Here is a 57,671-nt window from a genome sequence, read left to right as displayed (position 1 = left end):
CTTCTTTATTTTCTGCGGTTTCTGGCTTAACAACCTTTAATGACACCTCTACTTTCTTTATATCATCGTAATACTTCTCCAACTTTGCGACTTTCTTCTGAATAAAAGACTGCAATTGCTCTGACGCATCAAAGTGAATTGATTGAATTCTTACTTCCATACTTACCTCCTTACTTTTAGGCCCGAGGATGAGCCTGGTTATACACTTTTTTAAGTTCTTCAAAAGTAGTATGCGTATAAATTTCCGTAGTCGCTAAACTTTCATGTCCAAGAAGCTCCTTTATCGCTCCGAGTTTTGCATCATGATTCAGCATAGTCGTAGCAAAAGTATGCCTCAACACATGAGGACTACGTTTTTTCAACGTCACTACCTTCGACAGGTTTCGTTTCACTAGATTTTCTACAATACTGCGGGAAAGCCGCTCTCCATTCTCACGGACAAAAAAAGCACCCGTACGGACTGGAATCGACTCATTCCTTACATTGACATACTCCGTCATTGCAATTTTCAACTCTTCATCAAAAGGTATCAATCGTTGTTTATTCCGCTTCCCCGTCACCCTTATAAGCAAAGAGGAGAAATCCACATCTTTGTCGTCCAGTCCGATTAATTCAGAAAGCCTCATACCGGTAGTATAAAACATCTCAATAATCATATGATCACGACACCCTTTAAATCCTTCACCGAAATTAACCTCATCCAATAGTTTATCCATCTCACTTTCTTTCAGAAAAGCAGGCAATGGCCTTTTGTTCTTAGGACCTGTCACCTTTTGCAATGGATTCACCGTCACTTCACCTTTCCGTAAAAGGAATTTATAAAATGACCTGAGCGAACTCAACTTCCGGTTTATTGAAGTAGAAGCATATCCCTTGTCCATTAAAGAAACAATCCATTCACGAACAAGTTCAGCTTTTACTTCCGATGGAGCCGAATCTCCAAGTTCTTCCCTGGCAAATTCCTCAAACTGACGAAGATCTTCCCGATAAGACTTTATAGTCTCTTCGGAATAGTTCCGTTCACATTGAAGATAGTCAAGAAAAGAGTTTGTCAACCACATATATCGTTACATCAAAATCATGCAACGAATGTATGAAAAGAATTCAATAATTCAAAGGAAATTACGAATTATTAATCTTCTACTTGCTGAAGTTGCTGTACGTAAACTGCACGTTCTTTCTTAAGTCTGTTAACAACAGATGGTTTGTCAAACTGCTGTCTGCTTCTTAATTCTTTAACGATACCAGTTTTCTCAAATTTTCTTTTAAACTTCTTCAGCGCTTTTTCAATGTTTTCGCCTTCTTTTACAGGTACTACAATCATTTTCTTTTTATTAAAATGTTAATGGTTTAAAAATCTCACGATTAAATTGAGCGGCAAAATTACACATAGTTTCTTTATTCACAAAACTTTCTGCCAAAAAACTGCAAAAAGAGAAAAGATTATCTCATCTCAAACCTCTTCCGACGGAGGAAAAAGACAAACCAACCGAGAATGCGCTAAGAACTAATCGCGAGACTATAAGAAACTAATCTCCGAACCGCAAGAAACTAATCTCGGGGATACTAAAAAGTATTCATACAATAAATAATAATGTTTCTTACAACAGTTGATGTAAGTAACTTAAATAGTTATTGTAGGAAACTTAAACAGTTGTTGTATGAATACTTTTTAGTATCCCCGAGATTAGTTTCTTGCGGTATAGAGATTAGTTTCTACTATGCCGACGGATAAAGTATAGTGGGCCACAAAAATATTCAAAGAAAGTGAGTATCTTTGAGGGATTAATGTTACACCTTATTATATATAGAATATGAGCCAAACAATAAACAATCGGATTCAAGCCTTACGGGCATTGTTTAGTCGAGAAGGTATACAAGCCTTCATCATTCCAAGTACGGACCCGCATCTGAGTGAATATGTTGCTCCCCATTGGAAATCCCGAGAATGGATTTCCGGTTTTACCGGTTCAGCAGGAACCATCGTTATCACCACGGACAAGACAGGGCTTTGGACTGACTCCCGCTATTTTCTCCAAGCCGCCCAGCAGTTGAAAGGTACGGAAATAGAACTTTACAAGGAAATGCTCCCCGATACACCAAGTATTTCCACGTTCTTATGTACAGAGTTAAGTCCGGGTGATGCAGTCGGCATTGACGGAAAAATGTTCTCGGCAGAAGAAGTGGAAAGAATGCAAGCTGAATTACAGAAATGCCGAATAGACATAAAAAATATTCCGGACCCAATGGAGGAGTTGTGGACTGATCGTCCATCCATGCCGGAGGCCCCCGCTTTCATTCATGAAACCAGATATTCCGGAAAAAGTAGCGTGGAAAAGATTTCTATCATCCGGGAAGAATTGAAGAAAAGCAATGCCAAAGCGTTATTTTTATCTGCTTTGGACGAGATTGCATGGACGCTTAATCTACGCGGTAACGACGTACATTGCAATCCTGTAATTGTCAGTTACCTATTGATTGAAGAACAGGATATACACTATTTTATCCAACCGCAGAAAATCACTCCCGAAGTTGCCGAATATTTAAAAACGACAGGTGTAAGCCTACACTCTTATGAAGAAGTAGAAATGTACCTCAATCGGATTGAGGTTGAAAGTCTGCTCGTCAACCCGGCTAAAACGAATTATGCCATGTATTCGGCTATCAATCCTAATTGCAAGATTATTCATGGTGTTTCTCCGGTTACATTATTGAAAGCCATCCGCAACGAGCAAGAAATCAACGGCATACATGCTGCCATGCAACGGGATGGAGTGGCGCTGGTGAAATTCCTGAAATGGCTGGAAGAAGCCGTACCGTCGGGTAAAGAAACCGAAATTAGTGTGGATAAAAAGCTACACGACTTCCGCGCCGAACAGGACTTATATATGGGAGAAAGTTTCGATACAATTGCCGGCTACAAAGAGCATGGGGCTATTGTGCATTATGAAGCTACACCTGAAACGGATGTCCCTCTGAAGCAAAAAGGTTTTCTACTATTGGATTCTGGTGCGCAATATCTGGATGGAACGACCGATATTACGCGTACTATTGCGTTGGGGGAACTGACTGAAGAAGAAAAAACAGATTATACACTGATACTGAAAGGGCACATTGCACTGGCAATGGCAAAATTTCCCGTTGGCACACGGGGGGCACAACTGGATGTACTGGCGCGTATGCCGATATGGCAGCGGGGCATGAATTTTCTGCATGGCACAGGGCACGGTGTCGGTCATTTCCTGAATGTACACGAAGGTCCGCAAAGCATCCGCATGAATGAAAATCCGGTAACACTGCAATTGGGTATGCTGACTTCTAATGAGCCGGGGGTATATAAGGCAGGGAGTCATGGGGTTCGTACGGAGAATCTTGTTTTGGTGGTTCCGGCGGGTGAAGGCATGTTTGGCAATTATCTGCAATTCGAGACAGTTACTCTTTGCCCTATTTGCAAGAAAGGCATCATTAAAGAGTTGCTGACCAAAGAAGAAATCGAATGGTTCGACAAATATCATCAGACTGTCTATGAGAAATTATCGCCAAGCCTGAACAAAGAAGAACAGGAATGGTTGAAAGAAAAAACAAATAGTTTATAATAGATTGACTAATAACTTTATACAGAAATGGCATTAATAAAATCAGTAAGGGGGTTTACTCCTGAGTTCGGAGAAAACTGTTTTTTGGCTGACAATGCAGCCATCATCGGAGACGTGAAAATGGGACGCGATTGCAGTATCTGGTTCAGTACGGTCTTGCGCGGAGATGTAAATTCCATCCGTATCGGCGATGGAGTGAACATACAGGATGGAAGTGTGCTGCACACATTATATGAGAAATCGACGATTGAAATAGGCGATCATGTTTCCGTGGGACATAATGTAACTATTCATGGAGCTACTATTAAGGATTATGCATTGATAGGAATGGGATCCACTATTCTTGATCATGCGGTAGTAGGCGAAGGCGCTATTGTGGCAGCAGGTTCTTTGGTTTTGAGTAATACAATAATTGAGCCGGGAAGTATCTGGGGGGGCGTGCCCGCCAAGTTTATCAAGAAAGTGGACCCGGCGCAGGCAAAGGAACTGAACCAAAAGATAGCACACAACTACCTGATGTATTCGGATTGGTATAAATAGTCTGAACACAAATTACGCAAATTACACAAATCAAAAGTTTACTCACTTTTATGCCATAAGGTCGATTTTGTGCAATTTGCGTAATTTATATTCTTAGACTATCTTCTTATAGCTATTTAGAAATTAATCATGCTCAAAACCTTGTCAGTAGCCCCGGCATTACTGGTGACATAATATCCAGCATTCGTTCCGGTTTCCCGCAGGAAGACTTCATCCGCCAGCATCCGGTCGAGCAGTTCTTTCAGTTCCTCATAATTCTTAATAGAGAAAGCACCTTTAGCCTCTATCAACTGCATGGCTTCCATAAACTTCTGATATTTAGGGCCAAATATAACCGGAATGCCATAAACTGCTGCCTCCAATGTATTGTGAATACCTACCCCGAAACCACCACCAATATAGGCTATCTCACCATAGCGATAGATTGAAGAGAGCAAACCAAAACAATCGATAATCAGACAATCGGCCTTCTGCACATTCTTCTCATCGGCACGGGTATAACGCACGTATGACCGTTTCAACTTCCGGATAATCTCTACCAGATGATTCTCATCTATCACATGCGGAGCAATTATCAGTTTCACTTCCGGATGGTTATTGAAATATTCAATAAATAAATCTTCATCCGGTTGCCAGGAACTACCTGCAACGAAAGTCATCGTATTATTTTTGAAGAGTTTCACCAAAGGAAGATCCTTCGCCTCTTCACGTATCTGCAACACACGGTCGAAACGCGTATCACCTACCACCGTTACACGGCTGATACCAATCTTGCCCAGATAGCGTTTGGAACGCTCATTTTGCACAAACAGATGGTCAAAGTTACGCAACACGTGACGATAAGTACCGCCATACCACTTGAAGAAAACTTGTCCGCGACGGAATATGGACGACACACTATATACCGGAATACGACGTTTGTGCAATTCGTCCAGATAATTCTTCCAAAACTCATATTTGATGAAGAATGCCATACAAGGATTTGCTATATCCAAGAACTTCTTCACATTCCGGGGCTTATCGAACGGCAGGTAACATACCACATCAGCACCACGATAATTCTTACGCACCTCGTATCCCGAAGGGGAGAAAAACGTTAGCAATATGCCGTAATCAGGGTATTTGGCACGAATCTTCTCAATCAAAGGACGTCCCTGTTCAAATTCGCCTAAAGAAGCGGCATGAAACCAGATATAACGCACATCTTTTTCCAATTGCTGCCTGAGGAGTTCATACACCACCCAATGCCCTTTCATCATTTTACGGGGCTTACGGCTGAACGGAGCCGCCAGATGCACCAAAAGGTCATAGATACCTATCGCAAGGTCGTAAAGCATACTTATTAAATTAAGAATTAAGAATTGAAAATTAAAAAATGAATGAAACATGCCGGGCATTATTTCTCATTTTTTAATTTTCAATATTCAATTTATTTCAGTACCTCAATTGCACGTTTCATGCGCGCTAGTGTCTCTTCCTTGCCCAGCACCCAAGAGATGTCGAACATGTGCGGACCTTTCCCTTCGCCTACCAGAGTCAAACGGAAGGCGTTCATTATATTTCCGGTATGGTATCCTTTTTCAGCAATCCAATCCATTACAATCTTTTCTTGGTTTTCAATGCCAAAGTCTTCGATACCTGCCAAAACTTCCATCAATTCGGTCATACACTGAGCCGAATCTTCTTTCCAGCGTTTCTTCACGGTCTTTTCATCGTACTCTGTCGGAGCTACGAAGAAGAAACTACAAGCTTCCCAAAGTTCGCGTACAAAACTTACGCGATTCTTCATCATGCCTACTACTGCTACAACTTTCTCGAATGGAGCTTCCACATCATGCTCTTTCAGAACGGGAACAAAAAGTTCGGCTATCTCTTCATCCGGCTTCAACAAGATATATTCATGATTGAACCAGATTCCTTTCTTGAAATCAAATTTAGCGCCGGATTTGCTGCAATGACTCAGGTCGAACAGTTTTATCAGTTCTTCCATTGACATGATTTCCTGATCGTTACCCGGATTCCAGCCCAGCAGAGCCAGGAAATTAATAACTGCTTCGGGCAGATAGCCAGCTTCACGGTATCCGGAAGAAATTTCTCCTGTTTTAGGATCATGCCATTCCAATGGGAATACGGGGAAACCAAGACGGTCACCATCACGCTTGCTCAGTTTGCCGTTTCCTTCCGGTTTCAGCAACAAAGGCAGGTGGGCAAATGCCGGCATCGTATCTTCCCATCCGAAAGCACGGTATAGCAATACGTGCAACGGTGCCGAAGGCAACCATTCTTCACCACGAATCACATGAGAAACCTCCATCAAATGGTCATCCACGATATTTGCCAAGTGATAAGTCGGAAGTTCGTCCGCCGATTTATAGAGTACTTTATCATCCAGAATGGAAGAGTTGATTATTACCTCACCACGAATGAGATCGTTCACATGTACGTCTTCATTCGGTTCTATCTTGAAACGAACTACGTATTGCTTACCTTCGGCAATCAGTGCGTCCACTTCTTCTTTTGACAGCGTCAGTGAATTACGCATCTGCATACGGATAGAAGCATCATACTGGAAATTAGCAATCTCAGCACGCTTAGCATCCAGTTCTTCCGGAGTATCAAAAGCGATATAAGCCTTGCCCGCATCGAGCAACACCTTCACATACTTCTTGTATATTTCGCGACGTTCGGACTGACGATACGGACCATGTTCTCCACCGAAGCTGACTCCCTCATCGAAAAGGATACCCAACCACTTGAACGACTCCAGTATATATTCTTCCGCACCCGGCACAAAACGGTTGCTATCAGTATCTTCAATACGGAAAATCATATCGCCTCCATGTTGGCGCGCAAAAAGATAATTGTATAATGCTGTACGCACACCACCAATGTGCAAAGCCCCCGTAGGACTTGGGGCAAAACGAACTCTGACTCTTCTTTCTGTCATATTTTGCATCACTTATGATATAATTAGGTGGCAAAATTAAACCTTTTTTTCCACACTAATGTTTTTTTTTGTACTTTTCGCAAAAAATTCAACTGATATGAATAAATCCAGGACTAAAAAGAGCTTTTCTTATAGAGATTTGCTATACAAAGCACTCATTTTTATCGGCACAGTAGCCATTATTGTATATTTCCTGCCACGCGACGGTAAGTTCAACTATCAGTTTGATGTAGACAAGCCGTGGAAGTACGGGCAGCTCATGGCTACCTTCGAATTTCCTATTTATAAGGATGATGCCGTCGTAAAACGTGAGCAGGATAGCATTCTTGCCACTTTTCAGCCTTATTATCAATTGGATAAGAACATAGAGAAGACTGTATTAAGTAAACTGAAAGCAGATTATCAGAGCCATTTGCGTGACATAGTACCTTCTTCGGATTATATGCGTTATCTGGAAAAAAGGTTGTCAGAAATCTACAAGGCGGGAATAGTATCGACTGAAGAACTCAATAAATTACAGAAGGATAGCACTACTAGTATAATGGTGATTGATGATAAGCTTGCTAACCAACGATTTACGGAGCAATTATTTTCCGTAAAAGATGCTTATTCATATCTGCTCACGGCGGATACCGCGCACTATTCTCCTTATATTCTCCGGCAGTGTTCCCTGAATGAATATCTATATCCGAATCTGACTTATGACGAACAACGCACGGAAACAGCCAAGAAAGAAACTCTCGACAATTATGCTTGGGCAAATGGTATCGTAGTAAGCGGACAAAAAATCATCGACCGGGGAGAAATTGTCACACAAGAGACTTATAATATCCTAGAAAGCTTACGCAAAGAATCTATTCAACGTAGCGAATCCATCGGGCAGAAGCGTCTGATACTGACGGGACAAATACTATTTGTCAGTGTTTTCATGCTATGCTTCATGCTCTATCTCGATTTGTTCCGTAAAGATTATTACGAGCGTAAAGGCAGTTTATCTCTGCTTTTCACAATTATCATGTTCTACTGTGTGGTGACTGCCCTCATGGTGGCAAACAACATCTATAATGTCTATATCATCCCATACGCCATGTTGCCTATCATCATCCGCGTATTCCTCGATTCACGTACGGCATTCCTCACGCATGTGGTCACCATACTTATATGTTCCGTCTGTCTGCGCTTTCCACATGAGTTCATATTACTCCAACTGTCAGCCGGGCTGGTTGCTATTTTCAGTCTGCGCGAACTGTCACAACGTTCACAATTATTCCGGACAGCGGTACTAGTGATACTCACTTATGCTGCCGTTTATTTCTCTTTTGAACTGATTACGGAGAATGACCTGTCGAAACTGAATGGCAGTATGTATACCTACTTCACAGTCAATGGCGTACTTCTGCTGTTTGCTTATCCTCTTCTGTTCTTGCTGGAGAAAACTTTCGGATTCACTTCCAATGTTACCTTGGTAGAGCTTTCCAATATCAACAGCCCACTGCTTCGCCGCTTGTCCGAAACTGTTCCAGGCACCTTCCAGCACTCCATGCAAGTGGCCAATCTTGCAGCAGAAGCAGCTAATCGCATCGGAGCTAAAAGTCAGTTAGTGCGTACGGGGGCTTTGTATCATGACATCGGAAAGATGGAAAATCCTGTATTCTTTACCGAAAACCAGTCGGGAGGTGTCAATCCTCACAAAAACCTTAGCTATGAACAAAGCGCGCAGGTCATCATCAGCCATGTGACGGATGGACTGAAATTGGCGGAAAAGAATAATCTGCCTAAAGTGATAAAAGACTTTATCAGTACCCACCATGGCAGGGGCAAAACGAAATACTTCTATATTTCCTGGAAAAACGAGCACCCTGATGAGGAACCGAACGAAGAACTATTCACCTACCCCGGACCGAATCCATTCACTCGCGAAACAGCGATTCTGATGATGGCGGATGCCGTGGAAGCCGCTTCCCGCAGTCTGCCCGAATATACAGAAGAGAGCATCAACAACCTGGTGGAAAAGATTATAGACTCGCAGGTAGAAGAAGGCTACTTCAAAGAATGTCCCATCACATTTAAAGATATCGCTATCGTGAAATCAGTTTTCAAAGAAAAGCTGAAGACAATTTACCATACCCGTATCAGTTATCCTGAACTTAAAAAATAAAGATCATGAAAACACCTGTCCAAGACCAGAAACGTGTCGAGAGCTTATTGCAGCGCAAAGGTATCCGGCTACACGACATCCAGAGTTTCAGTTTTATGAAGCGCTTTCACGAAGTGCCGCGCAAAAATAATCTGAAAGTGAAAGACAAATATGGTGCGGGCATATTGACGCTCCATCTGAAACAAGGCGTTAAAAAAGCGTTTTATGTCCGGCCGTTCCAGCATCCGTCATCTGTTATCCGATACCTGATGGCACAGAATATACCTTTCGATAACTCTATTCCCCATGAACGAACAGCTACGGAAATTCCGACGACGATTTATCAACGCCCATCCCTGTATATGTTCTATTTCTTTGTGCTTTTCATTACGTTCATGATATTGGGATATCAGGCTGTTACAATCGATACATGGTGGGGATATGCCCTCGGAGTACTTTCATTCGGATTGGGTATCTACTTCATACACATGTTGATGACACGCTTCTGCTATCTGAAAGTGGATAATGAAAGCCTCAGCATATACAGTGTAGGACGAGAAATTAAGTATCCTTATGAGAAAATACTCAAAGTAAACTTTGACTTTGCACGCGAACAAGCATTTACCCATGTGATGGAGATACTGGACAAGGATTACCACTATCGACTTTACTATATAGGCAGGGTATCCCGAAGGACCTTGAGTGATATTGCCGAAGTGCTGCAAAGCGCGGGTGTTGATGCGACATGCAGTCTGAACGATAACAAACGGTTCTATCAGGACACTTATGTAAATCATTAATCCAACGCAAATTCGTCCTCACCGCAAATGTTCCAGCAGCCCCGCACAAGCATCTTCAAGCAAATCGAGCACATACTCAAAACCTTCGGCCCCTCCATAATACGGATCGGGCACATGGTCGGCATGCGTAAAGCGGGTGCAATATTCCGTCATGCGGTGTATCTTCTGCAATGCCTCAAGAGAAGGGGCACGTTCCTTCAAATCCTCCATATTACGGTCGTCCATCCCGATGATTAAATCGAAGTTATAGAAATCTTCCGTCCGCACAGGACGTGAACGATGTATCAGGTCATACCCCCTACGAACGGCATGTGCACGCATCCGGCTATCGGGCAGTTCTCCCTGATGATAGGACAAAATACCGGCAGAGTCTATCACAAACTCATTTTCCAGTCCCGCTTCTTCCAGCAAATGCTTCATCACACCTTCTGCAGAAGAAGAACGGCAAATATTTCCGAGGCAAACAAACAGTATTTTACGAGGCTTCATAAGTGCTTTTTTATATTTTAAAGCGTAAAGATAGAAGTTTTCTGCATTCTCTTAAAATATTTCTTCTTCTCAATTGTCTGCATTAACAGAGAACGTTTTCAAAAAGTACATAAATCAATAAAATCAGAACATCATGAAAAAAAGATTTTTTATCATACCTTTGTTTGGAGTATTAGCCATTGCAGCATTTGGCGCGATAGTCATGTTATTATGGAACTTTGTAGTGCCCGGAGTTTTAGGATTGGCAACCATCAATTTCTGGCAGGCACTGGCATTGTTTGCACTTGCACGCATTCTCTTCGGAGGTTTCCCCGGCAGAAGAGGATTTCCGGGCAGAAGAGGAATGCCCAGCAGCAGAGAAGGAAATCCGTTTCGTGCCAAATGGGAGAAGATGACACCGGAAGAACGTAAGGACTTCATAAACAGAAGGAAGAAATTCGGATTCGGCGGTCCTTTCGGGGGAGACCGATTCTTCGACGAGAATAACTTTGATAGAAACAACAGTAGTGAAACTCCCAAAGAGAATGAATAAGCTGACTGAAAAAGATAACGGTCTGGAAGAGTTGATTGCGGAACATCAACCCCGCCTGAAAGCATTTATCCGAAAGCGGGTCTCCAATAAAGAAGACGCCGAAGATATCCTGCAGGATGTGTTTTATCAATTAGTAAAGACTATCGAAAGTACTTTCAATCCGATTGAGCAAGTGACGGCATGGTTGTATCGTGTAGCAAAAAATACGATTATCAACAAAAGCAGAAAGATGCAGGAAGAAGAACTTCCCACTCTTGCTTATGATAAAGATGATAATATCCTGAATGATTTTTCAGAAGTGTTATTCAGTGATGCCGCACCCACTCCTGAAACAGAATACATGCGTTCACTCGTTTGGCAAGAGCTTGAGACAGCTCTTGCCGAATTACCACCCGAACAACGGGAAGCGTTTGAGCTCATGGAACTGGAAGGGCTCTCTGCAAAAGAAGTTTCCAGTGCCACCGGGATTCCGGTCAATACATTATTATCAAGAAAGCATTATGCCGTCATCCACCTTCGCAAGCGGTTGAAAGGATTGTACAGCGACCTGCTGAACTATTAACCTGTTTTTAAATATTTCTGTCCGCCCGACAACGGGCAGCAACCACCCCTAACAAACATTTATGAAAACAATAGTGTCATTTATGACCATACTACTGTGTATGGCCTGCCCCTCTCATGCGCAATTCATTGCCAAAGATTCTACCGGAGTTATGGCTATCTCCCTGGATGAAGTGACCATAAAAGCACGCTCTGTTATTGAAAAAGGCGACCGGAAAGTAATTCTTCCTACCCAAAACCAACTGAAAATGTCCTCCAGTGGCATAGACCTGTTGAGCAGGTTGCAACTTCCCCGCATCACTGTCGATATCATGTCCGGCGAAATAACCACCTCGGGCAATGGAGAAGTGCAATTACGAATCAACGGAGTACAAGTTACTTATACGGAAGTCTCCGCACTCAATCCGGAAGATATTCTTCGCATAGAATACCACGATACACCCGGGGTACGTTATGGGAATGCCTCCGCAGTCATTGATTATATCACCAAAACCAGAAAAACAGGGGGCAGCATACGCGGAGGAGCTTTCCATAATCTCAGTAGCGACCGCACTTCCATTGACGATATGCTATCCGGAAGATACAACTATGGTAAGTCTGAAATATCAGCCAATATCCGATATATACAGCGGAAAGGAGACTGGACACGTGAATATGATGAACGATTCATCTTCCCGGATAAAGAGCTGCATCGCCAGGAAACCGGAGAGCCTACCCTGTTCAACAAAAAGCTACTGACTTCCAGCCTCAACTACAGTCTGCAGGAAAAGGGAAAATATCTTTTTAACGCACAATTCAGATATACCTTACAGGATAATCCTGCCGGATATGAAGACCGAAAGAGTAAACTTTATACTTCTGATTCAGACATCCCGCTATCCATTTACGATCACACCAAAGAACAAAACCATCTACCGGCTCTTGACTTATACTATCAGCAAGACATAAAAAATAATCAACGCCTCATATTCAATATTGTCGGAACTTATATCAAGAGCAGTAGCACACGTGTTTATCAAGAAAAGCAGGAAGATTTAACCGAAACGGAGTTGTATTCCAACATAACCGGAAAGAAATATTCACTAATCACCGAAGGTATCTATGAAAAGAAGATAGCTCAAGGAGTACTGACGGGAGGCCTCAGACATATACAGTCCTACACAAACAATCAATATCTGGGAAACAATGCAATGGACGTCATCATGAAACAAGCGGAAAGTTATGCTTATGCCGAATATAAAGGCAAGATACAAAACTGGGGATATATGGCAAATATGGCATTCAACCGTTTCTACTATAGTCAAAAAGATAACCGGAGCGAAAGATATGGCCTCCAACCCTCTTTCCTGATATCCTATAATCCTATAGATAATTTGCATTTCCGCTACCACATCAATCTGAAAAACAACGCTCCCTCCATAGCTTATCTGAATGATGTAGAGCAGAACATTGATAATTTGCAAATTCGAAGAGGTAATCCGACTTTAAAAGCATTCCGCAGCACCATTCAGGATTTTAATGCAGCATTCAATACAGGTATTTGCAGTATTGATGCCCTGGTTAGTTACACGTATGAGAAAAATCCTATTATGGAATCAGTGCTTTATGAAGGAGGAATGTTTGTTCATACCTATGAGAATCAGAAATCATTCCAGCATCTGGCAGCGGAAGTCACTTTCAAAATAAAACCCTGGAAAGAATATATCAGTCTCTCCGTCACGCCGGGAATCAGCCGATATATAAGTACGGGGAACCATTATCTGCACACCTATACCTTAAAAGAATTACGTATCAATCTGGATGCTTCGTACAAGAACTGGCTCCTAAGTTTCATGACCATTACCCCGCCCAACAGGTATGCATATGGCGAGCAATTAATGAAAGGTGAATTGATGCATACGCTTATGATAGGTTATAAGCAACCGGCATGGTCCGTTATGGCAGGGATTCATAACCCTTTTATGAAGACTTACCGCTCGGAGAACGAAAACTGGTCTGCACTGAATCCGGTAAAATCGGATATACACAGCACTAATATGTCGAATACCTTTGTAGTAAAGGTCAACTTCAACCTAAACTTCGGACGGCAATATAAAAGTGCGAATAAGACAATACAGAATATGGATACCGATTCCGGAATCCTGCAAGGGACGAAAGATTGATTACATCGGGTCTACATCATAATAGACTATCAAGGACTTAAAACGATCTTCCATCACCATCTCTTTCTGAACCTGCACCAGCAATTCACGAGCACGGGCCATAGGCGCATTATACTCTATCTTTACAACAATCTTACGTATAAACAGCGTTTGTATGCGGGCAACCGGCGGCTTGTCCGGTCCCAACACGCGATTACCGAAAACAGTACGCAATTTGCTTGACATGGTGTGAGCCATCAGGTCAAGCAATTGCTCGTTACGGTTCTTCAGATACACATAGACCAAACGGTAATAAGGAGGATAATGGAATAACTGTCTTTCAGCAAGTTGACCGGCTACCATTTGTTCGAAATCATTATGGATGACTTGGGCAATAATAGGATGATCTATGCTCTTGGTCTGCAAGATAACTCGTCCGCGTTTGTTTTTCCGCCCGGCACGTCCCGACACTTGCGCCATCAACTGGAAGGCACGTTCATAAGAACGAAAATCCGGATAATTCAACATTGTATCCGCATTCAGGATACCTACCACACTGACATGGTCGAAGTCCAGTCCTTTAGAAACCATCTGTGTACCTATCAAGATATCTGTCTTTCCCTGTTCAAAGTCCGCAATAATACGCTCGTAAGCCGAACGGGTACGAGTGGTATCCAGATCCATACGGGCTACAGAGGCTTCAGGAAATAAGATCTTGATGTCATCTTCTATCTTCTCCGTTCCAAATCCACGATTGCGCAAGTCTGTTCCCTCGCAAGCAGGACACATACGGGGCAGTTGATAAGTGTAGCCGCAATAATGGCATGTCAATTGGTTCAATCCTTTATGGAATGTCAGACTCACATCACAATTCTTGCACTTCGGCACCCAGCCACATGTGCGGCATTCAATCATTGGAGCAAAGCCGCGCCGATTCTGAAACAGAATAACCTGTTCCTTCTGTTCCAAAGTCTCACGGATATATTGAAGCAAGAGCGGAGAAAACGGGCCGTTCATGCGTTTCTTCCGATGCAACTCCTGTATATCCACCGGAATAATTTCGGGCAATTGTATCTCTTTATACCGTTCCTTCAGTTCCACCAGCCCGTACTTACCGGAAGAAGCGTTGTACCACGTTTCGATGGAAGGAGTAGCCGTACCCAACAGGGTTTTGGCACCATACATCGCCGCCAGAACTATCGCTGCATTCCGGGCATGGTAGCGGGGAGCTGGGTCTTGTTGTTTATAGGTATTCTCATGTTCCTCATCCACAATCACCAAACCAAGATTACGGAAAGGCAGGAAAACAGAGGAACGAACTCCCAAAATAATGTCATATCCTTTTTCCGTCAGTTGCTTCTGCCAGATTTCTACGCGCTCGGCATCAGGGAACTTGGAATGATAAATGCCCAGACGATCACCAAACACCCGTTGTAGACGTTCGGTAATCTGGGTGGTAAGAGCTATTTCCGGCAACAGATACAACACTTGTTTTCCTTGCCGGATAGTTTCTTCTATCAGATGAATATAGATTTCCGTTTTTCCACTAGAAGTCACTCCATGCAGCAAACAGACATTTTTGGATTGGAAACTTTGTACAATCCCATCGTGTGCGAGTTGTTGATGTTCATTCAAGGGGTTGACAGGAAGGGTATCCCGGACAATGGCATTGAGCCGTCCCACTTCTTGTTGATAAACTTCGAAGACATGTTTATCCACCAAGCCATTGAATACTGCCGGTGAAGCGGCCGCCCGCAACAAAAGTTCTTTCTTGGTGACTTCTTTAGGGAAACTTTTCAGCCCGTCTCCGCCCAGAATACCGGATAGTTCGATATACTTCATCAGTAAATCCAGTTGCTTCGGAGCACGCGCCAGTTCATCAAAGAGTTCTTGCAGTCTTTTCTCATTCCGCACTTCTTCCACCAATCTTACGCGAGTTTCAGTTTTGGGCCTATAGGTTCGGCGAAGCTCCTCTTTCACAAAGATAGCCTCCTTATCAAGCAGCGATTTGATAACGGAAAGTATATTCTTAATGCCACTATCCTTTTCCAGCTTCGTGACGCATTGCTCCGGTTCCGCAGAAAGTAAATCCAGCACTTTCTGTTCCTTTTCCGGCAGGCGGACTTCCGATTCAAAGTCAGGATTGTACTCCACCATCGTTTCACTCTCCAATTTCAAACCAGACGGCAGGGCAGCTTTATAAACATCTCCCTGCGCACAAAGATAATAGTCGGCCAGCCATTCCCAGAACTTGAATTGTTCCGGCAGCAATATCGGACGGGCATCCAGCAAGGTCGAAACATCTTTCACCTCATACTCCTCCGGCTTGAAATAATGCACATTACGCACTATTGCCGTATAGTATTTCTTTCGTCCAAACGGGACTACAACCCGGCAACCTATCTGCACCTCATCCGCCCATTCTTCGGGTAAAGAATAGGTAAAACAGCGGGGCAGAGGCAAAGGCAATATGACATCCGCAAACTTTTTCATCACAGCTGCAAAGATACAAAGAAGTATTCAATCCCGATAAGAAATGAGGCAAATGATGATTTAGCGCAGCCTAAGGCTGAAACCCTTTTATTACAAAAACGGGGATGAATTCTATTAAAGAATCCATCCCCGTTATATTATAACTATTATTTTTCTTAGAAAAGATAAGCAGCGGAAACCTGCCAGGTTTTATTTTTTGCACCAATAGCCTTGCCTGCACCCTTCCATGTAAAACTGTCGCCCATCGGGAACTGATAGTTAATACCTATCTGCAAATGTTTAACAAGCTTCACACCAGCTCCCAGATTAAGTCCTACCTGAGTCTTTTTCCGGTCAATTTCATCTTTCTTCTTAAAATCAAAGAAAAAATCAGGTCCGGCAGCAAAATAAATTCCCAGCATACTACCTAAGCCAATCGTATATTTCAGATTGATGGGAACCTCCGCTCCGGTTTGTTTTACGTCACCCTTACCTCTTTGTGAAAATAACAAAGCGCCATCAATACCCAGACCTACAATAGGAATTGTAATCTCAGCCATGGGACCAATAAAGAAACCAGCGGAATTATCCTTGTTTCCTTTATATCCTCCATCCCAGTCTATCTTTGTTAAGTTCACACCACCTTTTACACCCCACTTAATGAGTTGTGCCTGAGCAGGCATAGCCATAAACATACAGCATACAGCTATAATGAAAACACTAAAAATCTGTTTCATAATTCTTTTTGTTTAAATTATCGGGACAAATATATGGATTAATTCTCAAAAAGAACAAAAAAGATTCAATTTTGTTCAACGACGCTGTCGGCGTACTGATGCTTTAGGAGCCGCTGCTTCACGCTTAGAGACCGATTGTGACTTACTTGAAGAGGATTTTGACTTTACTGAGGAAGAAGATTTACTTTTTGTTGTAACAACATTGTCACGCCCTTTCTTCTTAGAATTAGACTTTGCAACCTTCACTCCGGAAGTTGCAGAAAGCGAGTCGGTTTCTTCTATCAGATCCCTGCCATACAGTGTATTTTCAAAATCTACCAGTTCTTTTTCTATTCGTTTCTGCTCTTTCACCATGGCACTATCCGTAGGACAATATTGCGACAAAGTCCGGTTTTGCAGATTGGTAGTTTTGTAAATTTCCCCTTTATACAAACGTGCCGTAAAGAAATCGTCCCAGGTACTGTTAGCTGCATTATTATAGTTGCTTACAGATATTTTCGACTGCGTCAGATAAGGAACCAAGTCTTGATAATTCACCCAGAACATAGGGAAGGTCATCTTCTCCGAACTAAAATCTTCCGAACGATGCAGCACCGGGCAGACGGCTGTTATTACTGAACCATAAGTGGAAGTACGCTGGTCAAAATACCATACTTCCTTTATAAAGTAGCTCAACACATCCGCCGAAGGTATATCGCTGTTGTTGACAGACAAAACACTGTCACGACGATTTGCCACTTTCTTCATTTCATAGTAGATTTGGAAACGGTCCAGCACCTCGCGGAAAGTTACTTCAGCATCTTTCTGAAAACGTTCCGTCCCGTCCAACTGATATTCGTAAGCTGGTATTTTTTTCTGTGCCAGCAGGCGGAACATAGTAGTGAAAAGATTCACCTTACTTCCTTGCGGCTCCACCGGATAGTACAGTGCACCATTGGTATCCTTAGTCAAATCCAGCGTACGGTAGATTTCACGCATCCACACCACATCATCCGGCAAGCCCACCGAACCGGGATATTGCCTTTGTGTCCACCCCGCAGAGACATTCAATGCACACAGAGTAACAGCTATTATGAGTTTCACGGATAGTTTCATAGTCGTATATCTTATTATTATCGATTTCTAATTCACAATCACTTCCAAGGTGGTAGGCAACAAACGTTCCACCCCATCCGGCCCAACCGCACGTACCCGGGATATATAAAAACGTTTGCCTCGGGACAGACGACGGAACATATCTTTCTGACGTGTAGAAAAAGCAGCTCCCGAAGACACTTCCGGCACAGCATTTCCCATATTATCAAAGAAAACCGTTTCAAAACCTAACACACGGAAATTAATATTCAACAGACCATCGTCTATGGCTGCCACAATGCCCGGAGTACTCATCAGAACAGCCTTGGACAGTCCGTGTCCGCCCCGATAACGCTTTGGCGTTCCATCTTCCGTATATTCAATGAACGGTGACGGGTCTGGTAATTGGCGTACACGATAGGTATAATCTCCCATTGATTGCGTACGTCCGCCAACAGATGCTGTCACACGAATCACTACATCTTTACCGATAGTCGCAGGGTGTGCTATATAGCCGTTTCCGGCACGGGTCAACGTACCGTTTCCACTCACGATGCTCGCCTGCACCTGTCCGGCGGGAACTCCCGGGACTGAAATACTGATAGGATTATCATATCCGGCGTAAAGCACATTCATCATGGTAGCAGATACGGTTGCAGTTGGCTCTACCACCGTATATTTCTGTGAGAAGTCTCTGCGGAGAACTTCACCGTTTCTTTGCATGAGTTCCAGATAACCGTTCAAAGAGAACTCTCCTGTACGGTTACAAACTGTTTCAAACCAGCCTTCTGCATTATCCGGTTGCTTTTCACCGGCTATATAAATAGAAGGGCGCTGCGTAGAGTCCACAGCAGCCAGAATGACACGGGCACTGTATGTACCACCACGCACCACATTCTGCGAAGTAGGAATCACATAAGCCTGAAGCTGATTCACACGTACATCCTGCACGTCGGTATTCTGTGTCAGCAAATGGAGGACTTCACCTTCGGCATAGCGCACATCGCTTTGCAGCTTCGTCAACAGGGTGACCGCTGCAGCTACCGGGGTATTCTCAAATATATATTCCTGCCAGTTCTTCCCCGCTGTCGATGCTTTACGCGGCACTTCGGTATTCAGGTTATCGCGGATAATCTTCTGCTGCACAGGGTCGGTAACAAAAGCCAGAATCTCTTCCCGGTATTGATTGATACGGTTATACAACTCCTTGCCTTGTCCCCTCCCGGGGGCAAGCATCACAAAAGAGGCAGCTTCCAGGTCTTCTCTATTGGAGATATTGGCAACGTCACCATTCTTTCCATCCGCTTCCTGTACTATGCGCAATTTCAGTTCATCGACATAGGCATAGAGCGAATCGGATGTATTTTTCACATGTACCGCCTTCTCAAACCACGGTCCCACCTTTTCAGGGTTACGCTCGTTTGCACCGGCAAGCCCGTCGTAGAGTGACTGATTCTGCACAGTCGAATTTGCCGTTGTACGTGAAAGACTTTCATCCACCAATGAAAAGCCGTTCAGCACATCCGACGAAACGTTTAGTGCCAGCAGTGCCATCAAGACGATATACATCAGGTTTATCATCTTCTGACGCGGAGAGTCCGGATTGGTAGTCATTATAAATTAAAAATTGAGAATTAAAAATTTAAAAAAATCACTTCACCTGTACCGCTTGCAGCATACGGGCATAGACGGCATTCAGTTCTTCTATCTGACGGGCCATCTTACGGGTTTGCTCGTGCACCTGGTCAATTGTATTTATTTGGGTACTGGCACTGCGAAGTTGCATTTCGTAAATGGCATTGATACCTGCAAGGTTACGGTTCAGGGCACTCATTTGTTCGGCATCATGCGAAAGGGATTCTGCCTGAGCGGTGAAGTGAGATAGCATTTCTGTCATTTCTTTCAGTTGGTCGATATAGGCCTGAGTGGTTTCTTCCATTTCAGGGGTAAAGGCAGGAGCTGTGTTTCCGGACGAATAATTATTCGCCCCTACAGTCGCCGATACAGGTTGATTCGGAACAGACACTACAGGCTGATTGGCTTGCGCACCGTCACCTACAACAATGACTCCTCCCGCAGTACTTCCCGCCTGCTGGTTCGGCAAGTCAAATGCAGAAATAAAAAACACCAGCACTTCCGTCCCCATCCCAATCCATAACATCAGATTGGCACCGGGTAAATGCGTCAGTTTAAACAACGTACCCGCAATTACAATAGCAGCACCCCAGCTATAGGCATAATTCATAATGACCTTGCCACGGTAACTTGCCATAAAGTCCTGTAACTTTTGTCCCAGCCCCCTTTTTCTATTTATAGTATCTTTTTCCATCATCTTTACCATTTTAGCGTCTTATCATTTCCCTTTCTTATTATATCCCACCTGCGTACGCACGCAACGGAAACCGATATATGAACGTTGCTCATTCTGATACTCTGCCGTACGGGCATCGGAGCGGATAAACGCATTCACATCTTTCCACGAACCACCACGCACCACTTTCTTCTTCATTGCATACGGATCATCCGGCGCAGCATTATACTGAATATCCGGATTGATATCGCTTGCCTGCAACACTCCCGACTCGGTATATGCCGTTGAGGTCCACTCAGCCACATTGCCCGCCATATCATGTAGCCCGTTCGAGTTCGGAGCATAAGCTCCTACACGGGTAGAAATCAGATTACCGTCTTTGGTATAATTTCCCTTGCCAGGTTTGTAGTTTGCATTGTAACATCCCCGGTCATCCTTCGTTTCCTCACTGTCTTTCCAGGGATATTTGTTATCTTCCCGTCCTCGTGCAGCAAACTCCCATTCCGCCTCAGTCGGCAGACGGTAGCGCTGGATATACTTCGCCTGCCCGCGCAGACCTGCAAGCAAATAGTTCGTGCGCCATGCACAGAATGCATTCGCCTGTTCCCAACTGACACCCACCACCGGATGTTCATTGTAACTGGGATGATTGAAATACAGACGCATATACTGCTCATTATTCGCGTTCGGGAAGTCATTCACCCAACAAGTCGTATCGGGATAGATATTCACAATATAACTATTCAGAAAATCCCATTCGCTGGATAGCGGACGGGTAATGGTACGGTTCACAATCCGTCCTTCATCATTAATGTATGCCGTATCCTTCGTTATCATCACAACCTCTTCCGGATTCACTTCTATATCCGTATTCTTAACCCGTTCAGCAGGATTCAGACGGTTGCGGCGCTTGGCGGCCTCAGCATAATCATAAATTTCATAATAATAATTCAACTGGGCACCATCCAGCATCAGCGTACCGTCAATCGGATGCCGCTTATATACACTTTCTATGGCCATCTGTTCATCTTCCGTCGCCCGCTTCCAGGGAATAGGCTTCGCCCAGTTCAGATAAGGTTTTATCGGATTTCCTTCCCGGTCTTCCTCTATCTTGAATAATTCATTGCCACCATAAGCAGGGTCCGCCAAGCGTTCGCGGATAATGGAGTCGCGCACCCAGTTGACAAACTGTTTATATTCGGCAACGGTCACTTCGGTATCATCCATCCAGAAAGACTCTACCGAAATCTCCCGTGAAGGAACGATTGTTCCCCACAAGCTGTCTTGCTTGTCAGGTCCCATCTTCACCGAACCGCGTTTCACCAGCACCATACCATAAGGCGCAGGTTCATTCCATGCCACAGCACTGGCGCCTATCACCTCACCGCCCCGCATGGAACTGCTGCCCACCGTCCCCATGCACGAAGCCAGCGAACCGAACAACAATAACGCTGCTCCGTACCATGCATGAATTACTTTCATTCCTTTATTCTTTTTCATCGTTCGTATATCTCTTACAAAATCCGTACACTCTTATGCAAGTTCCGGCTTTTCTTAAATACATTCAAATCCAATGCGTATCTCACCATCAGGTCGTGACTACCGCTTGCGGCACCTATTTTCGAGGTAAAGCACTCATAAGCATATCCCAGTGTCACACCCTGCACCGTCAGTCCAAAGCTAAATGTCACCGAAGTGTCGGGCGAATAAGTCAGTCCTCCACTAAGCACTTTAGAGCGGTAGGTATAGAATAACCGTCCCGTCAAATCCAGTCGTGTAGAAATAAAATCACTTTGCAACTGCATCGAGGGCTGTATGGAAATTAACGGATTACGTGTCTGAATATTGTATCCGCCTGTCAAATAAACGATAGGATGTATTTTAATTTGGCTTTTTTCTCCCAAAGAGATGCGGGGAGCCGTCAGGTGATGAGCGGAAAAGGCTGCATAAAATTGGGGGTGTGAGTAATAAGCCCCCAATCCGATGTCCACAGCCGTACCGCTCTCTGCTGTAGTAGGAAAAGCCTCATCGTCTGTTTCATCACCAAGATTAATGTCGGAAGGGTCAAAAGAAATGTTCAGTATGCCTGCCTGCAAGCCAATGCCTAGCTTACCTTTACGGATTTTCATTTGATAGGCATACTGCCCCCAGAAGCGTTGATTACGAAACAGACCGATAGCTTCATTAAAAAAGCCCACACCGGCGCCTTGCTGTTTCCTGAATAGGGTAAAAGGCATATCTGCACCAAAATACATTACTCGCGGAGCATGAGTGAAACCCATCAGTTGCATACCGTACGAACCATAGATGTTCAGTTTATTGTCCGTCTGCCCTGCCCATCCGGGATGGTAATAGCCCGGCACCGCCCAGTATTGACTAAAACGTGCGTCAAACTGTGCCTGTACTCCTGCCGCACAGAAGAAGAGGCACACCAGTATCATATATTTCAGGATGGAACGACATTTCATCGATATAATAACTGAGAAAGCAAGAAAAAATTGTGCAAGGCGGAAGCTAAAAAAGAAGAAAGCAAAGAGTAGGATTTATAAATGGGATGATATGTACAAGCACAAATGATACACCCAGCTTTATGAACGTATTCCAGAAGCTTTACGAACACGCTCTGGAAGCTTTATGAACGCGTTCGTAAAGCTTCCAGAATAAACAGTTCATATATAAGCGATTGCGATCTCCCTATTCATTCTTTAAAGCATCAAGTCACAATTCTGCTCTACACCGCTGACACCAGCACCCAACTTCTTATAGAAATCAATAGCCGGTTGGTTCCATTCCGACACTTGCCAGCGTAATCTGCGGCATCCGGAGTCTTTTGCATACCCTATTATCTTCTTTATCAGTTGTGACCCGATACTTTTTCCTCTGAACTCCGGTCTCACATACAAATCGTCCATATACAATGATTTACCTACCCATGTATAATAACAAAAGAAGTAAGTAACATAACCGGCTATTTCACCTTCAGCCGTCTCTGCAACAAAGCAGTTGAAGTACTCTTTTTCTTCCAGCATTTGCTCTACCGTATTTGTCATTCTTTCCGGTAAATTCTCAAATGCAGCAAACTCTTTAAACAAGGCATTGATTCTATTGAAATCCGAAACTTCAGCTTCCCGTATCTTTATCTCCATATCTCTAACTTTGAGGTTTGTACTAAGCAAAATGCGGCCTCTGCAAAGATAAAGATAAATAGCTATAATTCAACAGAACCAGAGTAATCCAATTTATCATAACCACCCGAACATTCCTCCACCGATAACTGTAGTATATACAAAACATCTCCATAATTCCATGGAGACTAAAAAAATGTATCGTGTATGAAAGACTATCAGAGTATGACAGTCGGCGAAATCGTAGCCGACAATTTTGATAATGCAGCTATTTTCGATAAATACGGCATTGATTTTTGTTGTCATGGTTCCGACTCCCTGCCCGAAGCAAGCCGGAAAGCGGGAGCTAACATGGATGAAGTGATCAAAGATATAGAGAGCAAAACATCCGGCACCCCCGAAAGCATTGATTTCAAAAGTTGGCCGATTGACCTGCTGGTGGATTACATACTCAAAATTCACCATCGCAATATCCGTTCCCACGGACCGGAAATCCTGAAATTGCTTGAGAAGGTATGCAATGTTCATGGCGAACATCATCCAGAACTTTTTGAGGTGCGCGAACTCTTCCAAAGTTCATTATACGATCTCGGCAATCATCTCGATAAAGAAGAGTTAGTATTGTTCCCCTACATCTACGACATGTTCAAGACGCAGGAAGAACATAAGCAACTGCCCGATTTCCACTGCGGAAGCGTAGAAGCCCCTATATCTGTAATGATGGCCGAGCATGATGCCGAAGGTGAACGTTATCGCCATATCGACATGCTGACACATGGATATAGCACCCCGAAAGATGCCTGCAACAGTTATCGACTGGTACTTGAGAAGCTGAAAGCTTTTGAAGCCGCCCTGCATCAGCACATTCATCTGGAAAACAACATTGTATTCCCAAGAGCCATTCAACTGGAAGAAAAACTAAGAGGATAACTCATGACACTGATTAAAATCAAACGAGTATATGAAGACCCCGAACCTACAGACGGTTACCGTGTATTGGTAGACCGCCTCTGGCCCCGGGGCATGAAGAAAGAACATTTGAAATATGATGCTTGGGAAAAAGGAATCACCCCTTCATCTGAGCTAAGAAAATGGTTCCACGAGAATCCCATAGGAAATTGGGAAAGTTTCTCAGCCATGTATCGTAAAGAACTGGAAACATCGGAGGCAGTACAGGATTTCCTCACAAAAATCAAATCCTATGAAACGATTACTTTGCTATATGCTTCTAAAGAGCCTGTCCGCAACCATGCCCGCATTCTACAACAGTTTCTGGAGACACATCTTGGGGAATCGTGAATATTCACTATCTTTAAAGAAGATAAGCTGCATCTCAGCATAACTTTTTCATGCAAGCATGAAAGTTTTGCATTCGATTTGCATTATCTTTGCAACTGCTGTTCTTCAAAAAAGCGGACAGCATAACTATTTTCAGAAAGGACAACCATGATAGAGTTGCGAACAGTCAACCTTACCCGTTATATCACCCCTTTGCGCGAAGGTGGCTCGCTGCCCGCGCTGGCAGAGGCTGACGACGAATTCAAGTACGTCGTGAAGTTTCGCGGTGCCGGTCATGGCACAAAGGCGTTGATTTCTGAATTGATTGGCGGAGAAGTTGCACGTATGCTGGGATTCAGAGTACCGGAACTGGTATTCCTGAACCTTGACGAAGCTTTCGGCCGCACTGAAGGAGACGAAGAAATACAAGATTTATTGCAAGGTAGCCGTGGCCTGAACCTTGGACTGCATTTTTTGTCGGGAGCCCTGACCTTTGACCCCGTGGCAACCAAAGTAGCCCCCGACCTGGCTTCCCGCATCGTCTGGCTGGATGCCTACCTCACAAATATAGACCGTACTTTCCGCAACACCAATATGCTGATGTGGCACAAGGAACTCTGGCTGATAGACCAGGGCGCTTCGCTCTACTTCCACCACTCATGGGAGAACTGGGAAAAGCATGCGGTAAGCCCCTTCACCTATATCAAGAATCATGTATTGCTGCCCGAAGCATCCCGGCTTGAAGAAGCCGATGCCACCCTGCGCGTCCTGCTGACTGAAGAAAAGATACAGGAAATCGTCTCACTCATTCCTGACGATTGGTTGCATTGGAACGATACCCATGAGACACCCGAAGAAATCAGAGATATCTACCTCCGCTTTCTGACCGAAAGACGGGCCCATTCCGAAATATTTGTAAAAGAAGCATTGAATGCAAGGAAAACACTTATATGAATACGCAGTTATCCGCCTGGTTCCTAAAGTAGAACGTGAAGAATTCTTCAATGTAGGCGTAATCCTTTTCTCAAAAAAGGCAAACTTCATCAAATCCGTTTGCCTGGTGAACGAGGAAAAGTTGAAGCTATATGTGTCCGAAGTAGACCGGGAACTGGTATTCGCACACTTGGATGTGTTCAACAAGATATGTTCAGGTTCCAAAGACGGAGGCCCCATTGCCCAGCTTGATGTTCCGGAACGTTTCCGGTGGCTGACAGCCGTGCGGAGTTCCTGTATTCAAACGTCCCGCCCACATGCCGGTTTCTCCGACGATCTGGACAGGACGTTAGAAAGATTATTCAAAGAATTGGTTTTATGACGGAGTAGCGTATTTTGTCTTCAACTCCTCTACTCCCATCCCTGTGAAATAATCTTCGATAAAACTCCAGCGTTTCACATCATCCATTCCATTCGTTCCGAAGAAGAAAGAGAACAAGTCTATCTGTTCCTGGAATATCTTCTCATTATTCTCAAGAATCAGATTGTGATATTCATCAGAAGACGCAATCTGTTCCAAGCTATCGGGGTCATCAAAGCGAACCAGTACACAAGGCGTACCGCCACCCTCAACGCTAAACGAAAGACAATCGAGCATAGAAAGTAAGTTGAGCAACATATTCAGGTCAGAGAACGGCGTAGTATAGAACAGTAAACGAGCTCCTTCCCCCCCTACTATTCGCTGACTGAACAGTTTCTGATAACGGGACAACAATAAATCAAAACCTTTCGTCACCGTGAAAGAGAGTTCGTTAGAATCCTTCTTTTTCACACTGCTGATATAACTCACGCTGCGTCCCTCTTCCGTACGTGACTCCAACAACGAGCCAATGAAGCGTTTTGCCGATGGCACATCCATGCCATGTTCGGCAAATACCGCCCGTAACTCTTCTTCGTCAAAGCGGCCTTTCGTTTTTCGTAGTTTATCAACCAGCAGCGTCTTCAAGCTATTGAACAACGCATCCATCCGCTGGCGAATCACTGCCGCATCCTCCTTCAGCAACACCTCATGTTTGCCCACGGACACTGCACGGGAACCTTCCCACAGTGTACCGCCATTCAGTTTCTGTTTAAATTCTCTATATCCCAACTCAGCAAAGCGCTCTTCCCAGAGTTTTTCCAAACGTGCCGTATACACATCTTCCGTACCGGACACCTTGGTAAGATAATCCTTAAATTCGCGAATAAAAACATCACCGGTCTTATCCTGTATATATCCTTCTGTCAGCAAGTTCTGTGGACTTACTTCCAACAGTTTCTTGCCATAACGATGGCTCAAATCATCCTCCAGCCACAGTAAAGCCGTCTTAATCAATTGTCCCAGTTCCGCCTCATACTCCAGTTTATTCTTCATTCGCGGCAGTTTTACCACGAATTCAAAGTCAGACAAAGACACCAGCATTTCCTGCTTTCCCCCCTTCATCCGATACACTTCCATCAGTTTCTTCAGTATCAACGACAACTGTTCCTGTGCGATATTGCCTGCCATATGCAGACGCTTCATATAATAAAAATCCCGTTCATGATAATCCGTTGCCGAAACCCCATGAATATCTATATCGCGAGCTGCGCGCCCGATCTCCTGTATATAATCAACGAATGTACTGGACGGTGCCACGTGATACACCCGGTCAATGTCACTGATATCCACACCCATACCGAATGCCTTTGTAGCTACAATCATCCGCTTTTCACCCTCTTTAAACTCCTGTACAATTGCCGCCTTCTGTTCCTTGTCCTTTTTGCCGTAGTAAGAAGCCACCAAATGCCAGTCAGTTGATTTCACCCACGTCTTCAAGCGCATGTCGATACCGCCTGCAAAGGGATAATAAAGAATAGTTTTGTGTCCGTCGAGAAAGTCTTCTACCCGTTCAGCCACTACACGCTGTTTGGCCTTATCATACGTCTCACCTTCCTCTATCTCCATCTGACGAATATCGAAACCGATATTCCGGCGTTTCACCGTACCTGCATAAAGTACGCAGGGTTCCATTTGTAGCGAACGAATAGTTTCGAACACCATATCGTTGTCCCCTTTCGGATTCCAGACCGCCGTAGCAGTCAGCGCAAAGAGCGGAAACGCATAGCCGAGACTTTTCTTCAAGCCCTGTAGATAACGACCGAGGAACCAGTAATCCACCCGGAACTCCTTACCCCAGGTAGTCACCGTATGAGCCTCATCCACTACAATCAACCCGATGCGACGTTCGCCTGCAAAGTGCTTGATGTCATACGAAAGCAACAACTCCGGCGAGAGATAGAATAAATCCACTTCACCTTCACGCACTTGCCGGTACACCTCATTCTTTTGTTCGGGTGATAAATCGGAAGAAGCATATGCCACACGCATATATCCCAGCTCCTGTAAACCTTCTACTTGGTCTACAATTAATGCTTTCAGAGGAGATACGACAATGGTAAGCAACCCATATTCATTGCCCAGATAGATGGCAGGCAACTGGAACAACAGAGATTTTCCTGCCCCGGTGGGCGCTGTCAACAAGATGTTGTCTACATCTTCTCCCCCGTTACGCGCCTTCTCCGCTTCGGCAATGACACTTTCTATCAATTGCCCCTGCGAGATGTGGAGCGTGTCCTTCCCCTTGAACAAATCGTCGTACACCTCCAGGTCACGAAACTGTTCGTACCCGTAAGTTCCTTTCAAAAGCGCGTATACCGCTTCCCGGCAATCTCCGGGCAAATGCCGTTCTTTCAGTTCCGGCAACCGGCATGCCGCTTCTTCTCGTGTTTCAGTCATAATGGAACAAATATAAAAAAGAGGCAACCCTTTAACCCGCTGCAAACAGGTCTACGGACTACCTCTTTCTATGTGTTTACTACCCTGCAACAAGTGCAAAGCTTAAAAAAATCGTATCTAATACTCTTCTTCATTAAAGAAGAAATCCTCTTTACTTGGATAATCGGGCCAAATATCTTCGATGCTCTCATAAATATCGCCTTCATCTTCCATTTCCTGCAAATTTTCAATCACTTCAAGCGGAGCGCCCGAACGAATGGCATAATCGATCAATTCGTCCTTGGTTGCCGGCCAAGGAGCATCTTCCAATTTAGATGCTAATTCCAATGTCCAATACATAAGTCCTAAGTATTAAAATTGTGAATATTAAATCCTACTTTCTATTTTTCGGCAAAAGTATAATAAAATCTCTCATTTACAACTATTATCCCAAAATATTTCATCTTTTTTCTCATCCTGGTTGATTTTCCGTGACAAGACAAACAAATAATCGGACAAACGGTTCACATAAGCGAGTAATTCAGGAGCAACTTTGCATTGCTCTGCCAAAGCCAGAATGCGACGTTCCGCCCTGCGGCAAACCGTACGGCAAACATGACAAACTGAGGCTCCACGACTGCCACCGGGCAATATAAAGGCATGCAACGGAGGAAGCAAATTATCCAAACGGTCTATTTCCTTCTCAATGCGTTCTATCTCTTCGGGATGAATAACACTGGCACACTTCAAATCCGTCTTCTCAAGATCGGTAGCCAGATTGGAGCCGACTGCAAAAAGACGGTCCTGGATGTGGCGGACAAGTGTTTGGTCCTCTTCATCGGGCAGATAAGTGATGAGCACGCCTAAGTTAGCATTCAACTCATCCACTGTGCCGTACGCTTCAAGACGAACGTGGGTTTTAGACACACGAGTGCCACCTACCAATGAGGTAGTACCTTTATCACCGGTTTTGGTATATATTTTCATAACGATTAGTGTTTAGTGATTAGTGATTAGCAGTTAGTAAATGATGCTAATCACCCATCACTAACCATTAATCACTATTGAAACGCCTAAAGATAATCAAAAGTTGACAATATAGTCCTGTTTTATCTTAGTTTTATCAAAGAAGAGAATACCAAGATCATAAAGGTTGAACGTAATACCCACTTTTTCATCTTGTTGCATACGTTTCCAAAGAGTTTTCATCTGTGGACTATACTCTATTCCTTCCACTACAAAAATTGATTTCTTCGTTGTGCGCGCAGCACAGATACGAAACACTTCTTCTACAAATTCCGGATGACGATAGTCATGCAGATAAAGGAAATCTACAGGCACTCCGGCTTCCAGAAACAGCTCGGAAAGTTCAGATGCAGAAGTATAGTCCGCCCCTTCCTTTCCCGCTTTCAGATAGAGCGAAGAAGCGGCAAGCCTGCCAGCATCTACAATGGTGTCGGGCTGGGTATAATTAACTAACCGAAACAGGAGGCGTTTCACCTTTTTCGATTCATATTTCCAGTTTTTGTCTTTCTGCAGAGCCAGCTTTTTCTGTTCCACAGCCAGGTCTTTATACTTATAATAAGGAGTACTCTCATAAATCACCTGCGTAATCAGGTTGAAAGCAAAAGGTGAATGTACCCCATAGCCGCAACGATGGCGGAAGCGGCTTAACCAGATAAACGGGCGTTTCAAAATCAGTGTGATACGGTTCATAATACCCTCCCTTCAATTATCTTTGCTTCCGAAGAATAGTTCTCTTTAACCGTTAACTGCACCTGCTCCCCCTCAAAGCGGAAAGTGAGATTGAGAGCTGTAATCCAGTTGACATAATGCGCTTTCAATTCCAGTGTAGAAGAGGACGGCCAGGCATAACTTCCCGCCACATAGAAGGGACCTTCTATCCCATTGAAACGTCCTTTGGCATCAACAGAATAAGGTGGATAAGCATCAATAGAAGTCTTTTTCCATTGTTTGTAGCCGAACAAAAGGTCGTATTGAGCTCCGGAAGTTTCCATCACGGTCATTATCACTTCTTTCTGTTTGAACTGAAAAGTGAGAGATTGCCAGCCGAATTTATTCGGTCCGAGCACAATGTTTTTACCCGCATACTCCCGGGCAAGGGATGAATTAGCCTTTCCCTGCACTACCGGCAAACAGTAAGCAGATTGCTTCTTCTGCAAACGCTTATAATCTTTTCCCAGTGTCAATGGCTGGTCGCCCGTCACGGCAGGCAGCAGGCGGTTCCATACCAGGCGGCGCTGCGTGGCTCCATCTATCAAGGTACATTCAGTAATGACTATCACCATGTCTTTATCGGGTACAATAAGCGCATATTGCCCCAATGCTCCATCTATACGGACAGCACCCGGATACTCGCAAAGCCACATATGATAACCGTAACCATAGCCGAAGCTGCCTGTATCCGACTGTTTTGCCATCATCTGGTCCACCCACCAGGCAGGAAGCAATTGTTTGCCGTTCCATACACCACGATTCAGCAGCAATTGAGCAAACTTAGCCAGTGATTCGCTTTGTACATACACACCCCAGCCTCCGGTATTGATACCTTCGGGACTGACTTCCCAGGATATATCAGTGATATGCATCGACTCAAAAATCTTCATCCGGAGATAATCCAGCACCTTCATTCCGGTCACCTTCTGCACAATGGCAGAAAGAATGTAAGAGCTCATGGAATCATAATCGAAATGCTCTCCGGGAGCTTTTACAGTTTTCTCCAGATATCCCCTTATCCAATCCGTACGGACATTACGCATATTCCAGTCCGGAGCAATGCCGGAAGTCATATTCAGCAGGTTACGGACAGTCATACCGGCAAGGTTTGCTGAAATACTATCCGGAAGTTGGTCGGGGAAGAAAGATGCTACACGGTCCGTCAACCGCAGACGATTCTCGGAAATAGCAAGGCCAACGGCGGCACCCACAAAGGTTTTAGAGCAGGAGAATACAGTGTGACGATATTCCGGAGCGAAAGGTTCAGGATAGATTTCGGCAATGACTTTTCCATGACGCAGAACCATTACACTATGTATATCTGTTTGAGGTAACCCTATCAGGGAGTCCATCAGAGCCATGACTGCTCCGGAAGGCACACCTTCGGCCTCGGGCGTGGAACGCTCCAGTTCACCTATTTGTGCGCTGACTGTTACAGACGTCAACAGAGAAAGCGTAAAGAAAAATAAAGTCAATTTGTTCTTCATAACTATATTGCATTAAGCACTTATACATTAGCAAGGTGCAAATGTAAAAGATTCAAATGCATCGGACAAATCCTCAGAAGATTATTTCTGTGCAGGAAGGAATCAAAAACACTACTTTATTCAAATAATAATATACATGAATCCCCCGCAGCTAACTGCAAAGATATTGTCTTACTTGTATAAGTATTGCTCCGTCCATTCACAGTCACCTTTGCCCGGTTGACACCTGTCGGCATCTTTATATTAAAATCTCCCGCCACAGCCGCTGCAAGCATAGCTTTCACAGCCTTTCCGTCTTTCCATTCCAAATCTACTGATATACCACCACGGGCTTTCATGCCATGGAAGTTACCAGTATGCCAGCTTTTCGGCAAAGTAGGCAGTAAATGAATAAATCCTTCATGGCTTTGCATCAACATCTCGCCAATGCCAGCGGCCCCCCCATAATTACCGTCAATCTGGAAAGGAGGATGTGAACAGAACAGATTTGGGAACGTACCACTACCGTGACGCTTAGTCTGTGGATCGACAGCCGGATGAAGAAGGCTTTTAAAAAGTGTCCAGGCACGGTCACCATCACCCAGGCGAGCCCAGAAGTTTATCTTCCAGGCACGGCTCCAGCCTGTACCACCATCCCCACGACGGTTCAGCGTAACACGACAAGCATTGGCAAGTTCGGGCGTAGCATCAGGAGAAATCAGATTGCCCGGGTGTAAACCATAAAGATGGGAAACATGACGATGATGTACATCCTGTTCTTTATAATCTTCCAGCCACTCTTGCAGATACCCCTCCTTACTAATCTGCATAGGTGGGAATTTTTCCAAAGCCGCTCGCAGTTTAGCAGCATAACCATCATCACACTTCAATATAGAAGCTGCTTGAACAACATTAGTATAAAGTTCCGTCAACAATTGAACATCCATCGTCGGCCCCATACAAATGCTGACAGGTGTCGGGTCATCTCCTACAAAGAAAGCATTCTCAGGAGAAGATGTGGGTGCCGTCACCAACCAACCATGCTTAGGTTCCTGCACCATTGTAGAGTAGAAGAACTCAGAAGCTCCTTTCAGTATGGGATATATTTTTTTCAAATATTCCAAATCCTGGGTATATTGATAATGTTCCCAGAGATGGGTACAAAGCCAGGCACCACCGGTATTCGTTGCCCCCCAGGAAGGATGTTCACCAGGGGCTGTGTAATTCCAGACATTCGTCATCATGTGGAGCACCCAACCTTGGGCACGGTTACCATAAAAGGTACAGGCAGTCTCCTTGCCAGAAGGAACAAGGCGCTCAATAAGAGTGGTTAAAGGCTGATAGAGTTCCGAAAGACCGGCCTGTTCTAGAGGCCAGTGATTCATCTGGATATTGATATTAGTGTGATAGTCGCCATTCCAGGGAGTTTGTATTCCATTCGCCCACAATCCCTGCAAATTCGGCGGCAGGCTTCCGGGACGAGTGCTACTGATAAGCAAATAACGGCCATAGTTATAGTACAGAGTAGCTAAAGCAGGAGATTCCCGTTCAGTAAAACGGACGATACGCTCATTTGTCGGTAACGCATCATCTTCTGTAGCAGGAAGAGTTAAAGATACACGGTCGTAAAGTTCGCGATGGGAAGCATTCTTAAGTTGAGAGTTGAGAATGGAGAGTTGAGAGTGGGACTGCGTGGCAGCATTCAACAAGCTGTCACAAACTTCCTTATAGCGACTTCCTGAAAAATCCGTACCGGCAGCGGCATAAGAAGTAGTAGCGGAAATTACCAGCCAGGCTTCCGTTCCCTGCGTCAACATAACACCGTTTTCGGCAGAAATATGCTGTTTTCCATCTTTGGAAACCACTCTCATGGCAACACGATATTTCATTCCATCCTGACCGGGTTTACCACTATCCAGAACACCTTCCAGCAAAAGTGTACCCGATTCTTTTCCATTACCGGGAACAAAAGATACCGTCCCTTGCTGTGGACGGGAAAGAGAAGCAGTGAAAAAGAGAGAACGACGGCGACTGGCTGTCAGATGTATAATCATGACATCCTTATCACGGGAAGTGTAATATTCACGCTGATAATCAATGCCACCTTTCGTAAAAGTAGTATAAGCCACAGCATCGCGCAAGTCAAGCCAACGGCGATAGCCGGTTACCGGAACCGTATCACCGGAGAAGAATTCCTTTTTGACTGGAATACTGAAATTCAAAGTAAGATCAGCCAGCATCTGATAATTACCATAGGTACCACCCGATTCGGGCTTCTTTGGAACAAAACTATTATACATCAACTCTTGAGCCTCTCTATTCTTACCTTCAAACAGAAGTTGCTGAATGGCTGGCAAACTACGGGATGCATCCGGATTACCGTAATCGGCCTCCATACCGCTCCAAAGTGAAATTTCATTCAGTACAATATGTTCCTTGTCAATACCTCCGTCGGGCATCATACCCAGACGGCCGTTCCCCAAAGGCAGGGTTTCTTCCCAAATGGTAGCCGGAGTGGTGTAATAAAGCTGATGGTTGCAAACATCTGTAGGAGTTGCTTGTGCAGCAGTTTCCATAACAGGACCATATATGGTAACTAATAGAAAAAAAACAAAAAGAGTTCTCATAACATTATTAGCAATAAAGTTCCTTGTGCATCGATACAAAAATAGCACTAAAATAAGATAAAACCGCTCCTTTCGAAGATGTTTTTTTACACAAAAGCAGGAAGTATAATTAGTACTTCCCGCTTCTATATGAAAAAGGTTCACCCTTTTTCGACCTTTTATCCCAAAGGATCTTCTTCCAAACCGCCTTCACCGGAGCCACCTTCACCCGGTTTCGGTTTAACGACTGCGTCTCTAATCACAGTCCCCTTACCTAATTCCAGCCTTTCCACACTGGTCTTACCCAGCATATCCTTGAAATAGCTTCCCGAGGTGAAGATAATTTTACGGCGATACACCGTATTTGCATCCACATCGTCCACTCCCACCTGACTTTTCGCATTCAGTCCGGGACGGAAGCAGCCGAAGTCTCCCAACTGAACGGAATATCCTTTGTCCAAATCCATATTCAGGGTGTCAATCAGCCCGTCAATCACCATTTTCACCACGCCACGCGGTGCCATGCTCACTTTCTGCACTTCTTCGCAGAGTTTCTTAAATTCTACCATGCCCAACACTTTCGTTTGTGCCACAAATTTCTCAGTTTTAGTTTTATCGAAACCAAACACTACCTTCTTTACTTCATACTTAATAGCCATAATCGTTGTTTTTAATGATTTAATAATAATATGTATATTGTCTTTCTCTTATCTCATCCGTAAACAAGACGTTTTTCACTGTGAGGCCTCAACAGTCAGGCGTTCTGTTTTCTCAGATTCGATGTTGCAAAGTTAGGGCGAGATAAAGGTAAAAGCAAGAAAATGGCATCTACCAAACAATTCTTTAAATCACTAATAAACAATACATTAAATTACAGCCATCTCTACAAGGAATGAAATGAAGAGAAAACGGAGAAGAACAGCAAAGATGGCAAATTAGTAATGTTCTCTACAAGAGAGAGGCATAAGTAACTGATAATGAAGGGAACATTTTTTGCACATCTCTACAAGCAAGATATATCTTGCAGAGAAACGACAAAATTCAAGATTCGCCCACAATACTTATTTGCAGTATAATGATCATCGAAAGACTATAAAACAGCAATATGCAATAATCTTAGAAAATTGCTAATGTCTTATTGCTCCACACTTATTCGTTAAATATTGAAATAACAAGTAAAAACTTAACTAAAGTGAATGTATCAATCATCACTTCCTGTATAAGAGCGATAATTGATACACTAGGGTAAGTGGTATATAAAACCTAATTTCAATCCAGAGTTCCGTATAAGGAGAGTGACTGAAATTATGTGAAAGCGCGCACCGGTTACTGGTTTCAATTCACACTCTCGCATAAGGAGTGACTATTGCTTTCCGGCAGACATACGAAGCAGCCCTGTTTCAATCCACACTCCCGCATAAGGAGTGACTTCTTATCTTCATTATTGGGTATTAACTTTTCAGGTTTCAATCCACACTCCCACATAAGGAGTGACTTGCCGACATCATCACTTCCTGCACGGAAGACATGGTTTCAATCCACACTCCCGCATAAGGAGTGACCCAATATTTCAATAAGTACCTGAAGGTGATAATGTTTCAATCCACACTCCCGCATAAGGAGTGACTGTACTTGATACTGCGCAAGGTATCCTGATTAAAAGTTTCAATCCACACTCCCGCATAAGGAGTGACTGCGGCAATACGTTTCTTTTCTTCGCCTATCAAGTTTCAATCCACACTCCCGCATAAGGAGTGACCCCAATACCACCGTCGGATATGCCGCAAAAAGTCAGTTTCAATCCACACTCCCGCATAAGGAGTGACACCTTCACGGATAACAATTTCACCACATTGGGCTGGTTTCAATCCACACTCCCGCATAAGGAGTGACGCCATAACTATATATTTTTCGAGCAAAGGTAGGTTTCAATCCACACTCCCGCATAAGGAGTGACACTTCCGGCACTGGGCATTGCAGTTCTTTTCGTTGTTTCAATCCACACTCCCGCATAAGGAGTGACTTTGTCGCTTTGATATTTACAATCACATTTATTCTGTTTCAATCCACACTCCCGCATAAGGAGTGACTATGTTGAAAAGTGTCTTCAACATCTACAATGAGGTTTCAATCCACACTCCCGCATAAGGAGTGACTAGTAGTGGCAATAGTATCCTGTCTACAATTTCGGTTTCAATCCACACTCCCGCATAAGGAGTGACTAATCTTGTCCATATCTTCCGTTTTTAACGGGCAGTTTCAATCCACACTCCCGCATAAGGAGTGACTTCCTATGTATTTTATTCCTCCTTGAGCGATTTGTTTCAATCCACACTCCCGCATAAGGAGTGACCTTCGCCCACTACTACAAGTAATTGGTGTAAGGCAGTTTCAATCCACACTCCCGCATAAGGAGTGACGCAAGTTGTTCGTCTGCCTCAATAGCCTTTCCGAGTTTCAATCCACACTCCCGCATAAGGAGTGACGTCATTTGCGTTTGCTCATTACTTTGCGCAAAAGTTTCAATCCACACTCCCGCATAAGGAGTGACAAAAAGGCGGCGCCTGCAAAGTGCTTGCAACTTGGTTTCAATCCACACTCCCGCATAAGGAGTGACTTGTGGATAGTTGGTTGAGACTTATACTTGCCATGTTTCAATCCACACTCCCGCATAAGGAGTGACTTTTTGCTGATTCTACCTTTGACACGTAGCGGAAGTTTCAATCCACACTCCCGCATAAGGAGTGACATACTTGCCTTCATGTTGTACGACATCTCTTTTGTTTCAATCCACACTCCCGCATAAGGAGTGACTCTTTTACTTTAAAGCATTGATACTCTTATATGATTAAAGAGCATTTTGCGAAGATAGAAAATCTATTTTTATAAAGGACACATTTTTAAGCAAAAAAGAACCTTAATGGCTGATTATTAGCACTTGCGAAAGACACACAAAATATGCAACGCTTCACATTCGCAATATACTAAATTATTAGTTCAGAATTTACATCAATAGATGTTTCACGTCCTAAACACTCAACTCGATTACTCCTATTTTTGCCTAAGAAATAAAAGCGAATGCTATCTAAATCATAATCTATTATTTTCATAATTTTCGATTTAAAAATCAGGAACTGCGCTTCAGACAATACACATTCAAATACTGAATTTTGGACACGATGCCCATAATTCAAACACTCCTTAGCCACTTTACGCAATCGTTTAGCTCCCGTTTCTGATTGAGTATCTACATCATAGGTTACTAATATAAACATTCTTATGAAATTAAAAATACAGGATAATTATCTAGGTCACCACGCATATAACGGGCCAATAGCACAGATTGAACATAGGGCAACAAACCGACAGGAATTTTCTCACCCAAATAAGGATGAATAATAAATTCTTTCTTGCGACTTTGCCATGCTGAAAGAAATATTTTCTTTCCAGAATCAGTCATTACAACACCTTCATCTCCTTGCATACAAAAATCTTTAATGCATATTTGTTTCCTATTAATCAAAGAAAGTACTAATCTATCCCCTAAATATGCACGTATTTCTTCCATCAAATCTAAAGCTAAAGAAGTACGTCCTGGACGTAATGAATGCAAAAAGCCAACATAAGGATCAAGTCCTACTGTTTCTAACGCGGCCGCAACATCGTTTGCTATTAGTGTGTACGCAAAAGAAAGCATAGCATTAACTGCATCTTTCGGAGGTCTACGATTCCGTCCTTTAAAAATAAAATCGACTTTCTGATTAAGAATTAAATGTGGTAACACTCCAAAATACACATTAGCAGCATCCCCTTCTATCCCACGCAATTGATCTAAATCTCTTGCTCTCAACAACTCATTCTTTCTAATAAGCAATAAAGATGCGGCATCTTCGACTTCAGTATTCACACCATTATCACGTATAAAACGTCTCAGAATATTTCTATAGTTTTGAATTTTACCACCAATAAACAATCGGCTAAGATGCATCGTATATGCCTGATCATCTGACAAAAGGTATTGCTTTTTTCTGAGTAAAACATTACCTTTTATCGGTCCTTGCACTCTGCTGATAAATCTTCCAGAAGGAGACAGAAATGTCAGTGATACACCATTATCTGCACAAAGTTTCATCAATCCAGGGCTTGCACCCATATATCCAAACGTCACGATACCTTCTATATTCAAAATAGGAATACGAAAAATTTCCTCTTGCTTCACAGATACAACAACATTCAATCCATCCTTGCTCAAATAAGCCTCCGGAGTAGTGATATATAGAGTATTAAGTAATTTCCTCATAAAGATTTTGTTTTAAATAATCAGATACTGATAATCTCTTATTAAGTTGAGGTAAACAAATATCAAAGAGTGAACAACTTCTACAATGAGGTTTCATTACAGCTTTAGGGACATCGCCCTTTAAATAAATACAATGCATTTCGTCCGCTAATCTGCATGTCAGTTCTCGCAATTTATCGCTTATCACAATCACTTCTCGATGTCGGGTTTCACCATAATAAAGAGCTGCTGTAAAAATATGAATACCATACATTTCCTCCAGGCAGATGACTTGAGCCGCCAATTGCACTTCATCTCTTTCATCCGGCTTACTATGACCACGCTTATACTCAACAGGATAAGGAACCCAATATCCAGGATAAGAAGGATGTGAAATGGCATTAGACATATCCTTTGTCGCTTTAAGTTCTACAGCATCAGTTATACCATACAAACCTAATTTCTTGGAAGCAACAGAGACTGAGCGCAAAGTAATTATTTCACCATTTTTTTGCCGATAGAATGGATTATCAACATTATTATGCAGAAGATTTCCTTCAACTGTCAACCTATTCTCCTGCCACTGTTGTTCTATATGGATTAATGCCCATTGTCGAGGACAAAACATATAATGTTGTATCCCCGACAACATGAGCATATCATCTTCTGAATAATCCATTTTAAAGAATTTCTTCGATTGTAATACCTGTAGGAAGACTATTCCTGTCAATGATTATTTTATAATCAGCAAATGAGCGGGCTACTGTTTCCGGATTCTTTTCCACTTTGACAAGATCAAACAATTTATTTGCCGGGGCATTACCTAATTCGGAATCATGTCGGAAAACAATCAGTTTCTGTGCACTCATTAGTCCACGAGCAGCAGAACGATCATTATCGAACATATTCTTCAGCGCTTCCCAAAAAATTGATAAATCATCTGCATCAAAACCTGTTTGTTTAGCAAGATTAGCAGAAATAAAGCCATGACAAACATACAAGCCATAGGGAATAGTAGATTTACGCCCCATTGTACGATTGTCCCCACTTTGTTTTTTAGATTCAGCATCCGTAGCCACTGCCATACGAGTAATAGAGTGCTCCGTACTTGTTATAGGGTCAATGGAACGCGCAAATGTAAACTGAATAGGTCCACGAACCTGCCCAGCATTTTTACCTGTCGACATCACTGCGCCAAATGTACGTACATCATAGTATTTTTGGCACATCACGCTACGTGCAGCTTCTCTTTTATCCCCTTCATCCTTCTTTTCTTTAACAGTCGGGATGTCATAGGAAGCATCAATAAGGTTATTCAAAACAGCCTTTTCTTTTACAAAAATATCAAAGCCCTCAGCACATTCTTTTGCCACCTGCACGTAATTACGTACTTTACGCTTCAAACAAACATCCGTCACCAAGCCCATACCTGTTTCTGCATCAACACGCGGCAAATTACCAGCATCAGGATCTCCATTAGGGTTACCGTCTTTCACATCAAAAAAATACATAAAATCAATACGATTTTTCAACAATAAGTCTTCCATGATTATATTTTTTTATTATTCAACATTATTTTCTAATTCATTTATCGCATCATCTTTCTTCGTAAAAAAACATTGCCGCTGATGATAATAGCCTACAAAAAAACGACCTTGATCCGGCAATGAAAGATGACATGGAAAGCCTTCCGCCATAATCTTATCTACGATTTCGGATTTGATTTGCTCAAACCAAATTTGTACTCCCTTGTCCAATTTTTCCGCATGATGTACAGAAAGATTCAGAATTGTAGGAAATACGGCTATAGGAGTGGCAGATGCCGCATTCATGTAACGAGAGCGAATAGTACTAACACCGTTAGCCCGTTCTTGAATTCGCTCAAGAACAGCAAACAATCGACCACAAAGGTAGCCCTGGTTGGAATTTTCTTTATCAATCATAACTTCTATTTTTTTATTAATATCATTGGATAATCTATTCAAATAAGCCTTAAGGATTGCCGCACGCCCGATGGTTACACTTTGATTTTCATCTTGTTCCGCACGAATGCGATTAATGCAGGCATTAAACAACGTGTATGGATAAGGAATTCCCTGCAACATACTTTTCATTACAGTTTCAGGGAGATTAGGCTGAACATCAGCAACTTTTCCACGAAGAGTTACAGCGCTCATCATAGCTCGTAAGCCAAAGAAAGGTCTTCCATCTTTACGTGTATCTACAATATCCATATCCTCAAAATGTTTCAAGATACTTCCTGCAAAGCTTTTCAGTGTACATTCATTCCAATATACTACAGCAATACGGGCAGCATTCGGAGCTAATCCTAAGATATAAAATCTAGAATCAAGATCAGTGTTCAAACTCCCCGAATAAATAGCATGAAAAACCTTACGTGCTTGCTCTATTCTTGCATTCGGATCATCTTTTGTTTCTTCAACAAAGCCAAACAGGCTGAATACGCTTTCTTCTACTTCTTTAGTCACTTCATTATCGGATGAAGCCCAAAAAGCAAATGTACGTGATCCTATGTTAAACTTATTCCGGGATTCTTTGTCCAAAAGGTTCTTCAAAGCTGTTGTATAGCAGAACTCTGCGTCAGCGGAAATAGGGGCATTTCCGCCTTTACTTCTTCCATAAGAGTCATAACCGGAATTTACCTGAAAAGCAACCAATTTCCCTGTTGCTTGTCCTCCAAGAATAGGAGTAGCACTGGTTATCTCAACAATTTCCCCAAAGTCACCTGTTATCAGGCAAAGTCCTTTGTTGCTATACTTTTCTTTTTCCTTAGGGAATAAATGCCTTTTTTCTGCAATAATCTCAGTATCTCCCTCCATCATAAAAGATATATTTCGTGTCAGATTCTTACTAAAATCTTGCCACTTAATATCCTGTTGCAATACTTCCAATATCTGATCCTTGTTGTATCTTTCATAAAAGAGATGTGAAGCGCGGAGTTCTACACTTTCAGAATGTTCTTCATATAGTTTCTCTATCTGTGCAACAAAAACTGAATTACATTTCAAATTTTTGCTTTGCACTTTTTTCACCTCTTTTTCCCACTCGTTCCTTTTCTCTTCATCCAATGCCGCACCAGCATCAGAAAAATCCACATCAGACAGCCCAAGTACATACGCACAATTATCCCACAGAATATTTGCAACAGGAGCACTTGAGCGACTAACTCCCTTAGCCACAGGATATTTACTGCAATTCTTTTTGTCTATTCTTCGATCTTCCAGACGAATAAAATTCCCATCTTTATCTATAACAATAAGAAAAGCGATTTCTTTAATCTCAATGCCTGCGGGAGCTAAATCACCACTGCGATAATAATAATCATATAGTGCTTTCAGTATCATCTTAATATCTCCTCACTATTATAAGCTGGTACCATAATTGCGCCTTGCACCATTTTTGCTCGGTAAAACATCGGCTGTACATTCTTTATATCTGAAAAGTCCATATCATACAGCATTATGCCGAAATCTCTGTTCTCATCTATCGCAGGTCGCAAGTCTTCAGCATTCTTATCTATAAGACGGAAAGATGCAGCAAATTCTCGCGTACCCAAATAGGGTTGATTAAAACATTGTCCTTTTGCAGCCCGACGCTCAAACATTGCATTATACTTTCCGGGATTCTCATCAAAACCGGGGTCATGTTTCATATTCTTTCTATCACGCACTGGAATAAAGATTAACTTAGCATAGATGCGATAGCGCACATCTTTGAGCAACAAAGCATTCTTTTGTTGGCGTTTTTCTTCTATATAAATACTCTTTATATTCTTTCCCGCTACCGCCCCCACTTCATTCCTCCGGATAGCAGTCCATTTTATTGGGTTGAGAACCTCTATTTTGGTCACCTCCCAACGAATCGCATCTTTCCAAAAAATGGATTCAAAAACAGCACGAGCCGCCGACGGAGTAATCACATCATAGCTGACACGCTCTACTTTCAGTTCCGGGCGAGTGAAGCAAGCCATGTCCCCCCATACTTCCAAGCAATACTCTTTATCAAAATATTCCATATATCTTTATTTGATTAATATTTCATCTAACCAATGATTCTCTACTATAAGTCCCAGCTTTTCACTATATTGATCTCGATCTGACAATACATAAACTCCTTTGATGATTTCTTCTGCAAGTCCTCCATGCAATAACATGTTGAAGTCTCTATCATGTACGTGAACCATATATTGTCCTATCCGTTTCATAAGCGGGTAAGTCGGACCTTTTTGTTTCAACTCTTCCACAAGTGACAAACTATCATCATAATTGACTATAATGCCTTTTCCTTCATTCTCTATTAAATGAAAATTCAATGCAGCCGTTTTAAAGCAAAGCTCACGAGGTTTATATAACAGGGTTCTAATATCAGCCTTGTCAAAATTCTGCGTCCTGCTATACAACTGTACAAAAAAGCTCCGCATCGTTTCAGGAGCAAACCAATCTGCATCGGGTTGTGTCTGCAGCAATGTAGTCTGCGCATCTACAGAATTGCTGATATACCCCAATGGTAATGGCCTATGTAGCTTAAATACATAAGTAGTCCCCATCGCCAGCTTGCCTTCGCGGTTACAGCGTCCGGCAGCTTGCAAAATTGAATCAAGTCCGGCTTCTTGCCGGAAAACCACCGGAAAATCAATATCGACCCCGGCTTCAATCAATTGAGTAGCAATAACCCGTATAACTTTACAATTTTCATCCTTGAGAAGTTTTTTTATCAATGCTATCGTTTCAGACAAGTGCTTAGGGCACATCATGCGGGACAAATGCAACGTTATCCCTTCATCAGGTAAACGGCTATATATCTCCTGTGCATCCTTGCGAGTATTCACAATGCATAAAACTCTGTCATACCGAGACAAGCGCTGAGCAATAGCATCATAATCACTTCTTTCCTTATCAAAATTCAAGTTCGTACGACGAAGTTTATCATGCAAACAAAGCGATCCGGGTATAATCTCATATATATCTTTTATACCATTAAGCATAGCAAGTCCACTTCCCTTACAATCCCCTTTCAAAGCCGGAAGACTGGCTGTTGTAAACAATATAGTTGTACCAAAGCATCGCTGAAATGTCTTCAACCCATCTACGATAGGTTGCAAATATTCTAAAGGTAACGTCTGCACCTCATCTAATATCAACACACTGTTGCAAAGATTATGCAATTTACGACAAGCTGACGGTTTATTTGAAAACATCGACTCAAATAATTGCACATTCGTAGTAACAATAATAGGATAATCCCAATTTTCAGTTGCGAGCTTCATTTTCAATTTTAGTTCAGCATCCGCAATGTCATCAAAGTCAGTATTCGAATGATGTTCCAGAACATTCTCTTCTCCAAAGATATTTCGTAGCACCTCGGCTGTCTGAACAATAATACTGGTATAGGGTATCGCAATAATTATTCGTTTCTTATGAAACTCCTTAGCATGATTTATCGCCCAAACCAATGAAGAAATTGTTTTTCCACCACCTGTTGGTACTGTTAAACTATAGAACCCGGGAGTTTCTTTGGATTTCTCCAGACATTTCTTCTGGATGATATTGCGAATACGATTAACTGGAGAATCGATCGATTTTATTGCCAATGCAGTCAAGTATGATTCCAATTTAACGGATAATTGCTGTAAATCATTCTTTTGCCCCCGTAACACAGCATTGCCTTCATTCATAAATCTCTCCGTATCAAGAAAGTCGGCGTCTACCAAACATGAATAAAGTAATCGTACAAAATGGTGAAAATCAAATGCGTTCAGTGAACTCAAACGCGAAGGAACTGTCAAGTTTATGTTTTGCCATTCACTATTTATTTCCAAAGGAAGAGGAAGTTTCATTTGTGCTTCAAAGTCACCATAATCATATAGACCGACATGATGCCCCATGATAGGGTTACTTAAAAAAACAGATAAACAGCCATAGTACTTTTGGGCTAACAAAGCACCAACGTAAGCATGCGCTTTATCTTTCCAGGCCATTGCATTAAGATCATACTCAGACGTTTTCCTAATGTAGTTTTGAAAATCATTCTTTTCTTTGCCCTTGTCATGAAGCAGCCCTATGACTTTCCCCCAATCAGCACAATCGAATTCTCCAGCAAACTGTTCTGCTAATTTAGCAACACCTTGATGGTGATCTTCATTACTCTGGACAGGCCATTCATCGGTTGGCAAAGATTTCATTTTTTTTATATGAGAAATAATCATATGGTTCATAAATCTTAAATTAATTATGCCACCTTTCCGAAAGCTAGTTTATAAGTTAGTCGTGCTTCAAATGAACCATCTTAATATAGGTGTCTTTTATAGTATTTCAATATTGTCGATTAACAAATGTATAAATTTACAGGTAATAACGTCAATTTTAATTAATCAATTAATCATATTTAACTTCCCGAATATTTCAGGTACAAATTAAAAACCACCCCACTGTTGTACCTTCTATACTTTATTCTATTTTTTATTATTTATTCCTCATATACACCACATTCCTCCCCGCTCCATACCTCGTCAGCAGCCCGTCTTCAATAAACAGGTTCAGGTCCGTGACCGCCTGCTTCACGCTGCGCCCCGTCAGCCGGGCATACTGCGCACGGTTGATACAAGGATACTGCTGAAAATAATCTTCAAGCAAACGGAAACGTTGCTCCACGGACAGGAGTGGCGCGGAAGACTCGGACTTGGACGCCGACTGCGGATGACGCTCCAACTGCATCTTCTTATCCAGTTCCTTATAAAATTCCTTGCCCAGACGGAAATTCAAACCACGGAGCGTCACCGAAGCGGCACGCAGTTCTTTCTTCTCCATCACTTCGCGCCGGCAGCTTAACGAAGGTGTAAAATAGCCAAGTTCGCCCAACTCTACCGTCCAGCCATCGGCAAGGCAGTCTCGCAACTCATCCATAAAGGAAGCCATGGCGCCCTCCAACAGGCTGCGACTGATGCCGGTGAAAAGATGAACACGGTCCAGAAATTCTTTCCGTTCAATGGTTCCTTTGGGTATGAAACGGGCGTAAAGGGGTTGCTGCTCGCCAGTTTGGCGAATGTCAGGCTTCTCTAAAAGGTCATAATATGCACTCATCTGTATGTTTTTTAGGGGTACTCCACATCGAAAACATGAAGTGCCGGGGTTAAGCTGCCACGCCGCTATCTTTATCTCTTTTCCCTGCGGCGGCTAAGGAAAATCGCAGTAACTATTTATTCTTTCCACCATGGAGAAAGTTTCTTTCCACCACGGGGCTTTTTTCTTTCCACCATGGTGGAAAGAAACTTTCTCCATGGTGGAAAGATTTAATAGAGGCATGCAAATGTACTAATCTTAGGCAACCAAAACAATAGGAAAGCCTAAGAAAAAGATTAATCGACCGCAAAACTGTGAAATTGGTTGGCACATCCGTAATCCGTCTATTAGGATATTGGAATCAAGAGCCTATCTTTGCAGCAAGAAACAATAAAAGACAGAAGAATAGATTGAAATAATGACCTTGAAACAAGTAAAAATGATGGAAGAAATAAGAATAGATTGCGCCAACCAGAGTGAAGCGGATTTGGCTTTGGCAAAAGAACAGATGCAATTGCTTTTCCGCTTAAACCACACCATGCCGATGACAGAAGAATATGACGAATTGCTTCATCTCCTTTTTCCCAACATGGGGGTAAACAGTCGAATCAATACGCCACTTACGGTGGTCCGCGCCCACAATGTGAAAATCGGGAACAATGTTATCATTATGAATGGATGCCTGTTGATGTCCGCTGGTGGCATTACTATTGACGACGAGGCACAGATAGCCGCCAACGTGCAACTTATATCCAATAATCATGACCTTGAAAACCGGATGATTATTACTTGTAAGCCTGTACACATTTGCCGTCGGGCATGGATAGGAGCCGGCGCCACCATTCTCCCCGGTGTGACCATCGGAGAAAACAGTGTGGTAGGGGCCGGGAGTGTGGTAACTCGCAATGTAGAGCCCAATACCATAGTGGCCGGCAATCCGGCACGGGTAATTAAAAAGATATAAGAAAGTTATTGATTCACCACGAAGTTGCGTATCTGACACTCTGTCCCGACACCTTTAGTCACCCGTAAACGTAGTGTATGACGGCCCGGAGCAAGTTCCGTTTCAAACATATATACCCACGGGATGTATAGCTTCCGGCTCCAATCCGTAAATGTATCCAACTTCTTGAAGGGAGCGCCGTCTACACTATATTCCAGCACACAGGCTTGCGGACCGGCCGCACAGAAGATGCCCACCGCGCGACCTTCGAAAGGGAAAGAGAGACTGGCTCCGGCGCGGTCGGCCACCAACATAGGAACATGTACAAAGCCTTTGCGGGTATTTCCTTTCACCACAGGCACCCAGTCGTCTGCTATCTTCCAGCCACGCAGTTGTTCAGCCGAGCGAATGTCAACAAACGTGCCCTTATCATAAGAATAAGCGTCTATCGGTTTTTCCGGCATCTCATGCGTCTGAACGGTTTTCTTTACTATATCACCCTGCCACTCAAGGTCGAAAAGGCGGTTGATGGCGGCGGCATAATACTTATGACCGTCCCAGGCAGGATGCGTACCACCGAAATATTTCCAGTCGAACTCACCGTCACGCATGCGGCGCGCCACTTCTTCCGCCAAGTTGATAGAAGAAACATAGTAATGGTTGGCTACGCTCTCATGGTTCATAATCACCTGGGGCTGTATGCCTTTGTCCAGCAAAGGAATGAACGGGTCGTAAATAAAATGAAGCATGACAATGTCCATTTCGGGATTTGAAGTACGCGCATGGCGAACAATGCCCTCCATTCCCCGGATTTGCTGAATATAGTTGAAGGAATTAGTATCATCGTTCACCGCTGCCTCAACAAACAACAAATCGGGCATGCCTTTCTGCAAAACGTCATTTTCGAACCGGAAAGCATGAGGGGTAGTCCCGGTAGAAGGTATTCCGGCATCAATAAAGGTAAATTCCGTATCGGGGAAGCGTTGTCTCAAATCTTCCTGTATCATATTCCGCCAGCCGCGCATTTCGGTGATGGAACCGCCGAGGAAAGCAACACAGCCTTTCTTCTCTTTTGTGAATTTCAGATAAGAGTTGGCAAGGTTTCCACGCTGGTGAATCACTTGTTTCTTCTGATAATCCGGTTGGTTGCGGACAATGAAATCGACCACCGGCTCCGGATTTTCCAGGCTGTGGGGATGATGGTCGCAACCGGGTTTCACGATGATTTCCATAAGTCCGCCCAAAGCACGATAGCGTTCGGCGGCAATCTTCATGTGCAGTTCATAGGGCACCGTCTTGTCGCTATCCCCACAGACACCGATGGCAGGAATACCTGCTGCTGCCAGAGGGGCCAGATTATCAATAGGATTGCCTTTGAACTCTTTCGCATTCTCTTCGGTCAATCCCCATTCGGCAAGGAAACCCTCCCAGAAACTGCGCTCCCAGTTCTTAGCGAAATAAAGCATATCGCACACCGGGGCATCCACATAGATACATGCCACTTTATCAGGGTTCTTTGCTCCCCAGTTGAAAGCAAACAGACCGCCACGGCTGAAACCTTCGAGCGTCACTTTGGGAGACAATCGATAATATCTGCGCATAATATCGTAGAAATCGTTACCCAAGCGTTGCGCACGGAGGCTGCCATAAAGATGCGTCAAATCATAATAAGCAACATGGAAACCTTTTTCCAGCAAAGCTTTATCTACCGAGGGGAAAGCTCCAAAGAAAGCGGGACGCCATATCCAGGGACGGCCTTCAGCCACTTTTTGAGGAACGACTACTGTAGCTTGACGGGCATTGCAAATGAAATCATAGCGGTCGAAACCTTCCCATTGGGACTTCTTACCGGGAAAGGGCTGGTCCGTAATGATGGCAGGCGCTTCATTGCCAGTCAGTGTACGGTAAAGTTCGCCGGCTATCAGGGCGGCACCCTGTTCATTGGGATGAATGCCATCGGTATAGTAATCGGGATGCGGCTTCAGTAGTTCATAAAGGTCAACAACTGGCAGATGGCGTTTCTTTGCAACATTACGTATCACAGGAATGATGCCATTTGTAATGACACTATCATTGATACCAAAATTTGAATTAACCGCCGGTACAGGCAAACAAAGATATATCTTAGGCTTTGAAGGTAAATCCTGAAGAATATCCAGCATCTCTGTCAAATCCTTCTTGAAATCTTTTCCGTAACGCCAGTTCCATGGTTTACTATCATTAGTTCCTAACTTTATAGTGACAATATCCGGCTGAAATGCCAGAAGGTCACGGAACTTTTGTTCGTGCATATAAGGACGGTCCCCTTTGTTCAGCAGTACGCGACCGCTAATTCCGAAGTTACGGACATCATATCCCTCGCCTAAAAGTTGGGAGAGTAATCCCGGATAACTGTTTTGAAACTGGTTCTTGATTCCTGAACCGTAAGTGATGCTATTGCCTACACAGGCAATCTTTACAGGTTTCTTTTCTTGTGCCACCGCCCACAGGCTGAACAAGCACAAAAAAAGCAAAAGAATGCTTTTTCTCCTCATGGTATTTTGATTTAATTCTATGCACTATAGAGTTTTTCACCGACACAAAGATACATTTTTTAGAAATACAGAACCAATTTGTTTCTGAAATGTTACCCAAGCCTGAAATAAACCTAAACCAATAGAGAATGAAAAAATTAATGCTAACAGTGCCATCTATTATGGTAACTATGTGGGTGGGAAATTAACTCCGCTATATGGATATTATAATGTCAAGGATGGAAATTTCTACCAAGATGCTTATAACCGGTTCAGAAATGAATGAAATCAGATTTGAACACGAATGGATAATAATAAAACTACTTTATGAGAATATAGAACGGTGTGCACTCATCTTCTCATAGGGCAGCGTAAACCAGAAAGTAGAGCCTTTGCCCAACTCCGACTCCACCCCTATCTCACCTTTAAGTTCTTTGACTATATTCTGTGAGATAGCCAGTCCCAAGCCTGTTCCTTGCTTAAATGAGTCAAGCTTCACGAAGCGATTGAATATGGCTTCTATATTCTCAGGCGGTATGCCCGTGCCCGTGTCAGTTACGAAGAAACGTATATAGCCATCTTTCGGCAAATCATAACCTATGGAAATGCTTCCGGCAGTGGTGAACTTCATGGCATTACTAATAAAGTTATTCATGACTTGGGTAATTCTGCGCTGGTCAGTATACAATAACAGTTCGGCCAACGGAGTGACAGTAATCAGGTCAACATGTTTATTGGTTAACCTGATTCGGGTAGTCTGCTCTATTTCGGACAGCATCTTATTGATGTCTATATTGGCATAAACATACTCCAATGTGCCCGCCTCAATTTTAGACAGGTCCAGAATGTCATTGATGAGTTGCAACAAAAGCTCATTGTTCTGTTCGATGATGCTAAGATATTCCACCCTTTCCTCTTCTGAAACATCTGTAGCCAATATACTCGAGAAACCGACTATAGCATTAAGCGGAGTACGTATCTCATGACTCATATTAGCTAGAAAAGCCGACTTAATACGATTAGATTCTTCAGCTTCCTCTTTCGCCAGTCGCAGTTTGCGTTCCATAATTTTCAGGTCGGTAATCTCCCAAGCTGTATAGACAATCCATTTGCGACCGTCGGAGAAGGTAATAAGATTATTATTCTGGAAGGTAAAACACTCTTCATTCTTATTGGTGAAGAAACGTCTTATACCCGACTGGGCATTATTCGTTCTCACCAGTTCTTCATCTTCTTTCCTTATCAGTTTTGCAGCTTGCGGCATGACATCAAAGTCTGTTTTTCCGATAGCGTCTTTAGCCGGGTACTCAAAGAGTTCCTCTGCCTTCTTATTCCAGAAAGTATAACGCATATTGTTGTCCACGTCTTTCACCTTGGCAGCAATAGGAAGGTTATCAAGAATGTTCTCCAACAGATGCAGATGCTTTTCACGCTCCCTTTCTCTCAGAGTTTTTATACGCCTGTTCATAAAGAAGAATAAAATGAAAACAACTGCACCTCCCAGAACAATTACAACATAAGTCATATTCCTCTGGATGAAGCCGGGTGGAACATCATGGAAAATAACATCTTGCGGAATGTTTCTTAAAGCAACTCCCTTATCAAGCAATGTCTGGTAATTGAGATGCGTATCAGGTGTACCAGCAATAATTGTCTTCGCCTGATAGGTATCATCATCCTTTAGTGCGCTCTTTATCTCACTGATAACTGAATTTTCTATTTCAAGACTACTGATATAATGTCCGCCTACGAATAGCGAACAACTCTCTGTGTATTGATCCGACAAAGTAAAAACCGGATTTTTAGCAGCATCGGAAATGTAAGAGTGCATTCTCTCGTCGGGATAGTACCGCTCGGACAAGCTTTGACTGGATATATTCACCCATGAACAGTAAATAATGCCGGTTTCCTTGCCATACGTAGCAATTTCATGGAGCATTGTTTCCGAATTTGTGTAAGGATAAGTAATAAATTCCAATTCCAACTCCGGAAAGCATTGTTGATGGAGTTCTTCAAATTCTTTACGAATCAAAGAACAGACAAACCTGTCATCCGACAATAAAACAACCTTTTTCATATCAGGAGTGATCTGCTTCATCAGATGTACAGTCTCCCGAATATAAACAGGTATGTTTATCGCAGCAATATTATAACGCTCCAGCATCTCAGGCGTAGTTATAATTTGGTCAGCAGTGATATCTTCGCCACCATAATACTTATTTATATCTTCCGGCAGATGTGGCACCGAATGACAAATAATGGTGGGCACATCTTTCCAAATAGTATCAAAAAGCGGTTGGCACACATACCATCCCGGAGCACCTATGATTACAACGGCTTTTGGGGGAGTTGAATATTTATTCTTCAGATAATCAGTTTTCTGATCTATCTCTTCCTGGTTATGAAACTGCCAAATGGTAAGAGCTTCCGAATATACCTTAAATGAATCTTCCTGATTGAATGTTTTCTCTACAGCCTCAAGCAAATCATAGGCCCATTTCTCACGAAAGGTAGAAGAACTAATAAAAACAATATATTCCTGATTTTTTGTATCAGCCATCACTCTGGGAGCAAACGAAAGGCAAGCGAGAATAGTTATCGCAAGTATTCGGAATGTCAAAGGAGGATACAGAAGTATATTCTGATTTGGCATAGAGATAAAGATTTAAATATAAAACAGCAAAAGCCTCTCAACTAATTGCTGCAAAGTTAGAAAAAAATAAATGCATAAGAAGTTTCAAGTGATAAATTTGCTTTTTACGTTCATATTTTTGCTATTTATATCCTTTAAAGTACTTTTCCTAAGGCAATACCCCTGTTGGAACTTCAATAACGCGGTATGGATACTTCTTACGGACACCCCTTTCTTTCTCCCATTCAAGCTCTTCATACTTTTGTTGGTAAGTTGCAAGTGAATAGCTATTTCTTATCTGGTAAATGGCCTGCATAATAAAGCTTCCCGGCAAACGTACAAAAAGGCATAAAAACAAAAAGCGAACAAAAGTCCAATAAGAATGCTCGTTATCAACCTGCCACGTGGTATGGTAGGCAGGTTAGTGTAGGCATGCAAATATTTATGTTTCAGCGCCATATTGCATAAATTACAGAAACGATATTCTTCGAAAAAAAATCTCTTCATATCAGAAAAATCAGTAACTTTACAAAGTTACTGATTATCAGCTATAATATCCTGATATCACACCAAAATATTCACGTAAATAAAAAGTGCTATGAAACGAATTATCACACTATTCATATTTGTGCTATTAGTCAAGAATATAGCCTTTTGCCAAAACAATGAAATAGAATACTATGAGTACGAAGTATACACGTATGATAGCATAGGAACACCTATCTTAATTGAAGATCCGGAATACAAAGTAATTGCAACAGAAGACGAATCTACATATGGAATCAAAAACAGGAATGGTGAAATAGTAATAGCTCTTGGAAAATATCAGTCTCTATCCCAAGTGGCCCGAGGAATGATTATAGCACAAAAGGATGGAAAAGCCGGTATTATAGACATAACGGAAAGAACTTTGGTTCCTTTTATTTATGACAACATGAGAAGCTTCTCATGTTGTCCGGATTTAGCCCCAGTTATAAAAAACGGTAAACAAGGATTCATTAACCGGAAAGGAGATATCACTATCCCTTTAGAGTACGATGCAGACCCAGATTTGCACTTAGCCTATTTCTACAAACCGGGACTTGCCATTTTAATGAAAAATGGCAAATATGGAGTTATAGATTCCTGCAATAATGCAATTATTCCATTCAAATACTCCAAAATAGAATGGTTTTCAAATCAAGACTGCTTTATAATTACTAACGAAAAGAAATGGGCCTGTTTCTCTTTTGAAGGAAAGCCACTATCTGATTTTAGTGATTATATTATTATAAGTCAAAGTGAATCAAGCGCACTCCCTGCTAACAATCGCCTAAATGTTCCCATACCAATAACCACAAGCAAACATCAAAAGGAATATGCTTATATTGACAAATCTCAGCATATAATAGTCCCATTCGGAGTTTATGACTATATCGAACCTTTCGGGTTAGGGCGAAAAGCAATTGTAGCCAATAAAGGCAGATATGGAATTATCGATGAACATGGAAAGCTTGTATTACCTCTTACTTATGATCTCATTGAACGCCCTTCAAGATATTCTGACTATGCAAATATCTTTGTGGCTACTAAAGGTAATAAAATAACAATCCTCAATGAACATGCTAATGCGATTCCAACAGAAGGTATCGTATCATATAGATACGGTAATGCAGATCTTTTAGTATCAGACATACACAACAAAAAAGGGCGAGTCAATTATAATGGTCAATTAACCATACCATTCGAATATGATACACTATTTCATTTTAATGACACCACAATTATAGCCACTAAGGGCAATAGATATGGCCTCATTTCGAGAGAGAATCAAATAATCAAACCATTTGAATATAGAAAAATATATCAACTGACAAGTGATCTTGTCTTTATCAACAGAGAAGGCAAAGCGGGAATATATGACGAGGAAGGCAAGATTAAAATCCCCTTTGAATATGATGCGATTTATGATACATTTTATAATGACTTTGATCCACTTAAGACCAAATACATAGTCATCAAAGAGGGAAAGGTCGGCACCATCGATATTCATAACAATATAGTCATTCCCATTATTTATGACGGACTCTCCGGCTGGGTAGAATATGGACCGGATGCACATTTCGTAAAAAATAAAGGAAAATACGGTTTAATATCTCATGAAGGAAAAATCATCATTCCTATAGAATACGATTATGTGGATATTCCCCTTGCCGGAGTCATCAGGGTCCGTAGGAATGGAAAATACGGAGTCATATCATGGAAAAACGAAGAAATCCTGCCATGTATATACGATAATCTCATTGATGATATCCCGTACTCTGACCTTGAAGAACAAGAAGGGAAATTAGCCGTTTTGCAAAACGAAATCTGGAGTTATTATGATTTGAAAGGTAATCTTATCCGCAAGAATATTTCCATAAAAGAAATTATGGAGAATTATGGGAATAGATTTGCATGGGGAGAACCCTCCAATGAAAAAGACGACTTCGATATACATCAAGCCAACAAAAATTATTAGCCAATATGAAAAATATGTCTTCTATCATTCATCTTGAAAAGTTACATCACCCGATTGTAGCATTTCCTGTTCCTTCTTCGTCAGGCTCTTGACCACAATTTCATAGGATTTTCTTACCAACTCCTTAATCTGAGTATCCGGTACATCTTGATTGAAATAAACACTAATCCAATATTTCTTATTCATATGCCAGCCCGGTTTTATGCTAACATACCTACTTTGCAGTTCGCCCGATTCTTCCGGATTGCACTTGATACAACAAAAATCAAAGATTTCGATATTTACAAAACAGAACCATTTATCCAACACGTAAAAGCACAGAACATCACGACTGTATCTATCAGCCACATTGGGAAATGGCATTTTCTCATGAACACCTTCAAATGAAAGGCAGTATTCTCTGAAATCTTCAATATTCATATTTCTCAAGCATTAAATCATAAAAGCGAATATACCAGCAAATCCATAAATTACGAGGAGTAGAAAAGAAAAACGGAGAAAGTTTTTCAACTTTCTCCGTTTCAGTACCCAGACCCGGGGTCGAACCGGGATGGAAGTGAATCCACTGGTGTTTGAGACCAGCGCGTCTACCGATTCCGCCATCTGGGCATGCTTGATTTCTCAATTGCGGTGCAAAGATACGGTTTTTTTCTAAACCTGCAATACTTTTCCTAAAAAAAGGAGAAAAAAGTCATAAAACTCTCTACAAAGATTCCGTGTTTCCAAAATATAGTGTACTTTAGCAGAAACTTTTAAAACAAACGATATGACAACAAATAAGGATAACTTCTGCGTTATCATGGGTGGAGGTATCGGTAGCCGATTCTGGCCATTCAGTCGAAAAACGCTCCCAAAACAGTTTCTGGACTTCTTTGGCACAGGCCGGTCGCTGCTTCAACAAACTTTCGACCGCTTCAATAAAGTTATTCCTACAGAGAACATACTTATCGTTACAAACGACTTGTACGCCGATCTTGTAAAGGAACAGCTCCCAGAATTGAATCCCGAACAGATTCTTCTGGAACCTACACGCAGAAATACTGCCCCCTGCATCGCATGGGCAGCCTATCACATCCGCGCATTAAATCCGAATGCGAATATCGTGGTAGCTCCGTCCGACCATTTGATTCTGAAAGAAGGCGAATTCCTTGATGCCATTGAAAAAGGCCTGACGTTTGTATCCCAATCAGAAAAGCTGCTCACCCTCGGAATTAAGCCCAACCGCCCTGAAACAGGTTACGGTTATATACAAATAGCTGAACAAACAGGAGATAACTTCTATAAAGTGAAGACCTTCACCGAAAAGCCGGAATTGGAATTAGCCAAAGTATTCGTAGAAAGCGGAGAGTTTTATTGGAACTCCGGACTTTTCATGTGGAATGTAAACTCAGTCATCAAGGCCGTGGAAGCACTGCTCCCCGAACTGGCATCCAAATTAGCTCCGGGCAAGGATGTATACGGCACATCGTCCGAGAAGGCATTCATTAATGAAAACTTCCCCGCCTGTCCCAATGTTTCCGTCGACTTCGGCATCATGGAAAAGGCAGACAATGTATATGTTTCATTAGGAGACTTCGGCTGGTCGGACTTAGGCACATGGGGGTCTTTATATGACCTATCCCCAAAAGACGAAGGAGGAAATGTCACCTTGAAATGTCAGTCATTGCTATACGAAAGTAAAGACAATATCGTGGTACTCCCACAAAACAAACTCGCCGTCATCGACGGACTGGAAGGCTATCTCATTGCCGAATCAGACAATGTGCTGCTTATCTGCAAAAAAGACGAAGAACACTCCATCCGCAAATATGTAAACGATGCGCAAATAAAATTGGGCGAAGACTATATTTAATTGAGAACTGAAAATTGAAAGCTCATGCTTTCAGACAACAGATAAAAGAAACGGGGACTGAAGTGGATTCAGTCCCCGTTCTTATTATATAAAAGGAAGGAGTATTATTATCAGAGCACCGCCCGAATCGCTTCGGCAACCGCCTTGAATTCTTCATCAGAAAGTTTCAACTTCGGATTAGAAAACAACATATCCGATTCTTTCTGCATAGGGATAAGATGAATGTGCGCATGAGGCACTTCCAGGCCAATCACCGCTTCACCCACTTTTTTGCAAGGGAAAGCTTTCTCAATGGCGCGTGCCACCTTCTTGGCAAAAACGTGCATTGCCGCCAAATCTTCATCATTCAAGTCGAAGATATAATCCACTTCCTGCTTGGGAACGACCAACGTGTGACCTTTCACCAACGGATTGATGTCCAGAAATGCAAAGAACTTATCATCCTCTGCCACCTTATAGCTCGGTATTTCACCTGCGATAATTCTGCTGAATATTGTTGCCATAGCTTTTATGTATATAAAATAAGGCAAGCCCGCATGCGGACCTGCCTTAAGATTAAATTGATATGTTCATTACTTCAAGGTGAATCATGCCCTGTGGTACTTTGATTTCAGTTACATCACCCACCTTCTTGCCAAGCAAACCTTGTGCAATCGGGGTGTTAACCGAAATTTTACCTTCTTTCAGGTTGGCTTCGCTTTCCGAAACAATGGTATAAGTCATCTTCATTCCATTCTTTACATTCTTCAGTTCCACCTTATTCAATATCTGCACGGAGTCTGTTTTCAGCTTGGACTCATCAATAATCTTGGCATCTCCGATAACCATTTTCAATTTATTGATTTTCATCTCAAGCATACCCTGAGCTTCTTTGGCAGCATCATACTCTGCATTCTCCGACAAGTCACCTTTATCACGTGCTTCGGCTATTGCAGCCGAAATCTTAGGACGTTCTACCGTCTCCAATTCTTTCAGTTCGGCCATCAATTTCTTGTAGCCTTCTTCTGACATATAAGCCATACTTTTTTTCCTCCTTTTAAGTTTCTAAATGGTATTATATAACAAAAAAGAATTCCAACATGGTCAGCATGCTGGAACCCTCTTCGATTTTTCTTTTGCAAAGATAGCCTTTTAATTAATGCGTGTCAAGCAAAAATTGCTGCTATGTAACATATTTAAATAAAAACTTCTAATTTATAACAAGTTACAACAGTGCTTTCACCGCAGCATCCAGGTCTTTTATAGTCTCTCCGCGAGCACTCAACTCACTATTCCGGTTAATCAGGAACAGCGACGGCACTTCTTTAACGTTGTACATGGCGGCCACATTAGAGTAAATTCCATTTGCATCCCGCACGCAAATCCAAGGCAAATTATCAGCCGTTGTTTTCCAGAAATGTTCGTCTGCATCCAGTGAAACCTGATAAATCACCAAGCCCTGATCCTTATATTTAGTATACAGGTCGTTCAATAAAAAATTATGAGGAGCGGAAGCTGCACTCTGATAAATGGTGAAGTCCAGCAATACGACTTTACCTTTCAGTTCGCTCAACTTATGAGTATTCCCCTTCATGTCGCGAAGGCTGATGTCAAT

49 protein-coding genes, 1 tRNA gene and 1 CRISPR repeat array (2 of these 51 cut by a window edge) are annotated in these 57,671 nt (G+C 42.6%); of the genes, 14 read left to right on the top strand and 36 right to left on the bottom strand.

Translation table 11 applies throughout. From position 1 onward, the window contains the following. From hpf to rpsU, 3 genes are all read right to left on the bottom strand, one after another. Positions 1-160, bottom strand: partial view of a ribosome hibernation-promoting factor, HPF/YfiA family gene (hpf, locus tag HMPREF9447_RS25655; RefSeq protein ID WP_009132579.1) — the 5' portion only. Its footprint begins 140 nt before the window's first position; only the first 160 of its 300 coding nucleotides appear in the window; the start codon lies at positions 158-160; its stop codon lies beyond the left edge, outside the window. A gap of 16 nt (positions 161-176) precedes the next feature. Continuing rightward, positions 177-1,061 (bottom strand): tyrosine recombinase XerC, encoded by an 885-nt coding sequence (xerC, locus tag HMPREF9447_RS25650; protein WP_009132578.1) that lies wholly within the window; start codon positions 1,059-1,061, stop codon positions 177-179. A gap of 71 nt (positions 1,062-1,132) precedes the next feature. Beyond that, positions 1,133-1,324: a 30S ribosomal protein S21 gene (rpsU, locus tag HMPREF9447_RS25645; RefSeq protein ID WP_009132577.1), complete on the bottom strand. Its 192-nt coding sequence runs from the start codon at positions 1,322-1,324 to the stop codon at positions 1,133-1,135. Between the two features lie 490 nt (positions 1,325-1,814). On the opposite strand from rpsU, the gene HMPREF9447_RS25640 reads away from it, so the two are divergent. Both HMPREF9447_RS25640 and HMPREF9447_RS25635 read left to right on the top strand, forming a co-directional pair. Next, positions 1,815-3,596: an aminopeptidase P family protein gene (locus HMPREF9447_RS25640; RefSeq protein ID WP_009132575.1), complete on the top strand. Its 1,782-nt coding sequence runs from the start codon at positions 1,815-1,817 to the stop codon at positions 3,594-3,596. Between the two features lie 27 nt (positions 3,597-3,623). Next, positions 3,624-4,136 carry a gamma carbonic anhydrase family protein gene (locus HMPREF9447_RS25635; RefSeq protein ID WP_009132574.1) on the top strand — a complete coding sequence of 171 codons (513 nt, stop codon included), beginning with the start codon at positions 3,624-3,626 and terminating at the stop codon, positions 4,134-4,136. Positions 4,137-4,252: 116 nt separating this feature from the next. Here HMPREF9447_RS25635 and HMPREF9447_RS25630 read toward each other — a convergent pair whose 3' ends face one another. Together HMPREF9447_RS25630 and gltX are read right to left on the bottom strand one after the other, a co-directional pair. Further along, on the bottom strand, positions 4,253-5,473 hold the full coding sequence (locus HMPREF9447_RS25630) for a 3-deoxy-D-manno-octulosonic acid transferase (protein WP_044138697.1): 1,221 nt from the start codon (positions 5,471-5,473) through the stop codon (positions 4,253-4,255). Positions 5,474-5,565: 92 nt separating this feature from the next. After that, the gene (gene gltX, locus HMPREF9447_RS25625; RefSeq protein ID WP_009132572.1) at positions 5,566-7,083 is read right to left on the bottom strand and encodes a glutamate--tRNA ligase; all 1,518 of its coding nucleotides are present in this window, start codon (positions 7,081-7,083) and stop codon (positions 5,566-5,568) included. A 97-nt stretch (positions 7,084-7,180) separates the two neighbouring features. Here gltX and HMPREF9447_RS25620 point away from each other — a divergent pair, with 97 nt between their 5' ends. Together HMPREF9447_RS25620 and HMPREF9447_RS25615 are read left to right on the top strand one after the other, a co-directional pair. Next, on the top strand, positions 7,181-9,241 hold the full coding sequence (locus HMPREF9447_RS25620) for an HD family phosphohydrolase (RefSeq protein WP_009132571.1): 2,061 nt from the start codon (positions 7,181-7,183) through the stop codon (positions 9,239-9,241). A gap of 5 nt (positions 9,242-9,246) precedes the next feature. Further along, entirely contained in the window at positions 9,247-10,020 is a 774-nt protein-coding gene (locus tag HMPREF9447_RS25615) for a hypothetical protein (protein WP_009132570.1), read from the top strand. Positions 10,021-10,038: 18 nt separating this feature from the next. Here the strand turns inward: HMPREF9447_RS25615 and HMPREF9447_RS25610 are convergent, their stop codons facing one another. Continuing rightward, a complete protein-coding gene (locus tag HMPREF9447_RS25610; RefSeq protein WP_009132569.1) occupies positions 10,039-10,509 on the bottom strand; it encodes a low molecular weight protein-tyrosine-phosphatase in 471 nt (156 codons plus the stop codon). Between the two features lie 133 nt (positions 10,510-10,642). Here HMPREF9447_RS25610 and HMPREF9447_RS25605 point away from each other — a divergent pair, with 133 nt between their 5' ends. The 3 genes from HMPREF9447_RS25605 (at position 10,643) to HMPREF9447_RS25595 (ending at position 13,764) form a co-directional block, all read left to right on the top strand. Beyond that, the gene (locus tag HMPREF9447_RS25605; protein WP_009132568.1) at positions 10,643-11,041 is read left to right on the top strand and encodes a hypothetical protein; all 399 of its coding nucleotides are present in this window, start codon (positions 10,643-10,645) and stop codon (positions 11,039-11,041) included. Next, on the top strand, positions 11,034-11,603 hold the full coding sequence (locus tag HMPREF9447_RS25600) for an RNA polymerase sigma factor (protein WP_009132567.1): 570 nt from the start codon (positions 11,034-11,036) through the stop codon (positions 11,601-11,603). Before HMPREF9447_RS25605 ends, HMPREF9447_RS25600 begins: the two co-directional genes overlap by 8 nt. Before the next feature lie 61 nt (positions 11,604-11,664). Further along, positions 11,665-13,764, top strand: coding sequence for an outer membrane beta-barrel family protein (locus HMPREF9447_RS25595; RefSeq protein ID WP_244267671.1), 2,100 nt, complete (start codon positions 11,665-11,667; stop codon positions 13,762-13,764). Here HMPREF9447_RS25595 and priA read toward each other — a convergent pair whose 3' ends face one another. The 8 genes from priA to HMPREF9447_RS25555 form a co-directional block, all read right to left on the bottom strand. Further along, positions 13,765-16,236 (bottom strand): replication restart helicase PriA, encoded by a 2,472-nt coding sequence (priA, locus tag HMPREF9447_RS25590; protein ID WP_009132565.1) that lies wholly within the window; start codon positions 16,234-16,236, stop codon positions 13,765-13,767. A gap of 155 nt (positions 16,237-16,391) precedes the next feature. Beyond that, positions 16,392-16,952, bottom strand: coding sequence for a porin family protein (locus HMPREF9447_RS25585; protein ID WP_009132564.1), 561 nt, complete (start codon positions 16,950-16,952; stop codon positions 16,392-16,394). Positions 16,953-17,027: 75 nt separating this feature from the next. After that, a complete protein-coding gene (gene porN / locus HMPREF9447_RS25580; protein WP_009132563.1) occupies positions 17,028-18,047 on the bottom strand; it encodes a type IX secretion system ring subunit PorN/GldN in 1,020 nt (339 codons plus the stop codon). 27 nt (positions 18,048-18,074) lie between these two features. Beyond that, positions 18,075-19,640 carry a type IX secretion system motor protein PorM/GldM gene (gene porM / locus HMPREF9447_RS25575; RefSeq protein WP_009132562.1) on the bottom strand — a complete coding sequence of 522 codons (1,566 nt, stop codon included), beginning with the start codon at positions 19,638-19,640 and terminating at the stop codon, positions 18,075-18,077. 37 nt (positions 19,641-19,677) lie between these two features. After that, on the bottom strand, positions 19,678-20,358 hold the full coding sequence (gene porL / locus HMPREF9447_RS25570; protein WP_044138746.1) for a type IX secretion system motor protein PorL/GldL: 681 nt from the start codon (positions 20,356-20,358) through the stop codon (positions 19,678-19,680). Between the two features lie 21 nt (positions 20,359-20,379). Further along, positions 20,380-21,837, bottom strand: a complete 1,458-nt coding sequence (porK, locus tag HMPREF9447_RS25565) for a T9SS ring complex lipoprotein PorK/GldK (RefSeq protein ID WP_009132560.1) — start codon at positions 21,835-21,837, stop codon at positions 20,380-20,382. 14 nt (positions 21,838-21,851) lie between these two features. Then, positions 21,852-22,805, bottom strand: coding sequence for a PorP/SprF family type IX secretion system membrane protein (locus HMPREF9447_RS25560; RefSeq protein WP_044138696.1), 954 nt, complete (start codon positions 22,803-22,805; stop codon positions 21,852-21,854). A 237-nt stretch (positions 22,806-23,042) separates the two neighbouring features. Continuing rightward, positions 23,043-23,483: a GNAT family N-acetyltransferase gene (locus HMPREF9447_RS25555; protein WP_009132558.1), complete on the bottom strand. Its 441-nt coding sequence runs from the start codon at positions 23,481-23,483 to the stop codon at positions 23,043-23,045. 186 nt (positions 23,484-23,669) lie between these two features. Between HMPREF9447_RS25555 and ric the strand changes: the two genes are divergently transcribed. The 4 genes from ric (at position 23,670) to HMPREF9447_RS25535 (ending at position 26,055) form a co-directional block, all read left to right on the top strand. Next, positions 23,670-24,392, top strand: a complete 723-nt coding sequence (gene ric / locus HMPREF9447_RS25550; RefSeq protein WP_009132557.1) for an iron-sulfur cluster repair di-iron protein — start codon at positions 23,670-23,672, stop codon at positions 24,390-24,392. A gap of 3 nt (positions 24,393-24,395) precedes the next feature. Further along, positions 24,396-24,761, top strand: coding sequence for a DUF488 domain-containing protein (locus HMPREF9447_RS25545; RefSeq protein WP_009132556.1), 366 nt, complete (start codon positions 24,396-24,398; stop codon positions 24,759-24,761). Between the two features lie 150 nt (positions 24,762-24,911). After that, positions 24,912-25,694, top strand: a complete 783-nt coding sequence (locus HMPREF9447_RS25540) for a HipA family kinase (RefSeq protein WP_044138742.1) — start codon at positions 24,912-24,914, stop codon at positions 25,692-25,694. Continuing rightward, positions 25,672-26,055 carry a DUF3037 domain-containing protein gene (locus tag HMPREF9447_RS25535; RefSeq protein WP_009132554.1) on the top strand — a complete coding sequence of 128 codons (384 nt, stop codon included), beginning with the start codon at positions 25,672-25,674 and terminating at the stop codon, positions 26,053-26,055. The genes HMPREF9447_RS25540 and HMPREF9447_RS25535 overlap by 23 nt, the downstream gene beginning before the upstream one ends. Here the strand turns inward: HMPREF9447_RS25535 and HMPREF9447_RS25530 are convergent. From HMPREF9447_RS25530 to HMPREF9447_RS25460, 15 genes are all read right to left on the bottom strand, one after another. Further along, positions 26,050-28,491 carry a helicase-related protein gene (locus HMPREF9447_RS25530; protein ID WP_009132553.1) on the bottom strand — a complete coding sequence of 814 codons (2,442 nt, stop codon included), beginning with the start codon at positions 28,489-28,491 and terminating at the stop codon, positions 26,050-26,052. The genes HMPREF9447_RS25535 and HMPREF9447_RS25530 overlap by 6 nt on opposite strands. Positions 28,492-28,608: 117 nt before the next feature. Beyond that, positions 28,609-28,830, bottom strand: a complete 222-nt coding sequence (locus HMPREF9447_RS25525; protein ID WP_007212024.1) for a DUF2795 domain-containing protein — start codon at positions 28,828-28,830, stop codon at positions 28,609-28,611. A gap of 72 nt (positions 28,831-28,902) precedes the next feature. Continuing rightward, positions 28,903-29,457 (bottom strand): cob(I)yrinic acid a,c-diamide adenosyltransferase, encoded by a 555-nt coding sequence (locus tag HMPREF9447_RS25520; protein ID WP_009132552.1) that lies wholly within the window; start codon positions 29,455-29,457, stop codon positions 28,903-28,905. A 96-nt stretch (positions 29,458-29,553) separates the two neighbouring features. Beyond that, positions 29,554-30,186 carry a hypothetical protein gene (locus tag HMPREF9447_RS25515; protein WP_009132551.1) on the bottom strand — a complete coding sequence of 211 codons (633 nt, stop codon included), beginning with the start codon at positions 30,184-30,186 and terminating at the stop codon, positions 29,554-29,556. After that, complete coding sequence (gene bas-suc, locus HMPREF9447_RS25510) at positions 30,183-31,694, bottom strand: 3-succinylated cholic acid synthase (RefSeq protein ID WP_009132550.1); 1,512 nt, start codon at positions 31,692-31,694, stop codon at positions 30,183-30,185. Before bas-suc ends, HMPREF9447_RS25515 begins: the two co-directional genes overlap by 4 nt. A gap of 116 nt (positions 31,695-31,810) precedes the next feature. Further along, positions 31,811-34,300 carry a glycoside hydrolase family 95 protein gene (locus tag HMPREF9447_RS25505; protein ID WP_009132549.1) on the bottom strand — a complete coding sequence of 830 codons (2,490 nt, stop codon included), beginning with the start codon at positions 34,298-34,300 and terminating at the stop codon, positions 31,811-31,813. 158 nt (positions 34,301-34,458) lie between these two features. Next, positions 34,459-34,938, bottom strand: coding sequence for an HU family DNA-binding protein (locus HMPREF9447_RS25500; protein ID WP_009132548.1), 480 nt, complete (start codon positions 34,936-34,938; stop codon positions 34,459-34,461). 673 nt (positions 34,939-35,611) lie between these two features. Continuing rightward, positions 35,612-37,093: a CRISPR direct-repeat array (repeat unit 32 nt; unit sequence GTTTCAATCCACACTCCCGCATAAGGAGTGAC). A 170-nt stretch (positions 37,094-37,263) separates the two neighbouring features. Next, the gene (gene cas2, locus HMPREF9447_RS25495; RefSeq protein WP_009132547.1) at positions 37,264-37,554 is read right to left on the bottom strand and encodes a CRISPR-associated endonuclease Cas2; all 291 of its coding nucleotides are present in this window, start codon (positions 37,552-37,554) and stop codon (positions 37,264-37,266) included. 2 nt (positions 37,555-37,556) lie between these two features. Next, positions 37,557-38,579, bottom strand: coding sequence for a type I-C CRISPR-associated endonuclease Cas1c (cas1c, locus tag HMPREF9447_RS25490; RefSeq protein ID WP_009132546.1), 1,023 nt, complete (start codon positions 38,577-38,579; stop codon positions 37,557-37,559). Further along, positions 38,563-39,237 carry a CRISPR-associated protein Cas4 gene (gene cas4, locus HMPREF9447_RS25485; RefSeq protein WP_009132545.1) on the bottom strand — a complete coding sequence of 225 codons (675 nt, stop codon included), beginning with the start codon at positions 39,235-39,237 and terminating at the stop codon, positions 38,563-38,565. The genes cas1c and cas4 overlap by 17 nt, the downstream gene beginning before the upstream one ends. 1 nt (position 39,238) lies before the next feature. After that, positions 39,239-40,105 carry a type I-C CRISPR-associated protein Cas7/Csd2 gene (cas7c, locus tag HMPREF9447_RS25480; protein ID WP_009132544.1) on the bottom strand — a complete coding sequence of 289 codons (867 nt, stop codon included), beginning with the start codon at positions 40,103-40,105 and terminating at the stop codon, positions 39,239-39,241. A 15-nt stretch (positions 40,106-40,120) separates the two neighbouring features. Then, positions 40,121-41,923: a type I-C CRISPR-associated protein Cas8c/Csd1 gene (cas8c, locus tag HMPREF9447_RS25475; RefSeq protein ID WP_009132543.1), complete on the bottom strand. Its 1,803-nt coding sequence runs from the start codon at positions 41,921-41,923 to the stop codon at positions 40,121-40,123. Beyond that, complete coding sequence (cas5c, locus tag HMPREF9447_RS25470; RefSeq protein WP_009132542.1) at positions 41,920-42,594, bottom strand: type I-C CRISPR-associated protein Cas5c; 675 nt, start codon at positions 42,592-42,594, stop codon at positions 41,920-41,922. The genes cas8c and cas5c overlap by 4 nt, the downstream gene beginning before the upstream one ends. 6 nt (positions 42,595-42,600) lie before the next feature. Further along, a complete protein-coding gene (locus HMPREF9447_RS25465) occupies positions 42,601-44,793 on the bottom strand; it encodes a CRISPR-associated helicase/endonuclease Cas3 (RefSeq protein ID WP_044138695.1) in 2,193 nt (730 codons plus the stop codon). Between the two features lie 247 nt (positions 44,794-45,040). Further along, on the bottom strand, positions 45,041-45,658 hold the full coding sequence (locus HMPREF9447_RS25460; RefSeq protein WP_009132540.1) for an HU family DNA-binding protein: 618 nt from the start codon (positions 45,656-45,658) through the stop codon (positions 45,041-45,043). A 421-nt stretch (positions 45,659-46,079) separates the two neighbouring features. Between HMPREF9447_RS25460 and HMPREF9447_RS25455 the strand changes: the two genes are divergently transcribed. After that, positions 46,080-46,601, top strand: coding sequence for a DapH/DapD/GlmU-related protein (locus HMPREF9447_RS25455; RefSeq protein ID WP_044138738.1), 522 nt, complete (start codon positions 46,080-46,082; stop codon positions 46,599-46,601). 5 nt (positions 46,602-46,606) lie between these two features. On the opposite strand, the gene HMPREF9447_RS25450 is transcribed toward HMPREF9447_RS25455, so the two are convergent. Continuing rightward, positions 46,607-49,114, bottom strand: coding sequence for a GDSL-type esterase/lipase family protein (locus HMPREF9447_RS25450; RefSeq protein ID WP_009132538.1), 2,508 nt, complete (start codon positions 49,112-49,114; stop codon positions 46,607-46,609). A 304-nt stretch (positions 49,115-49,418) separates the two neighbouring features. Continuing rightward, entirely contained in the window at positions 49,419-51,746 is a 2,328-nt protein-coding gene (locus HMPREF9447_RS28965) for a sensor histidine kinase (RefSeq protein ID WP_009132537.1), read from the bottom strand. Between the two features lie 577 nt (positions 51,747-52,323). On the opposite strand from HMPREF9447_RS28965, the gene HMPREF9447_RS25435 reads away from it, so the two are divergent. Further along, on the top strand, positions 52,324-54,225 hold the full coding sequence (locus tag HMPREF9447_RS25435) for a WG repeat-containing protein (RefSeq protein ID WP_009132536.1): 1,902 nt from the start codon (positions 52,324-52,326) through the stop codon (positions 54,223-54,225). A 24-nt stretch (positions 54,226-54,249) separates the two neighbouring features. Here HMPREF9447_RS25435 and HMPREF9447_RS25430 read toward each other — a convergent pair whose 3' ends face one another. Together HMPREF9447_RS25430 and HMPREF9447_RS25425 are read right to left on the bottom strand one after the other, a co-directional pair. Next, on the bottom strand, positions 54,250-54,645 hold the full coding sequence (locus HMPREF9447_RS25430) for an MmcQ/YjbR family DNA-binding protein (protein WP_009132535.1): 396 nt from the start codon (positions 54,643-54,645) through the stop codon (positions 54,250-54,252). A 105-nt stretch (positions 54,646-54,750) separates the two neighbouring features. Continuing rightward, positions 54,751-54,834, bottom strand: a tRNA-Leu gene (locus tag HMPREF9447_RS25425). A 157-nt stretch (positions 54,835-54,991) separates the two neighbouring features. Here HMPREF9447_RS25425 and HMPREF9447_RS25420 point away from each other — a divergent pair. Beyond that, a complete protein-coding gene (locus HMPREF9447_RS25420) occupies positions 54,992-56,077 on the top strand; it encodes a mannose-1-phosphate guanylyltransferase (RefSeq protein ID WP_009132534.1) in 1,086 nt (361 codons plus the stop codon). A 110-nt stretch (positions 56,078-56,187) separates the two neighbouring features. On the opposite strand, the gene HMPREF9447_RS25415 is transcribed toward HMPREF9447_RS25420, so the two are convergent. The 3 genes from HMPREF9447_RS25415 to HMPREF9447_RS25405 form a co-directional block, all read right to left on the bottom strand. Then, positions 56,188-56,580, bottom strand: coding sequence for an HIT family protein (locus tag HMPREF9447_RS25415; protein ID WP_009132533.1), 393 nt, complete (start codon positions 56,578-56,580; stop codon positions 56,188-56,190). A 52-nt stretch (positions 56,581-56,632) separates the two neighbouring features. Next, positions 56,633-57,097 carry a transcription elongation factor GreA gene (greA, locus tag HMPREF9447_RS25410; protein ID WP_044138693.1) on the bottom strand — a complete coding sequence of 155 codons (465 nt, stop codon included), beginning with the start codon at positions 57,095-57,097 and terminating at the stop codon, positions 56,633-56,635. 184 nt (positions 57,098-57,281) lie between these two features. Continuing rightward, a protein-coding gene (locus HMPREF9447_RS25405) for a TlpA disulfide reductase family protein (protein WP_044138735.1) crosses the window boundary here: on the bottom strand, positions 57,282-57,671 show its final stretch. Its footprint extends 762 nt past the window's final position; the window shows 390 of its 1,152 coding nt (coding positions 763-1,152); the start codon falls outside the window, past its right edge — the gene reads right to left on this strand; the stop codon is at positions 57,282-57,284.

Origin of the sequence: Bacteroides oleiciplenus YIT 12058, from assembly GCF_000315485.1 — a bacterium.
GTDB lineage: Bacteria > Bacteroidota > Bacteroidia > Bacteroidales > Bacteroidaceae > Bacteroides > Bacteroides oleiciplenus.
The sequence above is the reverse complement of the archived record's forward strand: the minus strand, read 5'-3'. Positions and strand labels throughout refer to the sequence as shown.

Coding starts and splice junctions, on each gene's coding strand:
- cas5c (WP_009132542.1), bottom strand. CDS start 42,594: ATGGAATATTTTGATAAAGAGTATTGCTTGGAAGTATGGGGGGACATG.
- greA (WP_044138693.1), bottom strand. CDS start 57,097: ATGGCTTATATGTCAGAAGAAGGCTACAAGAAATTGATGGCCGAACTG.
- HMPREF9447_RS25460 (WP_009132540.1), bottom strand. CDS start 45,658: ATGAGTGCATATTATGACCTTTTAGAGAAGCCTGACATTCGCCAAACT.
- HMPREF9447_RS25455 (WP_044138738.1), top strand. CDS start 46,080: ATGGAAGAAATAAGAATAGATTGCGCCAACCAGAGTGAAGCGGATTTG.
- HMPREF9447_RS25615 (WP_009132570.1), top strand. CDS start 9,247: ATGAAAACACCTGTCCAAGACCAGAAACGTGTCGAGAGCTTATTGCAG.
- HMPREF9447_RS25640 (WP_009132575.1), top strand. CDS start 1,815: ATGAGCCAAACAATAAACAATCGGATTCAAGCCTTACGGGCATTGTTT.
- HMPREF9447_RS25630 (WP_044138697.1), bottom strand. CDS start 5,473: ATGCTTTACGACCTTGCGATAGGTATCTATGACCTTTTGGTGCATCTG.
- HMPREF9447_RS25605 (WP_009132568.1), top strand. CDS start 10,643: ATGAAAAAAAGATTTTTTATCATACCTTTGTTTGGAGTATTAGCCATT.
- HMPREF9447_RS25585 (WP_009132564.1), bottom strand. CDS start 16,952: ATGAAACAGATTTTTAGTGTTTTCATTATAGCTGTATGCTGTATGTTT.
- rpsU (WP_009132577.1), bottom strand. CDS start 1,324: ATGATTGTAGTACCTGTAAAAGAAGGCGAAAACATTGAAAAAGCGCTG.
- cas2 (WP_009132547.1), bottom strand. CDS start 37,554: ATGTTTATATTAGTAACCTATGATGTAGATACTCAATCAGAAACGGGA.
- porM (WP_009132562.1), bottom strand. CDS start 19,640: ATGACTACCAATCCGGACTCTCCGCGTCAGAAGATGATAAACCTGATG.
- porL (WP_044138746.1), bottom strand. CDS start 20,358: ATGATGGAAAAAGATACTATAAATAGAAAAAGGGGGCTGGGACAAAAG.
- HMPREF9447_RS25520 (WP_009132552.1), bottom strand. CDS start 29,457: ATGAAAATATATACCAAAACCGGTGATAAAGGTACTACCTCATTGGTA.
- HMPREF9447_RS28965 (WP_009132537.1), bottom strand. CDS start 51,746: ATGCCAAATCAGAATATACTTCTGTATCCTCCTTTGACATTCCGAATA.
- HMPREF9447_RS25545 (WP_009132556.1), top strand. CDS start 24,396: ATGACACTGATTAAAATCAAACGAGTATATGAAGACCCCGAACCTACA.
- HMPREF9447_RS25555 (WP_009132558.1), bottom strand. CDS start 23,483: ATGGAGATAAAGATACGGGAAGCTGAAGTTTCGGATTTCAATAGAATC.
- HMPREF9447_RS25415 (WP_009132533.1), bottom strand. CDS start 56,580: ATGGCAACAATATTCAGCAGAATTATCGCAGGTGAAATACCGAGCTAT.
- cas4 (WP_009132545.1), bottom strand. CDS start 39,237: ATGGATTATTCAGAAGATGATATGCTCATGTTGTCGGGGATACAACAT.
- HMPREF9447_RS25610 (WP_009132569.1), bottom strand. CDS start 10,509: ATGAAGCCTCGTAAAATACTGTTTGTTTGCCTCGGAAATATTTGCCGT.
- HMPREF9447_RS25465 (WP_044138695.1), bottom strand. CDS start 44,793: ATGAACCATATGATTATTTCTCATATAAAAAAAATGAAATCTTTGCCA.
- HMPREF9447_RS25435 (WP_009132536.1), top strand. CDS start 52,324: ATGAAACGAATTATCACACTATTCATATTTGTGCTATTAGTCAAGAAT.
- xerC (WP_009132578.1), bottom strand. CDS start 1,061: ATGTGGTTGACAAACTCTTTTCTTGACTATCTTCAATGTGAACGGAAC.
- HMPREF9447_RS25505 (WP_009132549.1), bottom strand. CDS start 34,300: ATGAGAACTCTTTTTGTTTTTTTTCTATTAGTTACCATATATGGTCCT.
- ric (WP_009132557.1), top strand. CDS start 23,670: ATGAAAGACTATCAGAGTATGACAGTCGGCGAAATCGTAGCCGACAAT.
- HMPREF9447_RS25430 (WP_009132535.1), bottom strand. CDS start 54,645: ATGAATATTGAAGATTTCAGAGAATACTGCCTTTCATTTGAAGGTGTT.
- cas8c (WP_009132543.1), bottom strand. CDS start 41,923: ATGATACTGAAAGCACTATATGATTATTATTATCGCAGTGGTGATTTA.
- porN (WP_009132563.1), bottom strand. CDS start 18,047: ATGAAACTATCCGTGAAACTCATAATAGCTGTTACTCTGTGTGCATTG.
- HMPREF9447_RS25560 (WP_044138696.1), bottom strand. CDS start 22,805: ATGAAATGTCGTTCCATCCTGAAATATATGATACTGGTGTGCCTCTTC.
- priA (WP_009132565.1), bottom strand. CDS start 16,236: ATGAAAAAGTTTGCGGATGTCATATTGCCTTTGCCTCTGCCCCGCTGT.
- HMPREF9447_RS25450 (WP_009132538.1), bottom strand. CDS start 49,114: ATGAGGAGAAAAAGCATTCTTTTGCTTTTTTTGTGCTTGTTCAGCCTG.
- HMPREF9447_RS25530 (WP_009132553.1), bottom strand. CDS start 28,491: ATGACTGAAACACGAGAAGAAGCGGCATGCCGGTTGCCGGAACTGAAA.
- HMPREF9447_RS25525 (WP_007212024.1), bottom strand. CDS start 28,830: ATGTATTGGACATTGGAATTAGCATCTAAATTGGAAGATGCTCCTTGG.
- HMPREF9447_RS25600 (WP_009132567.1), top strand. CDS start 11,034: ATGAATAAGCTGACTGAAAAAGATAACGGTCTGGAAGAGTTGATTGCG.
- HMPREF9447_RS25515 (WP_009132551.1), bottom strand. CDS start 30,186: ATGAACCGTATCACACTGATTTTGAAACGCCCGTTTATCTGGTTAAGC.
- cas1c (WP_009132546.1), bottom strand. CDS start 38,579: ATGAGGAAATTACTTAATACTCTATATATCACTACTCCGGAGGCTTAT.
- HMPREF9447_RS25420 (WP_009132534.1), top strand. CDS start 54,992: ATGACAACAAATAAGGATAACTTCTGCGTTATCATGGGTGGAGGTATC.
- HMPREF9447_RS25535 (WP_009132554.1), top strand. CDS start 25,672: ATGCAAGGAAAACACTTATATGAATACGCAGTTATCCGCCTGGTTCCT.
- HMPREF9447_RS25635 (WP_009132574.1), top strand. CDS start 3,624: ATGGCATTAATAAAATCAGTAAGGGGGTTTACTCCTGAGTTCGGAGAA.
- cas7c (WP_009132544.1), bottom strand. CDS start 40,105: ATGGAAGACTTATTGTTGAAAAATCGTATTGATTTTATGTATTTTTTT.
- porK (WP_009132560.1), bottom strand. CDS start 21,837: ATGAAAAAGAATAAAGGAATGAAAGTAATTCATGCATGGTACGGAGCA.
- HMPREF9447_RS25620 (WP_009132571.1), top strand. CDS start 7,181: ATGAATAAATCCAGGACTAAAAAGAGCTTTTCTTATAGAGATTTGCTA.
- gltX (WP_009132572.1), bottom strand. CDS start 7,083: ATGACAGAAAGAAGAGTCAGAGTTCGTTTTGCCCCAAGTCCTACGGGG.
- bas-suc (WP_009132550.1), bottom strand. CDS start 31,694: ATGAAGAACAAATTGACTTTATTTTTCTTTACGCTTTCTCTGTTGACG.
- HMPREF9447_RS25595 (WP_244267671.1), top strand. CDS start 11,665: ATGAAAACAATAGTGTCATTTATGACCATACTACTGTGTATGGCCTGC.
- HMPREF9447_RS25500 (WP_009132548.1), bottom strand. CDS start 34,938: ATGGCTATTAAGTATGAAGTAAAGAAGGTAGTGTTTGGTTTCGATAAA.